This is a genomic window from Marinobacter sp. NFXS9 (assembly GCF_040148665.1).
GTDB lineage: Bacteria > Pseudomonadota > Gammaproteobacteria > Pseudomonadales > Oleiphilaceae > Marinobacter_A > Marinobacter_A mangrovi.
In genome coordinates, this window is record NZ_JAGDDW010000006.1 from 57,672 (window position 1) to 114,545 (window position 56,874).

Annotated in this window: 54 protein-coding genes and 1 riboswitch (2 of these 55 running past the window's edge); of the genes, 36 read left to right on the forward strand and 18 right to left on the reverse strand. The window is 64.3% G+C overall.

The genetic code is table 11. From position 1 onward, the window contains the following. The 14 genes from J3364_RS10965 to J3364_RS11030 form a co-directional block, all read left to right on the forward strand. On the forward strand, positions 1–889 hold the 3' portion of the coding sequence (locus J3364_RS10965) for a diguanylate cyclase domain-containing protein (protein ID WP_349558390.1). Its footprint begins 794 nt before the window's first position; the window shows 889 of its 1,683 coding nt (coding positions 795–1,683); its start codon lies off the left edge, out of view; the stop codon is at positions 887–889. After that, positions 871–2,034: a response regulator gene (locus J3364_RS10970; protein ID WP_349558391.1), complete on the forward strand. Its 1,164-nt coding sequence runs from the start codon at positions 871–873 to the stop codon at positions 2,032–2,034. Before J3364_RS10965 ends, J3364_RS10970 begins: the two co-directional genes overlap by 19 nt. 61 nt (positions 2,035–2,095) lie before the next feature. Beyond that, positions 2,096–2,485, forward strand: coding sequence for a response regulator (locus J3364_RS10975; protein ID WP_349558392.1), 390 nt, complete (start codon positions 2,096–2,098; stop codon positions 2,483–2,485). Positions 2,486–2,744: 259 nt separating this feature from the next. Beyond that, entirely contained in the window at positions 2,745–3,302 is a 558-nt protein-coding gene (locus tag J3364_RS10980; RefSeq protein WP_203142251.1) for a hypothetical protein, read from the forward strand. Positions 3,303–3,326: 24 nt separating this feature from the next. After that, positions 3,327–3,641 carry a DUF2288 family protein gene (locus J3364_RS10985; RefSeq protein WP_349558393.1) on the forward strand — a complete coding sequence of 105 codons (315 nt, stop codon included), beginning with the start codon at positions 3,327–3,329 and terminating at the stop codon, positions 3,639–3,641. A gap of 142 nt (positions 3,642–3,783) precedes the next feature. Beyond that, entirely contained in the window at positions 3,784–4,692 is a 909-nt protein-coding gene (locus tag J3364_RS10990; protein WP_349558394.1) for a LysO family transporter, read from the forward strand. Between the two features lie 265 nt (positions 4,693–4,957). Further along, a complete protein-coding gene (gene betI, locus J3364_RS10995; RefSeq protein ID WP_349558395.1) occupies positions 4,958–5,557 on the forward strand; it encodes a transcriptional regulator BetI in 600 nt (199 codons plus the stop codon). Continuing rightward, positions 5,554–7,017 carry a betaine-aldehyde dehydrogenase gene (betB, locus tag J3364_RS11000; RefSeq protein WP_349558396.1) on the forward strand — a complete coding sequence of 488 codons (1,464 nt, stop codon included), beginning with the start codon at positions 5,554–5,556 and terminating at the stop codon, positions 7,015–7,017. Before betI ends, betB begins: the two co-directional genes overlap by 4 nt. A 165-nt stretch (positions 7,018–7,182) precedes the next feature. After that, positions 7,183–8,850: a choline dehydrogenase gene (gene betA / locus J3364_RS11005; RefSeq protein ID WP_349558397.1), complete on the forward strand. Its 1,668-nt coding sequence runs from the start codon at positions 7,183–7,185 to the stop codon at positions 8,848–8,850. A 123-nt stretch (positions 8,851–8,973) separates the two neighbouring features. Then, positions 8,974–9,903, forward strand: a complete 930-nt coding sequence (locus tag J3364_RS11010) for a choline ABC transporter substrate-binding protein (protein WP_349558398.1) — start codon at positions 8,974–8,976, stop codon at positions 9,901–9,903. Between the two features lie 73 nt (positions 9,904–9,976). Further along, complete coding sequence (gene choW, locus J3364_RS11015) at positions 9,977–10,825, forward strand: choline ABC transporter permease subunit (protein ID WP_123634642.1); 849 nt, start codon at positions 9,977–9,979, stop codon at positions 10,823–10,825. Continuing rightward, complete coding sequence (gene choV, locus J3364_RS11020; protein ID WP_349558399.1) at positions 10,822–12,003, forward strand: choline ABC transporter ATP-binding protein; 1,182 nt, start codon at positions 10,822–10,824, stop codon at positions 12,001–12,003. Before choW ends, choV begins: the two co-directional genes overlap by 4 nt. A gap of 62 nt (positions 12,004–12,065) precedes the next feature. Then, the gene (locus J3364_RS11025; RefSeq protein WP_349558400.1) at positions 12,066–12,998 is read left to right on the forward strand and encodes a LysR family transcriptional regulator; all 933 of its coding nucleotides are present in this window, start codon (positions 12,066–12,068) and stop codon (positions 12,996–12,998) included. 64 nt (positions 12,999–13,062) lie between these two features. Continuing rightward, positions 13,063–13,419, forward strand: coding sequence for a DUF7352 domain-containing protein (locus J3364_RS11030; protein ID WP_349558401.1), 357 nt, complete (start codon positions 13,063–13,065; stop codon positions 13,417–13,419). Here the strand turns inward: J3364_RS11030 and J3364_RS11035 are convergent, their stop codons facing one another. Next, positions 13,420–14,628 (reverse strand): HD-GYP domain-containing protein, encoded by a 1,209-nt coding sequence (locus tag J3364_RS11035; RefSeq protein WP_349558402.1) that lies wholly within the window; start codon positions 14,626–14,628, stop codon positions 13,420–13,422. 276 nt (positions 14,629–14,904) lie between these two features. On the opposite strand from J3364_RS11035, the gene atpD reads away from it, so the two are divergent. The 9 genes from atpD to J3364_RS11080 are packed head-to-tail and all read left to right on the forward strand — an operon-like array spanning position 14,905 to position 21,495. Next, the gene (gene atpD, locus J3364_RS11040; RefSeq protein WP_502882502.1) at positions 14,905–16,317 is read left to right on the forward strand and encodes a F0F1 ATP synthase subunit beta; all 1,413 of its coding nucleotides are present in this window, start codon (positions 14,905–14,907) and stop codon (positions 16,315–16,317) included. Further along, on the forward strand, positions 16,314–16,724 hold the full coding sequence (locus tag J3364_RS11045; RefSeq protein ID WP_349558403.1) for an ATPase: 411 nt from the start codon (positions 16,314–16,316) through the stop codon (positions 16,722–16,724). Before atpD ends, J3364_RS11045 begins: the two co-directional genes overlap by 4 nt. Then, positions 16,721–17,023 carry an AtpZ/AtpI family protein gene (locus J3364_RS11050; RefSeq protein ID WP_349558404.1) on the forward strand — a complete coding sequence of 101 codons (303 nt, stop codon included), beginning with the start codon at positions 16,721–16,723 and terminating at the stop codon, positions 17,021–17,023. The genes J3364_RS11045 and J3364_RS11050 overlap by 4 nt, the downstream gene beginning before the upstream one ends. A gap of 2 nt (positions 17,024–17,025) precedes the next feature. Continuing rightward, positions 17,026–17,331 (forward strand): N-ATPase subunit AtpR, encoded by a 306-nt coding sequence (locus tag J3364_RS11055; RefSeq protein ID WP_349558405.1) that lies wholly within the window; start codon positions 17,026–17,028, stop codon positions 17,329–17,331. Further along, positions 17,322–18,014, forward strand: coding sequence for a F0F1 ATP synthase subunit A (locus J3364_RS11060; RefSeq protein WP_349558406.1), 693 nt, complete (start codon positions 17,322–17,324; stop codon positions 18,012–18,014). The genes J3364_RS11055 and J3364_RS11060 overlap by 10 nt, the downstream gene beginning before the upstream one ends. Then, complete coding sequence (locus tag J3364_RS11065; RefSeq protein WP_349558407.1) at positions 18,011–18,289, forward strand: F0F1 ATP synthase subunit C; 279 nt, start codon at positions 18,011–18,013, stop codon at positions 18,287–18,289. Before J3364_RS11060 ends, J3364_RS11065 begins: the two co-directional genes overlap by 4 nt. Positions 18,290–18,307: 18 nt before the next feature. Continuing rightward, the gene (locus J3364_RS11070; RefSeq protein ID WP_349558408.1) at positions 18,308–19,081 is read left to right on the forward strand and encodes a F0F1 ATP synthase subunit B family protein; all 774 of its coding nucleotides are present in this window, start codon (positions 18,308–18,310) and stop codon (positions 19,079–19,081) included. Next, the gene (locus J3364_RS11075; RefSeq protein ID WP_349558409.1) at positions 19,071–20,627 is read left to right on the forward strand and encodes a F0F1 ATP synthase subunit alpha; all 1,557 of its coding nucleotides are present in this window, start codon (positions 19,071–19,073) and stop codon (positions 20,625–20,627) included. Before J3364_RS11070 ends, J3364_RS11075 begins: the two co-directional genes overlap by 11 nt. Then, a complete protein-coding gene (locus tag J3364_RS11080; RefSeq protein ID WP_349558410.1) occupies positions 20,611–21,495 on the forward strand; it encodes a F0F1 ATP synthase subunit gamma in 885 nt (294 codons plus the stop codon). Before J3364_RS11075 ends, J3364_RS11080 begins: the two co-directional genes overlap by 17 nt. A gap of 20 nt (positions 21,496–21,515) precedes the next feature. On the opposite strand, the gene J3364_RS11085 is transcribed toward J3364_RS11080, so the two are convergent. After that, on the reverse strand, positions 21,516–22,322 hold the full coding sequence (locus tag J3364_RS11085) for a TatD family hydrolase (protein WP_349558411.1): 807 nt from the start codon (positions 22,320–22,322) through the stop codon (positions 21,516–21,518). A 106-nt stretch (positions 22,323–22,428) separates the two neighbouring features. On the opposite strand from J3364_RS11085, the gene J3364_RS11090 reads away from it, so the two are divergent. Continuing rightward, positions 22,429–23,247: a polyphosphate kinase 2 family protein gene (locus J3364_RS11090; protein WP_349558412.1), complete on the forward strand. Its 819-nt coding sequence runs from the start codon at positions 22,429–22,431 to the stop codon at positions 23,245–23,247. Between the two features lie 13 nt (positions 23,248–23,260). Here J3364_RS11090 and J3364_RS11095 read toward each other — a convergent pair whose 3' ends face one another. From J3364_RS11095 to J3364_RS11105, 3 genes are read right to left on the reverse strand one after another with little or no spacing between them, the layout of a single operon-like run. Then, the gene (locus J3364_RS11095; protein ID WP_349558413.1) at positions 23,261–24,025 is read right to left on the reverse strand and encodes an ABC transporter ATP-binding protein; all 765 of its coding nucleotides are present in this window, start codon (positions 24,023–24,025) and stop codon (positions 23,261–23,263) included. Then, complete coding sequence (locus tag J3364_RS11100; RefSeq protein WP_502882503.1) at positions 24,022–25,080, reverse strand: FecCD family ABC transporter permease; 1,059 nt, start codon at positions 25,078–25,080, stop codon at positions 24,022–24,024. The genes J3364_RS11095 and J3364_RS11100 overlap by 4 nt, the downstream gene beginning before the upstream one ends. Continuing rightward, positions 25,077–26,138, reverse strand: coding sequence for an ABC transporter substrate-binding protein (locus J3364_RS11105; protein WP_502882504.1), 1,062 nt, complete (start codon positions 26,136–26,138; stop codon positions 25,077–25,079). The genes J3364_RS11100 and J3364_RS11105 overlap by 4 nt, the downstream gene beginning before the upstream one ends. Before the next feature lie 163 nt (positions 26,139–26,301). Next, a riboswitch (cobalamin riboswitch) is annotated at positions 26,302–26,494 on the reverse strand. 165 nt (positions 26,495–26,659) lie between these two features. Between J3364_RS11105 and J3364_RS11110 the strand changes: the two genes are divergently transcribed. From J3364_RS11110 to J3364_RS11125, 4 genes are read left to right on the forward strand one after another with little or no spacing between them, the layout of a single operon-like run. Further along, complete coding sequence (locus J3364_RS11110; RefSeq protein WP_349558414.1) at positions 26,660–27,223, forward strand: heme NO-binding domain-containing protein; 564 nt, start codon at positions 26,660–26,662, stop codon at positions 27,221–27,223. Then, a complete protein-coding gene (locus tag J3364_RS11115) occupies positions 27,216–29,126 on the forward strand; it encodes a putative bifunctional diguanylate cyclase/phosphodiesterase (protein ID WP_349558415.1) in 1,911 nt (636 codons plus the stop codon). The genes J3364_RS11110 and J3364_RS11115 overlap by 8 nt, the downstream gene beginning before the upstream one ends. Before the next feature lie 36 nt (positions 29,127–29,162). Beyond that, positions 29,163–29,450, forward strand: a complete 288-nt coding sequence (locus J3364_RS11120; RefSeq protein WP_349558416.1) for an Rdx family protein — start codon at positions 29,163–29,165, stop codon at positions 29,448–29,450. A gap of 6 nt (positions 29,451–29,456) precedes the next feature. Next, the gene (locus J3364_RS11125) at positions 29,457–30,668 is read left to right on the forward strand and encodes a methyltransferase (protein ID WP_349558418.1); all 1,212 of its coding nucleotides are present in this window, start codon (positions 29,457–29,459) and stop codon (positions 30,666–30,668) included. 14 nt (positions 30,669–30,682) lie between these two features. On the opposite strand, the gene J3364_RS11130 is transcribed toward J3364_RS11125, so the two are convergent. The 3 genes from J3364_RS11130 to J3364_RS11140 all read right to left on the reverse strand — a co-directional run bounded on the left by J3364_RS11130 (position 30,683) and on the right by J3364_RS11140 (position 34,938). Continuing rightward, on the reverse strand, positions 30,683–31,168 hold the full coding sequence (locus J3364_RS11130; RefSeq protein ID WP_349558419.1) for a DUF4124 domain-containing protein: 486 nt from the start codon (positions 31,166–31,168) through the stop codon (positions 30,683–30,685). An 84-nt stretch (positions 31,169–31,252) separates the two neighbouring features. Beyond that, positions 31,253–32,428, reverse strand: a complete 1,176-nt coding sequence (locus J3364_RS11135) for an OmpA family protein (RefSeq protein WP_349558420.1) — start codon at positions 32,426–32,428, stop codon at positions 31,253–31,255. Positions 32,429–32,643: 215 nt separating this feature from the next. Further along, on the reverse strand, positions 32,644–34,938 hold the full coding sequence (locus tag J3364_RS11140; protein WP_502882505.1) for an ATP-dependent helicase: 2,295 nt from the start codon (positions 34,936–34,938) through the stop codon (positions 32,644–32,646). A 64-nt stretch (positions 34,939–35,002) separates the two neighbouring features. On the opposite strand from J3364_RS11140, the gene J3364_RS11145 reads away from it, so the two are divergent. From J3364_RS11145 to J3364_RS11155, 3 genes are all read left to right on the forward strand, one after another. Then, positions 35,003–35,386 carry a DUF2237 family protein gene (locus J3364_RS11145; protein ID WP_349558422.1) on the forward strand — a complete coding sequence of 128 codons (384 nt, stop codon included), beginning with the start codon at positions 35,003–35,005 and terminating at the stop codon, positions 35,384–35,386. Between the two features lie 16 nt (positions 35,387–35,402). Beyond that, on the forward strand, positions 35,403–37,544 hold the full coding sequence (locus J3364_RS11150) for a tRNA(Met) cytidine acetyltransferase TmcA (protein ID WP_349558423.1): 2,142 nt from the start codon (positions 35,403–35,405) through the stop codon (positions 37,542–37,544). 95 nt (positions 37,545–37,639) lie between these two features. After that, entirely contained in the window at positions 37,640–38,317 is a 678-nt protein-coding gene (locus tag J3364_RS11155; protein WP_349558424.1) for an ankyrin repeat domain-containing protein, read from the forward strand. 6 nt (positions 38,318–38,323) lie between these two features. On the opposite strand, the gene J3364_RS11160 is transcribed toward J3364_RS11155, so the two are convergent. Next, on the reverse strand, positions 38,324–39,433 hold the full coding sequence (locus J3364_RS11160; protein WP_349558425.1) for an enoyl-CoA hydratase/isomerase family protein: 1,110 nt from the start codon (positions 39,431–39,433) through the stop codon (positions 38,324–38,326). 303 nt (positions 39,434–39,736) lie between these two features. On the opposite strand from J3364_RS11160, the gene J3364_RS11165 reads away from it, so the two are divergent. Then, the gene (locus J3364_RS11165; RefSeq protein ID WP_502882509.1) at positions 39,737–40,021 is read left to right on the forward strand and encodes a c-type cytochrome; all 285 of its coding nucleotides are present in this window, start codon (positions 39,737–39,739) and stop codon (positions 40,019–40,021) included. 55 nt (positions 40,022–40,076) lie between these two features. Here the strand turns inward: J3364_RS11165 and ppnN are convergent, their stop codons facing one another. Beyond that, positions 40,077–41,447, reverse strand: a complete 1,371-nt coding sequence (ppnN, locus tag J3364_RS11170) for a nucleotide 5'-monophosphate nucleosidase PpnN (protein WP_349558427.1) — start codon at positions 41,445–41,447, stop codon at positions 40,077–40,079. A 188-nt stretch (positions 41,448–41,635) separates the two neighbouring features. Between ppnN and thiI the strand changes: the two genes are divergently transcribed. After that, on the forward strand, positions 41,636–43,084 hold the full coding sequence (gene thiI / locus J3364_RS11175; RefSeq protein WP_349558429.1) for a tRNA uracil 4-sulfurtransferase ThiI: 1,449 nt from the start codon (positions 41,636–41,638) through the stop codon (positions 43,082–43,084). 40 nt (positions 43,085–43,124) lie between these two features. Here the strand turns inward: thiI and J3364_RS11180 are convergent, their stop codons facing one another. Both J3364_RS11180 and J3364_RS11185 read right to left on the reverse strand, forming a co-directional pair. Further along, positions 43,125–43,346: a PA3496 family putative envelope integrity protein gene (locus J3364_RS11180; protein ID WP_123634663.1), complete on the reverse strand. Its 222-nt coding sequence runs from the start codon at positions 43,344–43,346 to the stop codon at positions 43,125–43,127. Between the two features lie 321 nt (positions 43,347–43,667). Further along, the gene (locus J3364_RS11185) at positions 43,668–44,693 is read right to left on the reverse strand and encodes a histone deacetylase family protein (protein WP_349558430.1); all 1,026 of its coding nucleotides are present in this window, start codon (positions 44,691–44,693) and stop codon (positions 43,668–43,670) included. 359 nt (positions 44,694–45,052) lie between these two features. Here J3364_RS11185 and J3364_RS11190 point away from each other — a divergent pair, with 359 nt between their 5' ends. The 3 genes from J3364_RS11190 to J3364_RS11200 all read left to right on the forward strand — a co-directional run bounded on the left by J3364_RS11190 (position 45,053) and on the right by J3364_RS11200 (position 50,163). After that, a complete protein-coding gene (locus J3364_RS11190) occupies positions 45,053–46,507 on the forward strand; it encodes an NAD-dependent succinate-semialdehyde dehydrogenase (RefSeq protein ID WP_349558431.1) in 1,455 nt (484 codons plus the stop codon). 146 nt (positions 46,508–46,653) lie between these two features. Next, complete coding sequence (uvrD, locus tag J3364_RS11195) at positions 46,654–48,819, forward strand: DNA helicase II (RefSeq protein WP_349558432.1); 2,166 nt, start codon at positions 46,654–46,656, stop codon at positions 48,817–48,819. Between the two features lie 207 nt (positions 48,820–49,026). Beyond that, entirely contained in the window at positions 49,027–50,163 is a 1,137-nt protein-coding gene (locus tag J3364_RS11200; RefSeq protein ID WP_349558433.1) for a TRAP transporter substrate-binding protein, read from the forward strand. 100 nt (positions 50,164–50,263) lie between these two features. On the opposite strand, the gene J3364_RS11205 is transcribed toward J3364_RS11200, so the two are convergent. From J3364_RS11205 to J3364_RS11230, 6 genes are all read right to left on the reverse strand, one after another. Next, positions 50,264–51,721, reverse strand: a complete 1,458-nt coding sequence (locus J3364_RS11205) for an AMP-binding protein (RefSeq protein WP_349558434.1) — start codon at positions 51,719–51,721, stop codon at positions 50,264–50,266. A 13-nt stretch (positions 51,722–51,734) separates the two neighbouring features. Then, positions 51,735–52,574 carry a p-hydroxycinnamoyl CoA hydratase/lyase gene (locus J3364_RS11210; protein ID WP_349558435.1) on the reverse strand — a complete coding sequence of 280 codons (840 nt, stop codon included), beginning with the start codon at positions 52,572–52,574 and terminating at the stop codon, positions 51,735–51,737. Between the two features lie 25 nt (positions 52,575–52,599). Further along, complete coding sequence (locus tag J3364_RS11215) at positions 52,600–53,997, reverse strand: aldehyde dehydrogenase (RefSeq protein WP_349558436.1); 1,398 nt, start codon at positions 53,995–53,997, stop codon at positions 52,600–52,602. A gap of 50 nt (positions 53,998–54,047) precedes the next feature. Beyond that, positions 54,048–55,385 (reverse strand): MFS transporter, encoded by a 1,338-nt coding sequence (locus tag J3364_RS11220; protein ID WP_349558437.1) that lies wholly within the window; start codon positions 55,383–55,385, stop codon positions 54,048–54,050. Between the two features lie 203 nt (positions 55,386–55,588). Then, positions 55,589–56,617 (reverse strand): AraC family transcriptional regulator, encoded by a 1,029-nt coding sequence (locus J3364_RS11225; protein ID WP_349558439.1) that lies wholly within the window; start codon positions 56,615–56,617, stop codon positions 55,589–55,591. Positions 56,618–56,728: 111 nt separating this feature from the next. Further along, on the reverse strand, positions 56,729–56,874 hold the 3' portion of the coding sequence (locus tag J3364_RS11230; protein WP_349558440.1) for an acyl-CoA thioesterase. The gene runs 256 nt beyond the window's last position; 146 of the gene's 402 nt are visible here — the last part of the coding sequence; its start codon lies off the right edge, out of view; the stop codon is at positions 56,729–56,731.

The window sequence follows — 56,874 nt, forward strand, 5'->3', positions numbered from 1 at the left end:
GTTTCAGTCGGCCCGGCGCAGCCGCGTGATGCTGGTGGACGACGACCGTGCCCGGGTGATGCACGCCCAGGCGGTGCTGGCGTCGGCTGGCATGGAAGTCCGGGTGGTGGTCGAGCCCGCCGATATCCTGGCCCAGTTGCCCGCGTTCCGCCCGGACATCCTGTTGCTGGAAACCCGGGTTGGTCCTTGCAGTGGACCCGTGCTGGCCCGGATGGTGCGCCTGCAGCCGGAGTGGCAGGATCTGCCGGTGGTGTTCCTGACGGCCGGCCCCGGTGACGTCGACCAGGATGCCCTGGATACCGAAGACGTCCTGACCGGCCCGCTGACCGACCGATCCCTGATCACTGCCGTCCGCTCCCGCTGTTATCGCGCCCGGCAGATGGCCCGCCAGATTTCCCGGGACCGCCTGTCCGGTACCCTGGTCGCCTCGCGCATCCGCCAGGCGGTGGCGCGCGAGCATGCGCAGGTTCGCCGTCACGGCCGTCGTTCCGTGGTGGCCATCCTCGACCTGGACGATTTCCGCCAGTTGAACCGGGATTACGGCCACACCTCCGGCGATATCGTGATCCGCAGCCTGGCGGATGTGCTGCGCCAGCGTCTGCGCAGTTCTGACCTGATCGGGCGTTACGGCGGCGAGGAATTCGTGGTGCTGCTGCCGGACTGTACCGACGAGCAGGCCCGCGGGGTTTTCGAGGCCATTTGCGAGCAGTTCTCGGCGCAGGAATTCCAGTCCGGTGTCCGGTCATTCCGCGCCACGCTCAGTGTCGGTCTGGTGGAGCTGGGGGCATTCGCCAGTGCCGACGCCGCACTGGCCGCCGCCGACCAGGTACTCGCCGACCGACAACCGAACGCCCAGCAGGACGTGCGCGTTTGGACGGCCAACGACTGATGGCCATCCTGATTCTGGAAGACGATCTTTTAGTGGCCGAACTGCGGGAAACCATCGTCCTCAGCCTGTATCCCCACGGCCGTGCCCGCCTCCTGGGCAGCTATCAGGATGCCGTCGCCGAGTGGCAGCCGGGCAAGGTTGATCTCATCCTGTGCGACTGGAACCTGCCGGACGGTTCCGGGCTGGATTTTGTGCGCCATGTCCGACGTCAGGATTCCGAGGTGCCCATTGTCATGATCAGCGGTCGTTCCGACCGTCAGTCCGTCCTGACAGCGGCCAAGCACCACATCAATGGCTTCATCACCAAGCCGTTCGACGTCACGGTGGTGCACGATCGCCTGAAGAGCCTGCTGGTGGAGGGTGAACCTGCGAGCTATGCCATCGGCGGGCCGGAACCCCTGTTCGCCGACGCCATGGAAGGGCAGATCCTGCTGCCCACCAGTCTGGACCCGGCCAGCGTGCTGGAGTTGATGCATCGTGACGACCTGATCTCACCGGGCCAGCTGGCGGAGCGCTGGCGGGACGAGACCTCCCTGGTAATGCGCCTTCTTGATGTCGCCAACGGCAGCTCCTATCGCCGCAGCGGCGAGTCCGTCGACTCCCTGCGGGATGCCATCAACACCCTCGGTGTGGACATGGCGCTGAACATTGCCCTGGGCATGGCACTGGATCATGCTCACGACCTGAGCGATCCCCGCTTGCAGGACAAGGCAAAAACCTACGCCGACCTGAGCGACCGGGTCGCGCTGGAGGCCAGCCGTATGGCCCGTCAGCTGGGTCAAAGCCCGGTACTGTGCTATACCGCGGGGCTGATGGGACGGATCGGTGAACTGGCGGTACTCAGCGTCCTGCAGCAATACCTGGGCGCCGGCGGCGAGCTGTCCGACGCCGACATCGACGATCTGATCCGGGACTGGGCCCAGCCGCTGGGCAATCGACTGAAAGTCCAGTGGCGCCTGCCACTTCAACTGCGGGATCTGGTGGGCGCCATCCACAGCCTGCCCCACGGCGCCACCCACCAGAGCCGGCTGATCATGCGGGCCGCGGCCCTGTTTGCCGACGGGGCCCGGGAGGCTCCGGAATACCGAACCTTGATGCGCCGGTTGGGCAGCGAGTCGCCCGCGTCGGAAGGCGCTGACCATTGACCCCGACGGCCCGATGGCGGAGGATGCGCCGCGCTCACGACAACCGCTGGAATGATCGACAATGACGGACCTTAAACGCGTGCTGTGTGTGGAGGACGAGCCGGACATCCGGGCGGTCGCCGAGCTCGCCCTCGGCGCCATTGGTGGTCTTGAAGTGACCGTCTGCGCGTCCGGCGAGGAAGCGCTGCAGGTGGCACCGGTGAACGCTCCCCAGCTGATCCTGCTGGATGTGCTGATGCCCGGCATGGACGGCCCGGAAACCCTGTCCGCGCTACGCCGGATTCCGGCGGTCGCGGCGGTGCCGGTGGTGTTCATGACCGCTCGGGCAGACCCCGACGAACAGGCGGCCTACCGGGCACTGGGCGCGGCAGCCACCATCGCCAAGCCCTTTGACCCCATGACGCTGGCGGAATCGGTCCGGGCGATCTGGCGCGAGCAGCCGATCGGGTAACGCGGGCGCTTGTTCGCCCCGGGAAATCATGCCACGCTGACTCTGGGAATTTTTGGACAGTGTCTGGATGATTCCGGATTTCGGGTCCAGGTTCACAAATCCCCGACTGCCCGGCGTGCGTAACAGGGTGGACCGCATCCTGATTCAGGGAACGTCCGTCCGGAGGCGGGAACGTGCCCGAACACTAATCATTGCGTGCCGGAGCGGAAACGAGATCCCGGCCGGCCACAGCGAAAAGGAGAGCAGAATGAGGCAAATCATGGGACGTTGGCTGGCCGGTGTCATGCTGGCCCTGGTCACACTGTCCGTGCAGGCGGATGCCCCGCTGACCGACGAGCGACTCGACAACCTGTTGGGGGCCATGGACGAGCTGCAGCCGGTGATGGAGCAGGTGAGTCAGCGTCTGGCATCGCTGCCGGAAGACGAGCGTCCGCCGCGGCTGGATCCCCGGGCCGAGGATTTCGATCCGGAAGCCATGGCCGAGAGCATGACGGAAGCGCTGGAGAAGGTCGACGCGGATTCCGACGTGCGCCGCGTGGCGGAAAAGAACGGCTTTGATTCCGTGGAAGAGCTGCTGGAAGTGCAGGCCCGGGTGATGATGGGTTTCCTCGCCCAGACCCAGGAAGCCATGATGAACAACCCCAATGTGCCGGAGCAGGCGCGTCAGAAAATGAAGCAGCAGTTCGGTAACATCGCCGACAAGGTGTCGGACAACGACCGCGAGGTGCTCGAACGGAACAAGCAGAAAATCATGGACTTCATGCAGGCCCAAGCGCGCAAGCAGCAAAATATGCAGCAACAGCAGCCGACCAACTGACACGCATCACCGAACGGAGACCTGATGGCCACTGAACAGCCCGCCGAGAACCTGCGCGACAAGCTGAACCTGGAAACCGCCCAGATTCCCTGGCGTGACCTGCAGACCTATTTTGCCCGCGGGCAGGTGGTGTTTGTGGCCGAGTCGCTGGACCTGCTGGCTGTGGCCGAAGCCCTGGCCGCTGACGATAAGGCCCGCTTCCAGCAGTGGATGGCGGACGGCACGATCGGCGACGTACCGGCCGACCGTGCCCAGTCCTGGTACGACGCCGAAGCGTCGGTCTGGGCTGTGGTGGTTGCCCCCTGGGTGCTGATCCAGGATCGCACTACCCGTAATTGACGGCCGCGCTGCAGGACGATGCGATTCCGATCGTTCTGCAGCGCCTCGCCCGGCGGTCGAAACCTGACCTTCTGATCGGCTTTTGCTACACTCCCGCCTCCTTTCCGGCCACGCCTGAACGTCCATTTCCAAGGAACGCCCTATGCTTGCCAGCGCGCTGCTGATCCTGGTGCCGCTCTTTGTCGGCTTTGCTTTTCACGTCGAGAATCGCCGTGTGCTGTCAACGATCAACCATTCGCTGGAAGCGTTGGTGTATCTCATTCTGGGTCTGCTCGGCATCAGCCTGGGCCAGCTTGAGGGATTGGCTGAGCAACTGAACCGGATGACTGGTCAGGTGCTGGTCCTGGTATTCGGCCTTCTGATCGCCAACGTTGCCGGCCTCTGGCTGTGGCATCGCTGGCAGCCGATGACGCTGGCAGCGGCCGAGGAGAGTCAGGGCAACGTGGGTTACCGGCGCCTGTTCCTCGGTGCGGCAAAACCGCTGCTGGCGGTGATTGCCGGCATGGGGCTGGGCCACTGGCTGTTGCCCGCGGTGAACTGGATCGAGGACGTGGCCAGCGGGGCGCTGATGCTCCTGCTGCTGCTGATCGGCCTGCAACTGCGTAATGCGGGTCTGTCCCTGCGGCGCCTGCTGATGAACCGGCAGGGCCTGGGGATCGCCGTCACCCTGGCGCTGACCTCGCTGCTGGCGGGCCTGGCGATCGCGCCGTTCTATGATCTGCCCCTGATGCACGTGTTGGCGCTGACGTCCGGCTTTGGCTGGTACTCCCTGTCGGGCATCGTGGTGGGGGATGCGTTGGGGCCGGCCTGGGGCGGCGTGGCGTTTCTCAACGATGTCCTGCGGGAAATCATCGCCCTGGTGCTGATTCCGTTGATCATCGCCCGGCGGCCAGCCATGGCCATCGGCTATGGCGGCGCCACCGCCATGGACTTCACCCTGCCGATCATCCGCCGCAGCGGTGGCCTGGAAACCGTGCCGGTCGCAATCGCCTCGGGTTTCATCCTGTCCTTCCTGTCGCCCGTCCTGATGGGCCTCTTCCTCGCCGGCTGACAGCCGGCTCTGCTGGCGCGCTCCGATCGCTCCGGGCGCGCCGCAAATCAATTGAGTTCTAATCGAATGGGCGGTCGCTGCTATCGGCGGCAAGGCCTTGTTGTCGCTGAATTTCGGCCGGTATCGGCTGATTGATTCTGCATCGCACTCAAATTCGGGTCAGGGAAACCGGTTTGATATTTAGTGCTCGAATGACTAAGCTACCCTCATTGAATGAGTGTTCAATGAATTGAATGGATGTTCAAAGCCGTTTCATGAGGTGGGTATGGCAAGGCTGGATGTGGAATCGATCCGGCGTCAGCAGTTGATTGACGCCACGCTGAAGGTCATCGAGGAGCACGGTTTCCAGGGTGCGACGATCGGCAAGATCGCCAAGGCATCCGGCATGTCCGTGGGGATTGTGAGTCATTACTTCGGCGGCAAGCAGGGGCTGCTCGAAGCGGCCATGCGTCACCTGCTGGCAACGTTGGGCGGAGATGTGCAGCGGCTGATGCAGGAACGTCCGGATACCCCGCGCGAGCGCCTGATGGCCATCGTCGACGCCAACTTTTCCAGCGTGCAGACCGATCCCCAGTCCGCCAAGACCTGGCTGGCGTTCTGGACCCAAGCCATGCACAGCCCCGCGCTGATGCGCCTGCAGCGCGTCAACGAACGCCGCCTGCTGTCCAACCTGCAATTCTATCTCCGTGACCTGATGCCTGCCGAGCGGGTATTGGGCACGGCCCAGACCATCGCCGCCCTGATCGACGGTTTCTGGCTGCGTGCCGCCATGAGTGAGGGCCGCATCGAGCCGGACCAGGCCGTGGCCCTGTGCAAGACCTACATCGATCAGGCCATCGACGCGAACAATGGAGATTCCGCATGACCCTTCCCGTTTATTCGTCTTTTGTGGATGGCCGGTTCCTGGCCAACCAATCCGGTGACACCTTCGATGTGGTGAACCCGGCCACCGGTGAGGTGATTTACCGGGTCGAGCAGGCCGACGAGTCGGTCATGCAGGCCGCCGTGGAAAGCGCCGAGCGCGGTTTCCGGGAATGGTCGGCGCTGACCGGCCTGGAGCGCGGCCGGATTCTCAACCGCGCCGCGGCCCTGCTGCGTGAGCGCAACGACGAGCTGGCCCGTGTCGAGGTGCTGGACACCGGCAAACCCTGGCAGGAAGCCAGCGTGGTGGACGTGGTCACCGGCGCAGACGCGGTGGAGTATTTCGCCGGCCAGGCCTCCAGCATCGAAGGCATCAGCCAGCCGATCGGCCCCGATTTCTTCTACACCCGGCGCGAGCCGCTGGGCGTGTGCGCCGGCATCGGTGCCTGGAACTACCCGCTGCAGATCGCCTGCTGGAAATCCGCCCCGGCGCTGGCCTGCGGCAACAGCATGATCTTCAAACCGTCCGAGGAAACGCCGCTGGGCGCGATCAAGCTGGCCGAAATCTACATCGAGGCGGGCGTACCGGCGGGCGTGTTCAACGTGGTGCAAGGGGATTACCGGGTCGGCCAGATGCTGACCGCCGATCCCGCCATCGCCAAGGTCTCCTTTACCGGTGAAGCGGCCACCGGCCGGACCGTCATGGGTGATGCTTCGAAGTCCCTCAAGTCCGTCACCATGGAACTGGGTGGCAAATCCCCGCTGGTGGTGTTCGACGACGCCGATCTGGAGCAGGCGGTGTCCGCCGCCATGCTGGGTAACTTCTACACCCAGGGCGAAATCTGTACCAACGTCACCCGGGTCTTTGTACAGCGCGGCGTCTACGAGGACTTCCTGGAAGCGGTGGCCCGTCGCACCGAGGACAACATCGTCGCCGGCGACCCCATGGACCCGCGCACCAACCTGGGCGCACTGATCAGTGCCGATCACCGGGACAAGGTGATGGGCTTCATCGAGAGCGGCAAGCAGGAAGGCGCTCGACTGGTCGTCGGCGGCACGGAACTCTGTCCGGCCGGCGTCGAGAACGGCTACTTCGTGGCGCCGACGGTGTTTGCCGACTGCCGCGACGACATGACCATCGTGCGAGAGGAAATCTTTGGGCCGGTGATGTCGGTGCTGCCGTTCGATGACGAGGACGAGGCCGTTCGCCGCGCCAACGAGACCGATTATGGCCTGGCGGCCGGCGTGATGACCCGCGACCTGCTCAAGGCGCATCGGGTGATTCACCGCCTGCAGGCGGGCATCTGCTGGATCAACAGCTACGGCGCGTCGCCGGCGGAAATGCCGGTGGGCGGTTACAAGCTGTCCGGCCTGGGCCGGGAAAACGGTCGCGAGGCGATCGAACATTACACCCAGACCAAGTCCGTTTACGTCGGCATGGCGCCGCTCGAAGCGCCGTTCTGACGTCAGCCATCAATAAGACGTGCCGACGGGAACAGTTGGCCGGGACACGCTGTGAATACGTCCCTGTAAGCTCGACCGGGGCCATCCAGGCCCCGGACGGTCCCGGTCAACTGTTCCCGTCGCCACTGACACGGTTATCGACTGCAACACGCAGGGGAGTCTGTTTTGAATTTTGATCGTGAGTTTGACTACGTGGTGGTGGGCACCGGTTCAGCCGGTTGCGTATTGGCAAACCGCCTGACCGAGGACGGCCAGGACCAGGTGCTCGTGCTGGAAGCGGGCAAGAAGGACAACACCTGGAAGATCCACATGCCGGCGGCCCTCATGTACAACCTCATGGACGACAAGTACAACTGGTACTACCACACCGAGCCCCAGGAGCACATGGACAACCGCCGCCTGTACTGGCCACGCGGTAAGGTCTGGGGCGGTGGTTCCGCCCTCAACGCCATGGTCTACATCCGCGGCCACGCCTACGACTACGACCGCTGGCACGACGAAGGCGCTGCTGGCTGGCGCTACCAGGACGTGCTCCCTTACTTCCGTAAGGCGGAAACCCGCGAAAAGGGCGCCGACGACTACCGGGGCGGTAACGGTCCGCTCAACGTGCATACCGGCGACGAGCCCAACCCGCTGTTCGATGCGTTCATCGAAGCAGGTCAGCAGGCCGGCTACCCGTTCACCGATGATATGAACGGCTACCAGCAGGAAGGGGTCGGCCTGATGGACATGACCATCAAGCAGGGCAAGCGTTGGAGCGCGGCCCAGGCGTACCTGCGTCCGGTACTGGAGCGGCCCAACCTGACCGCCGAAACCGGCGCCATGACCCATCGCATCCTGTTCGACGGCGACACCGCCGTGGGCGTGGAATACGTGCAGGAAGGCAAGACCGTCCGCGTCGCCGCGCGCAAGGAAGTGATCGTTAGCGGCGGCGCCATCAACTCGCCGCAGCTGCTGATGCTCTCCGGGATTGGCCCGGCGGCGGACCTGGAAAAGCAGGGCATCGACGTGAAGGTGGATCGTCCGGGTGTCGGCCAGAACCTGCAGGACCACCTGGAACTCTATGTCCAACACGAGTGCAAGGAGCCGGTTACGCTCTACAAGTACACCACCCAGCCGGGCAAGACGATTGCCGGCGTGAAGTGGTTCCTCAACCACGACTGGGGGGCCTGCCGCACGGCGCACCTCGAAGCGGGCGGGTTCATCCGCAGTGAGGCCGGCGTGCGGCATCCGGACATCCAGTTCCACTTCCTGCCATCACAGGTGCTGGACCACGGCCGCAAGGACGCCGAATGCCACGGCTTCCAGGTACACGTCGGCCCCATGCGACCCACCAGCCGCGGCTACCTGACCCTGAAATCCGACAAGCCGGGCGATCACCCGATCATCCAGCCCAACCTGCTCAGCACCGAGCGGGACCGCTGGGAGATGCGCGAAAGCGTCAAGCTGACCCGGGAGATCTTCCAGCAGAAGGCGTTCGATCGCTTCCGCGGCAAGGAACTGCGCCCGGGCGCCGACATGACCTCCGATGCCGACATCGACGCCTTTGTACGTCAGTACTCGGACAGCGCCTACCACCCGTCCTGCACCTGCAAGATGGGCAGCGCCGATGACCCAATGGCGGTGGTCGATGAGCAGGCCCGGGTCTACGGCGTGCAGAACCTGCGCGTGGTGGACGCGTCCATCATGCCCAGCGTGGTGAGCGGCAACCTGAATGCTCCCACCATCATGCTGGCGGAAAAATGCGCGGATCACATCCGCGGCCGGGATCCGCTGACCCCGATGCCCGTTGATGTCTGGGAGCACCCGGACTGGCAGAACAAGCAGCGATAAGCAGAGCGCCCGAAGTGGCGCGATAACGACAACGACGATGTTTCGAAAACAGAAGCACTTTCAAAACCAAGAGGCACGCCGGGAGACTCCGGTGCGGCCTCAAGCTGGAGAAAGGAGATAACGATGAAGAAGTTTTTGCTGGCTCTTGGCAGTCTCATGCTGAGCGGCGCCGCGATCGCCGCGCCCAATCAGGAATGCAAGACCGTGCGGTTTGCCGATGTGGGCTGGACCGACATCACCGCCACCACCGCTCTCACCTCCGAAGTGCTGGAAGGCATGGGCTACAAGGCCAAGGCCAACGTCCTGTCGGTGCCGGTCACTTACCGGTCGCTGAAGAACAAGGACATCGACGTGTTCCTGGGCAACTGGATGCCCACCATGGAAGCGGACATCCGCCCGTACCTGGACAGCGGTGACGTGGAATCCCTGCGCACCAACCTGACCGGCGCCAAGTACACCCTGGCCGTACCCCAGTACGTCTACGACGCCGGCGTTCACAGCTTTGCCGACATCGCCAAGCACGCGGATAAGTTCGACAACCGCATCTACGGCATCGAGCCGGGCAACGACGGCAACCGCCTGATCCAGGACATGATCGACAAGGATGCCTTCGGCCTGAAGGGTTTCCGGGTGGTCGAATCCAGTGAAGCCGGCATGCTGTCCCAGGTGGGCCGCGCCGTGCGTCGCGACAACTGGATCGTCTTCCTGGCGTGGGAACCGCATCCCATGAACGCCAACTACGACCTGAAATACCTGGACGGCGGTGACGACTACTTCGGTCCGAACTACGGCGGTGCCACCGTGCACACCAATGTGCGCAAGAACTACACCCAGGACTGCCCGAACGTCGGCACCCTGCTGAACAACCTCGAGTTCTCCCTGACCATGGAAAACGAGGTGATGGGCCTGATCCTGGACGATGGCATGGAGCCGCGTGATGCCGCGCACCAGTGGCTGTCCAACAACCCGTCTGTCCTCGACAAGTGGCTGGACGGCGTGACCACCATCGACGGCCAGCCTGCGCTGCCGGCGGTCAAGGCCAGCCTGAAGTAAGCCTTTCGCCTCCTGCCGCTGGCCATGAGGGCCGGCGGCAGGAACGCCTTTGAATCTGAAAAGACACGACACCATGAGCTGGATAACCGAGCATCAATTGCCATTCGGCGACTTCATGGAAGAGGTTGTCAATTTCCTGATCGACAACGGCAGCGGCTTCTTTGACGCCGTTTCTGAAAACCTGGGCGGCCTGATCCATGGCCTGACCGACGGCCTCCTGTGGGTGCCGCCGGGTGTGATGGTGGCCCTGTTCACCGTGGCCGCTCACCTGCGCCATCGCCGCTGGGGCCTGACCGCCTTTACCCTGATCAGCTTCCTGCTGATCTGGAACCTGGGATACTGGGAAGACACCATGGCGACCCTGTCGCTGGTGCTGTACGCCACCATCCTGTGTGTGGTCATCGGGATACCGCTGGGCATCTACGCAGCGCATCACCAATGGCTGTACAAAGGCCTGCAGCCGATCCTGGACCTGATGCAGACGATCCCCCCGTTCGTCTACCTGATCCCGACCCTGACCCTGTTCGGGCTGGGCGTGGTGCCGGGCGTGATTTCCACGGTGATCTTCGCGATCGCCGCCCCGGTGCGCCTGACCTACCTGGGCATTTCCCAAGTGCCGACCGAGCTGGTGGAAGCCGGCAAGGCGTTCGGCTGCACCAACCGCCAGCTGCTGTTCCGGGTGGAACTGCCCGCTGCCATGAGCTCCATCGGCGCCGGCATCACCCAGTGCATCATGCTGTCCCTGTCGATGGTGGTCATCGCCGCCCTGGTTGGCGCCGACGGCCTCGGTGTGCCGGTGGTCCGCGCCCTGAATACCGTGGACATCGGCAAGGGCTTTGAGGCCGGTCTGGCGATCGTCCTGCTGGCGATCTGGATGGACCGTTTCTTCCGTCAGAAAAATCCCGGGGAGAGTGCCGCATGATTGAACTCGAAAACGTCAATGTGGTCTTCGGCAAGCAACCCCAACGCGCCCTGCCGATGATCGAACAGGGGATGGACCGCGAAGCCATCCGTCAAAAGACCGACCTGGTGGTTGGCGTCCAGGGCGCCAACCTGTCCATCAAGAAGGGCGAGATCTGCGTGTTGATGGGCCTGTCCGGTTCCGGCAAGTCGAGCCTGCTGCGCTGCATCAATGGGCTCAACACCGTCACCAGCGGCAGCATCCGCATCGACCACGACGGCGAGTCGGTGGATTTCACCCACGCCAGCGAATCCGTGCAGCGGGACATCCGCACCCGCCGGGTGTCGATGGTGTTCCAGAGCTTCGCGCTGATGCCCTGGCTGACCGTCGAGGAAAACGTGGGCTTTGGTCTCGACCTGCAGGGGCTGAGCAAGTCGGAGCGGCGCGAGAAAGTGAAGCGCCAGCTGGAGCTGGTGGGTCTGCAGGACTGGGCCAAGCGCCGTCCGAACGAGCTGTCCGGTGGGATGCGCCAGCGGGTGGGTCTGGCCCGCGCCCTGGCTACCGAATCGGAAATCCTGCTGATGGACGAGCCGTTCTCGGCGCTGGATCCGCTGATCCGCAACCAGTTGCAGGACGAGCTGCTGAGCCTGCAGGCGGAACTGCAGAAGACCATCGTCTTCGTCAGCCACGACCTGGACGAAGCGCTCAAGCTGGGGTCCCACATTGCCATCATGAAGGACGGCCAGATCGTCCAGCACGGCAAGCCGGAATCCATCGTGCTGCATCCGGAAACGGACTACGTGAAGAGCTTCGTGGCCAGCACCAACCCGCTCAATGTGCTGGCGGCGCGCTCGCTGATGCTGCCAATCGACGACGTACCGGCCGATGCCGACGGCAACCGCTGCCTGAACAAGCGCTACGACACCTGGCTGCATACGCCGGAACGATCGATGGAAGCCGTGGTGACCACCCAGGGGCAGACCTACCAGACCCAGAGCTGGCAGGAAGGCCAGGCCATCAACAGCCTGGAGCAGAAGCCCACTTGCATCGCCCCGTCCACGCCGCTGCGTGACGCGGTGGAGATCCGCTATTTCACCGGCCACAGCCTGCTGGTGGAAGACGGCGGCGCGATCGTCGGTGCCATCGGCGATCGTGAGCTGTACCACGCCATGCTCGGCAAGCACCTGGACGACAGTTAGGGGCTGGAGCCTCCGGTGGATTCGGCCTAGGCTTGAACTGGGTCGGCTCACCGGAGGCGTCGATGCTCAACACGCTCAATTTCCGTCATCTTTACTATTTCTGGGTGATCGCCCGTGAAGGCTCGATTGCCCAGGCCAGCGACCACCTGGACCTGGCCCCACAGACCCTGAGTGGGCAGCTGGCGTCCTTCGAGACCGCACTGGGCGGCGCTCTCTTCGAGCGGGCACATCGGCGCCTGCAGCTCACCGAACTGGGCCGCACCGTGTTTGCCCACGCCGAAGAGATGTTCTCCATTGCCGACCAGCTGTGCCAGGAAGTACAGGGGGAACTGACCGATCGCCCGCTGCCGCTTTCCGTGGGGGTGTCTGCCTCGATCCACAAACTGATTGCCTTCCACCTGATTGAACCGGCGCTGGGCCTGGCGCGTGAGGTTCGATTGTCCTGTCGGACCGGGGACACCGAGGATCTCCTGCGTGACCTGTCCCGGCACCATCTGGACGTTCTCATCACCGACCGCGTGCCGTCGATCGACGTGCAGTCGCCCTGGTTCCTGCATGAGCTGGGGGAGTCCGGCATTGGTTTGTTTGCCGCGCCGGCCCTGGCTGACCGGCTGGCGCCCGGTTTCCCGGGCAGCCTCGACGGTCAGCCTTTCCTCGCCATCCATCAGCAAGCCCCCTACTGGAAAGCATTGACGCGCTGGTTCACCGAACGCGGGATTCGCCCCCGGGTGCGGGCCGAAATCGATGACAGCGCGCTGATCAAGGTGTTCGGCCGCCAGGGCGAGGGCGTTTTCGCGGCGCCCATGCTGGTGGCCGACGAGGTCTGCCGGCAATATGAAGTGGTTTGCCTGGGTACGGTGGAGACCGTGACCGACCGTTTTTTCGCCATCTCACGATCCGGCCGCCCGCTGCACGCTGCCGTGGCCGCCATTTGCCACCAGCGGCTGGGCAGGCCGTTCGATGCCTCGAAAAAAGCGAACCAAACCGCTCATTAAATCTGTTTTTGACGAGCTTAGCGCCGGGCATGATCGAACCGTGACATGAACCGGAGGCATTCTCATGAAAGTGATCCACAAGTACGCACTGGAGATGTCGGGCGAGTCCAAGCTGCTGACGCTGAACAAGGGCTATCGCATGGTCCGCTGTGAATACGTCGTGCCGCAGAAGCAGGTGTTCCTGTGGGTGGAAGAGCCCCTGTCGGCAGAGGCGGCCCAATGCGAACGCTGGATGCGCGTAGTGGCCTCGGGTCAGCCGGTACCGGACAGCTACCGCTACGTCGATACCGCGCTGGACCCCTTCGGCCCGGAAGCCTATCACGTCTATGAGTTGCCGATGCATGAAGGCGACAGTGCCAACCCGGCGGACTGGCGCTCGGCCTGGACGCCCCGGGCCGTGGACCGGGTTCTGGCCAGCTGATCAGGCCATAAACGGCCGGATGTCGATCTTGTAGGTGGCCGGATCCACCGCCCGCACGATGCGGTCCTGGTTGCCCGGGGCCGCGAGATCGAGGGTGGCCACCGGGATCGGCATCCGGAAACGGGTGTGGTACATGAGGCGCACCACCGGCAGGCGCTGGTCGTCCTCGTTGGCTTCGACGACCACGCCCAGCCGGCCACTCTCCAGCAGCACCATGGAGCCCACCGGGTAGATGCCGATACAGCGAATGAATTGGCGTACCAGTTCCGGATCCAGGTGGTCGCCGCTCCATTCCATCAATTTCTTGAGGCCCTGGGTGGGCGTCATGCCCTTGTGATAGACCCGGTTCGATGTGATGGCATCGTACACGTCGGCGATGGCCACCATGCGGCCGTACAGGGAGATTTCGCTTCCCTTGAGCCCGGCGGGATAGCCGCTGCCGTCCATGCGTTCGTGATGTTGTGCCGCGGTGAGCAGGGTGAGTTCGCCAATCCCTTCGGTGCCCGCCAGGATGTCGTGGGAATGCACCGCATGCTGCTTCATCACTTCGAACTCGTCCGGATTGAGCCTTCCGGGTTTGTGCAGGATGGCGTCCGGGGTGAGGATCTTGCCGATATCATGCAGCAGGGCACCGACCACCGTCTGGTGGAGCACATCACGGGGGTGCTTCATCGCCTTGCCGAAGATCGACATCAGCACACTCAGGTTGACCGAGTGCTCCAGCAGGTAGTTGTCCTTCTCGCGGATGCGGCCCAGGCAGGCCATGGCATTGGCGTTGCGGAACACCGAGCCCTGCAGGTTTTCCGCCAGTTCGTGCACCGGCGCCAGATCAATCGCTTTGCCCAGCTTTACGTTCTGCATCACGTTACCGACCAGGCTCTGGGTTTCGGTGTGGATGCGTTTGGCGATGACGATTTCCTCGTCCAGGGCCGCGCGGGGTTTCATCAGTGGCTTGAGGCCACCGGCCTGCTGGAGCAGGGTTTCGTTGCGCTGGTCAACGGCGGCGGCCGGCACGGCATCGGGAGAGTCCAGGCCCTTGTCGGTATCGATGTAGACGTGGTGAACACCCAACCGGCTGATCTTCTCGATCGTCTCGTCCCGCCGGATCACGCCGCGGCGCCGGTTGTTGTTGTGGGGAATCCAGTCGTTGTTCAGGTCGGTGATGTACATACCGACCCGAAGGGCAGAAATCGGGATACGTTTGATCATGGTTGTTGGGGGCGCTCGCCTTGAAAGCCTGCTACAGAGCAGTCTAGTTGTTATACCCGTTTGTACGAAATTCGGTCGCCGACAATGTAAACGTTCGAAAAATGCCGGGGTGTCGCTCCGCAAACGATCCGCGATATGAATGACTTGCATCAATGATCGCGGGGGGGCCGAGGATTATGCTGACCGAAACAGCCAGGGCCGTGGTGGATAACCACGCCTGTGCTCACCTGTACCGATGACCGTCTTTCAAACGGCGACAGGTCGAGGGACGGAAAAGTGCCTGAACCACAGTCGGATACCCAGTCAGCCCCCACGAAGCCCCCGGCGACCGGCAACGGACGCATCGTAGGTATTCGCGGCGGAGTTGTGGATGTCCGTTTCCCGCCACCGGTACCGCGGATCCACGAGCTGGTCTACGCCGGATCTGTTGCGCTGGAAGTGGCCTCGTTGCTGGACGATGGCGCGGTGCGTTGCATGGCGCTGGCGCCGGTTCGCGGCCTGGGTCTGGGCATGGCGGTCAGGGCCACCGGCGATCCGATCACCGTGCCGGTGGGTGAGGCGGTGCTGGGTCGCATGCTCAACGTGTTCGGTGATCCCATCGACGGCCAGCCGGCGCCCCGGGCCGACGCGCGGCGGCCGATCCACCGGGAGCCGCCCGTCCTGGAAGAGCGCGTGGTCCACAGCGACATTCTGGAAACGGGCATCAAGGCGATCGACCTGCTGTCGCCGATCGAGCGGGGCGGTAAGACCGGCCTGTTTGGCGGTGCAGGTGTGGGGAAAACGGTACTGATCACCGAGCTGATCAACAACACCGTGCGCTACCACCAGGGCGTCAGCCTGTTCTGCGGGATCGGCGAGCGCTCCCGGGAGGCGGAGGAACTCTACCGCGAGATGGGCGAAGCCGGCGTGCGGGACAAGACCGTGATGCTGTTCGGCCAGATGAACGAATCGCCCGGTGTGCGATTCCTGGTAGGCAAGACGGCGTTGACCATGGCCGAATACTTCCGGGATGACCGGCAGCAGGATGTGTTGCTGCTGATCGACAATATATTCCGGTTCGTCCAGGCCGGTTCGGAAGTGTCGGGGCTGCTGGGCCGCATGCCCTCCAGCGTGGGCTATCAACCCACCCTGGCGACGGAACTGGCCGGTCTGCAGGAGCGCATCACGTCGACACGCCGGGGCGCGATCACCTCCATTCAGGCAGTGTACGTACCGGCGGACGATTTTACCGATCCGGCGGCGGCCCACATCTTCTCCCACCTGTCCGCGTCGGTGGTGCTCTCGCGCAAGCGGGCCAGCGAAGGTCTCTATCCCGCGGTGGATCCGCTGGCCTCCGCCTCGGTCATGCTGACGCCCGCGGTGGTCGGGCAGCGTCATTACGACATCGCCCGGGCGGTGCGCCGCACGCTGGCCGAGTATGAGGATCTGCGGGACATCATCGCCATGCTGGGTATGGAGGAATTGTCCGCGGCGGACCGGACCACGGTGGCCCGGGCCCGGCGCCTTGAGCGGTTCCTGACCCAGCCTTTTTTCACCACCCGGGCTTTTACCGGCAGCGGCGGCAAGCGGGTGGCCGTCGCCGACACGCTGGACGGGTGTGAAACCCTGTTGCAGCAGACGCACTTCGAAGACAGTGAAAGCGACTACTACATGATCGGGGCCCTGAACGAGCGGGGAAACGCATCATGACCATGGCCAGTGAGATGCAGGTGACCCTGGGGCTGCCCACCCGCACGCTGTTTCAGGGGCCGGCGCGCGCGCTGGTGGCCGAGGCCGGTAATGGCGCGTTTGGCCTGCTGCCCAATCACGTGGATTTCGTGACGGCGTTGGTGCCGTCGGTACTGGTCCTGACCGAGCCGGACGGGCAGGAGCGTTTTTTCGGTATTGACGAGGGATTGCTGGTCAAGCAGGGACACGCGGTGAACATCGCCATCCGACGCGGGGTTGAGGGCCGGGATCTGGCCTCCCTGCGCCACACCGTGGCCGACACCTTCGGCGCCGTCGATGAGGATGAACGCGTGGCCCGGGCGGCCCTGTCGCGGCTGGAGGCCAATATCGTACGGCGGTTTGCCGAACTGCGGAAACCGAGGTCATGAGCCGTAAGCCGGACCGGTCCGTGGAGGCCATCAGTCGGCATGCCGACCGGAAAAAGCGGGCGCGGGATCGTCCCGGGAATAGCCCACTGCGGGGGCTGGGCACGTTCGGCATGGTGGGTTGGTCCATTGCCGTGCCCACGGTGGGTGGCGCGTTTCTGGGTCTCTGGCTGGATCGCGTGGCCCCGCAGGATTTTTCCTGGCCCATGGCGCTGATTCTGGGCGGGGTGGTCCTGGGCAGTGTTATCGCCTGGGCCTGGGTGAGCCGGGAAGGGCCGGACCGGGGAGGGGAGGATCAATGACGATGGATTGGACATCGCTCAGCGTGGGGGTGGCGGTCGGCGTGGCCGCCAGCGGGCTGTACTTTGCCGGCCTGGCGTGGAGTGTTCGGGCGGTCTTCAGGTCGCGACGACCGGGGAGCCTGCTGCTGGTGAGCGCCGCGTTGCGGATGGCGTTGCTGCTGGCGGTATGCTTTGCGGTGACCGACGGCTTCCACGATGGCGCGTCGCTGGCCGGTTTCGGTCTGGCGTTTCTCGTCGTGCGGCTGGTTGCGGTGCGCTGGGTCCGACCGCCATCGGCGATGGTTCGGGAGGATGCCTCATGCAGCTGACGCCGGATCAGGACATCGTCCTCAGACTGGGCGACTTCAGCCTCAACGCCACCGTCGTTAACACCTGGATTGTGATGGCCGTACTGGTGGGGAGCTCGATGCTGATCACCCACAACCTGCGCCCGGACGTCCCACCCAATCGCTGGCGCACCCTGCTGGAAACCATCGTGCAGATGATCCAGAGCCAGATCGGGGAAATCACCCAGACCTCGGCGCGCCACGTGATGTATTTCGCCGGCACCCTGTTCCTGTTCATTGCCCTGTCCAACCTGCTGCTGGTCGTACCGGGTTTCTCACCACCCACCTCGTCGCTGTCCACCACGGTGGCGCTGGCAATCTCCGTGCTCTGTGCCGTGCCCCTGTTCGGCATCGCCAGTGGCGGCCTGGGCAGCTACCTGCGCCATTTTATCGAGCCCTCGGTGGTGATGCTGCCGTTCAACGTCATCAGCGAGTTTTCGCGCGGCATCTCCCTGGCGATCCGCCTTTACGGCAACATCATGAGCGGCGCGGTGATTGCCGCCATCCTGCTGGGTGTGGCGCCGTTCTTCTTTCCGGTGGTGATGGACATGCTGGGGCTGCTCACCGGCCTGATCCAGGCCTACATCTTCGCCATCCTTGCCACCGTCTATATCTCATCCGCAACGGCGGCTGACCCGCCTTCCAACGCTGAGGACACGCCATGAGCGACTTCGCATTGATCGCCATCATTTCCATCTTTACTGCCGGCCTGACCGTCTCCTTCGGGGCATTGGGGCCGGCACTGGGAGAAGGCCGCGCAGCCGCCGCGGCGATCGCCGCCATGGCCCAGCAGCCCGATGCAGCACCGACCCTGTCGCGGACCCTGTTCGTCAGCCTCGCGATGATCGAGTCCACCGCCATCTACTGCTTTGTGGTGGCGATGATCCTGATCTTCGCCAACCCGTTCTGGGATGCGGTGCAGACCGCCAGCGGCCACTAGGACAACGGATCGCCGATTATGTCCATCGACTGGATCACCGTCATCGCCCAGATCGCCAATTTCCTGGTGCTGGTGTGGTTGCTCAAGCGCTTTCTCTACAAGCCGATTCTCAACGGCATCGATGCCCGGGAAGCGGAAATCGCCCGACGTATGAGCGAAGCCGGTGTCGCCCGGGAAAAAGCGGAAGCGGCCGAACAGACGTTCGAGGCGCAGACGACCCGGCTGCAGTCAGACCGGGATGCCGCGGTGGCAGAGGCCCTGAAAGCCACCGAAAGCGAACGCGACAGCCTGTTGGCCGAGGCGCGTGAACGGCTCGCCCGGGAACAGCAGGAGCAGCAGACCCAACTGGATCGGGAACGCCGCAAGTTCGTGGCCCGTATGCAGCAGGCCGGCACCCAGACCCTGGTGGAGCTGACTCGAAAGGCCCTGCACGACCTGGCGGACGACACCCTGGAAGCGGCCACCGTACGGCACGTGATGGCACAGCTGACCACCCGGGCCGATGATCTGCTCCGGGCGGCGGGTTCGGAAAGAACCGCCGTCGCGACCACCCGTGAGCCGTTGCCCGATCCCCTTCAGGCACAGTTGCGCACGGCCATGGGCCAGCACTTGCCGGATTTCACACTACGCTTTGCCACCGACCCGGATCAGTCGCCGGGGCTGGTGCTGCAGGTGGGCGGAGCCCAACTGAGCTGGACCGTGGACAGCTACGCCGAAGCGTTGCAGGCCTTGCTGGATGACCGCCTGCCCAGCACGGTGTCGAGCCGGGGAGGCGCGCTCCATGACCGCTAGCGGACAACGACCGGACGCCGGTGAGCAGGGCTTCAACCAATGGATCGACTCCCTGTTGGACGCACCGCCGCCGGAACCGGTGTTGACCGAAGTGGGCCGGGTGGCGGAAGTCGGCGACGGCATTGCCGTCGTCACGGGCCTGGCCCGGGCCCTGTCGGATGAGCTGCTGGTGTTCGACTCCGGCGTGCAGGGCATTGTGCTGGATCTGGAACCCGGGCGACTGGGCGTGGTGCTGTTGGGGCCGGCGGAGCGGATCGTGCCGGGCGAACCGGTGCGGCGCACCCGCAAGGTGGTCAGTGTGCCGGTCGGGCCGGCCCTGCTCGGTCGGGTGGTGGACGCATTGGGACGTCCCCGCGACGGGCTGGGGCCGATCAGCGCAGTGGCGCAGCGGCCGGTGGAAGCGGAGGCGCCGGGGATCCTGTCCCGGGCGCCGGTTTTCCGGCCGCTGGCGACGGGCATCAAGGCGGTGGATGCAGCGGTGCCCATCGGGTTGGGCCAGCGTGAGCTGATCATCGGCGACCGCCAGACCGGCAAGACCGCGATTGCCATCGACACCCTGCTCAATCAGGCCCGATCGCAGGTGATCGGCATCTACTGCGCGACTGGCCAGCGGGGCGATGCGGTGGCCCGGGTGATCGATGCGCTGAAGGCCGGCCAGATGATGGACCGCTGTGTGGTGCTGTCCGCGGGTGACGAAGAAGCCCCGGGTCTGGCTTACATCGCCCCCTACGCGGCGATGGCCATGGCCGAGTATTTTTCCGACCAGGGCCGGGACGTCCTGATCGTCTTTGACGATTTGACCCACCATGCCCGGGCCTATCGCGAGCTGTCATTGCTGCTGCGCCGGCCACCGGGCCGGGAAGCGTTCCCCGGGGATATCTTCTACCTCCACGCGCGCCTGCTGGAGCGGGCCGGTCAGTTTGTGCCCGAGGCCGGTGGCGGTTCCATCACCGCGTTGCCGGTGGTGGAAACCCAGGCGGAAAACCTCTCCGCGTACATCCCCACCAACCTGATTTCCATCACCGACGGCCAGATCTACCTGTCGCCCCGACTGGTGCGCAAGAACCAGTTTCCCGCCGTCGACCTGGGGTTATCGGTCTCCCGCGTGGGCGGCAAGGCGCAACTGCATGCCCTGCGGGATGTGGCCGGGAACCTGCGGGTGACCCTCTCCCAGTTCGAGGAGCTGGAGGACTTTGCCCGCTTCGGAACCCGGCTCGACGAGGCCACTCGGGCTCGTTTGACCCGCGGCGCGGCGGTCCGGGCAGCGCTGCGCCAGCCCGAATACCATCCGCTGTCGGCCATTGGCCAGCTGGCCGTTTTGATGGCGGCCATGGCCGGGCTGTTCGACGGGCTGAGCGACCAGGTCATCAACCTCGCCATGGAGCGGGTCCGTGAGGTGGCGGAGGGCGAACTGCAGGGTCTCAACGAGCAGGTTGCGACCAACCATTCGCTGGCGGCGGACGACCGCGACACACTGCTGGCCCTGGCCCGTCGTGCCATCGGCCGCACAGCGACAGGAGGTGCGGCCCATGGCCCAGACGTTTGAGTCCCTGACCCGCCATCACCAGACCCTGACCAGCATCCGGGGCATCGTCCACGCCATGAAAACCCTGTCGGCACTGAATGCATCCCCCTACGAGTCGGCGGCGCGATCGATCGAGACCTATCACCAGACCCTCATCGCCGGCTTCCGTGCCTTTGCTTATCGAACGGGCGACATCACGCTGCCGCCGGTGCCGCGTGCCAGTCAGCTGGTGGTCGTGTTCGGATCCGATCATGGCTTGTGTGGGAACTACAATGAGCGCCTGGCTGACGGCGTGGCGGCCCATTGCCGGGGAGCGGGCAAGAACGCCTGCCGTCTGCTGTGCATCGGCGCGCAGATGAACGATGCCCTGGTGGACCGGGGACTGCGTCCGGACGCAGTGCTGCTGCCCCCGGCATCGGCGGAAGGCATCGGACGCCTGGCCGGCGAGGTGGTGACGCGCCTGGCCGGGCTTCCCGGCCGCCCGCTGTTGCAGGGCCGTACGACTTCCCTGGCGTTTACCGAACGTGGGGAAACCGGAGGCCAGACGCCGGTGATCCGGCAGCTGCTGCCACTGGCCCCGGAGTTGCTGAAGCGGGAACACCGCTGGCCATCACGAGCCTTGCCGGACTACACCATGGCTCCGGACGCCCTGCTGGCGGCGCTGGTGCGCAACCACATCTTCGCCAGCGTATTCTGGGCTTCGGCCGAGGCCATGGTCACCGAGAACGCCGCCCGCCTGGCGCGTATGCAGCAGGCCGAGCAGGCGGTGGACGATCGTCTGGAGGCGTTGAACGGCGACTTGCGCTCGGTGCGTCAGTCGGAGATCACCAGCGAACTGCTGGATGTGATCATCGGCTTCGAGGCGCTGAAGAAACCGGCCCGGCGCTGATAGCCCCGGGCGCCGGTCGCTCAGCCCGGAAAGAAGGTCCGCAGGCTGTTGGCGTAGGTGGTGGTGAGCACCTGTTCGAGGGGCAGATCCTTCACCTCGGCGATCTTCTCCGCCACGAACGGAATGTAGAACGGCGCATTTTCCCGGCCGCGGTAGGGCACCGGCGTCAGGAACGGCGAGTCCGTTTCCAGCAGCAGCTGCTCGATCGGCGTCATGCGGATGATGTCCCGCACGTTTTCCGCCTTGTTGAAGGTGGCAATGCCATTGAACCCGAGGCACCAGCCCTGATCCAGGGCGTAGCGGGCCAGCCCGGGACCGGAGGTGAAGCTGTGGATGACGCCGCGGCGCTTGAGCGTACTCTCGAACTCCTTGAGGATCTCGATGGTGTCGTCGTCGGCCTCGCGACTGTGGATCACCACCGGGCGATCGGTGTCGCAGGCGATCTGCAACTGGCGGCGGAACACATCCCGCTGCACGGTGCGATCGGCGTTGTCGTAGAAGTAGTCCAGGCCGATCTCGCCGACGGCGACCATCTTCTCACCACCCACGTGTTTGCGGATCTCTGCCTCGACGGCGTCGGTGTAGGTTTCCGCCTCGTGGGGATGGATGCCCTGGGTACCGTACACCCAGTCCGCCTCGCCGGTCAGCTCACGGACGGTAGCCAGGTTGTCCGGGGCCACGGCAATGGTGATGACCCGCTCCACGTTCACCCGCTGGGCCTCAGCCAGGGTCTCCGCCAGCGGGCGGTCCTTGAGGTAGTCCAGGTGGCAGTGGGTTTCGATGATCGGCTGCTCGAAAACCGGGATGTCGCGTCGTTTCTTGCTCATGAGCGGAACGTTGCCTGTGGCGTCACTGGGAATGAATTCTGACGCAGTCTACCATTTTGGACAGTGCCCCTCCCAATCCGCAGAGTCCGCAGACGAGGCCCATGTCATGATGACCACACCGTTCAACGAGCGCTGGCGGTACGATCCAACCCGGCCGTCACTGCACGATTACCCGGCTGACGTCGGGGACGACGGCATTCCGTCCCTGGATACCAGCCTGGAGAGCATCGGCGAGTACCAGCGCCGCCTATGGGCGAATCGTTCCCGGGCGGTGTTGCTGATCCTCCACGGCCTCGATGCCAGCGGGAAGGACAGCCTGATCCGGACGCTGTCGACCTACATGGATCCGGCCGGTTTCCACGCCTGGTCCTTCGCCCGGCCGCAGGGTGCGGAAACCCGGCACGACTTCCTCTGGCGGGTGGTGCCGTTGCTGCCGGCCTTTGGCGAGTTGGCGGCCTTCAACCGCAGTCATCACGAGGCGGTGATCGCCGAGCGCCTATGGCCGGTCCATGCCCCGGAGGACTACAACTGGCAGGCCCGATACGAGGCCATCCGCAGCTTCGAGGCGCATCTCTCCCGGGAAGGCACAACGGTCATCAAATGCTGGATCCGGCTCAGTGGCGATGAACACCGTCGTCGTTTGATCAAGCGCCTCGACGAACCGCGCAAACGCTGGAAGTTCGATCCGTCCGATGTGGAAGCCTTCGAGCGCCGGGACGAGCTGCTGGCCTGTGCCGGGGAGGCCATTGCCGCCACCCAAACAGCCGAGGCGCCCTGGTTCATCATCCCCGGCGATCGCAAGTCCGTTGCCAGGTCCATCGTGGCCGCCCTGGTCGACGAACAGCTTCAGGCCCTGGCGCCGGATTATCCAGTGGAGGACGAGAAGACCCTCAAGGCCTACCGGAAACTGCTGGGCGGCGACTGATCCCCAAGGGCGATCAGGGAGCCTGCCGGAAACGCAGGATCCGGCGTCCGTCCAGCGGGTCGTCGAGTCTGTCGGCCTGCACCTTGAACGTCTTCCAGAGTTGGTCCGGAGTGAGAACGTCTTCAGGCGGCCCCACGGCCACCAATCGCCCTTCGTCCAGGATACCAACGCGGTCGCACGCCATCGCCTGGTTCAGGTCGTGCAACGCAATCACCACCGTGACCGGCAGCCGCCGCACCAGGTTGAGGATCGAGAGCTGGTGCTGGATGTCCAGATGGTTGGTGGGTTCGTCCAGCAGCAGGATGCGGGGTTGCTGGGCCAGGGCCCGGGCGATGTGGACCCGCTGGCGTTCGCCGCCGGACAGGGTGTGCCAGAGCCGGTCGGCGAACGGCCGCATATCGACGTCGTCCAGCGCCCGGTCAACGAGGCTGTCGTCCTCGTCGCTCCAGGGACGCAGAGGCGATAAAAACGGCGTGCGGCCCAGGGCAACGGCATCGCGCACGCAGAGCCGGTCACTGGTTTCGGCCTGTTGTTCGACCAGGGCCATCGACCGGGCGATGATGCGACGCTTGAGGTTGGCGAGCGGGCGTCCGTCGACGCAAACGCCGCCCCGGGCCGGTCGACGCAGGCCGGCCAATAGCCGCAACAGTGTCGACTTGCCGGAGCCGTTAGGTCCGACCAGGGCAAAGGTCTCGCCGGGCCGGATGGTCAGGCTCACGTTATCCAGCAGGGTCCGGCCATGGATGCGGGCAACGAGGTGTTCGGCGGTCAGTTTCATGCCTTGCCCGCTCCCCGGACCAGGATCAGGGCGAACGCCGGTGCCCCGATCAGCGAGGTGATCACGCCGATGGGCAGCACCTGGCCGGGCACCAGGATGCGGGAGAGGATGTCCGAACCGATCAGGAACACGGCGCCGGCCAGGGCCGAAGCCGGCACCAGCCGGGCGTGGCGGCTGCCCACCAGCAGGCGCATGGCGTGGGGGATCACCAGGCCGACGAAGCCGATGGCGCCGACCATCGACACCATCACCGCCGTCACCAGCGCGGTCACGGCAATCAGCACGCCCCGGACCGGTCGTACGGCAATGCCCATGGATGCTGCGCTGTCCGCGCCGAAGGTGAAGGCATCCAGGGCGCGCATGTGCCACAGGCACACCCCCAGCCCGAACAGCGCGGTCGGCACGGCCAGGGCGACGTCGTCCCAGCGCACGCCGGACAGGTTCCCCATCAGCCAGAACAGGATGCCCCGGGCCTGCTCCGCGTTCGCCGACCTGGCAATCATGAAGGCGGTCAGGGCGTTGAACAGTTGGGAGCCGGCAATGCCGGCGAGGATGATCGCCCCGGCCGCCTGCATGCCCCGACCGCCGCCGCTGGCGGCGTGGGCCAGCACCACCACCAGTCCAAAGGCCAGGGCCGCGCCGGCAAAAGCGCCCGCTGACAGACCGATGGCGCCGGCTCCCAAACCCAGCACGGTGACCGCCACGGCCCCGGTTGACGCCCCGGCGGACAGCCCCATGAGAAACGGATCCGCCAACGCATTGCGCAGCAGTGCCTGCAGTACCACCCCGGTCAGTGCCAGTCCGGCGCCGCAGCAGGCGGCGACGATGGCGCGGCTGAGCCGGTAGCTCCAGACGATGCCGGCATCGATTCGATCAACCGGGTAACCGGCGTCCCACAACCGGTTGGCCAGCACCTTGAGAATGATGTCCACGGGAATCCGCGTCTCGCCGATGGCGGTGCCGGCCACCAGGACGATCGCCAGCACCAGTGGGGTCAGCCACAGCCAGTGCAGGCGCGGCGCCACCGGCACCGGCAGGGATATGACGCGGCTCATCGGTCGAAGCTCATGCCGGCCAGGGCGTCCGACAGGGAGTCCAGGCCAAAGATCGTGCGCAGGGTGGCGCTCATGGCGTGGGCGTCCATCGGCACGATGTGGCCTTCCCGCACCGCGGTCATCTGGCTGGCGACGGGGTCGTTGTGCAGGAAATCGAGCTTCTTCCGGATGTCGTCAGCCGGGTAGCGGCGACGGTCCATCTGCGCGATCACGATCAGGTCCGGGTCGGCCCGGGCGATGGTCTCCCAGCCGACGGTCGGCCATTCCTCATCGGATTCAATCACGTTGCGGATGCCGAGCTTGTCCATCATGTAACCTGGCGCGCCCAGACGGCCGGCGACGTAGGGGGCCGCGGACATGTCAGTGGAGGAGAACCAGAAGACGGCGGACAGGTCTTTTGGCAGGTCCAGCCCATGGGCGCGTTCGATGGCGCGGGTTTCCCGGCTTTTCAGGTCAGTGATCAGGTCTTCCCCGGCGTCCTGCACGTCAAAGATCGTGGCAAGCTGGCGGATGCCCTTGTAGATGGACTGCGTGGAGAAGGCGGCGACCCGCGTGCCATCACCGCCGGTGGCGTTGTCCTTGGTGTCGCAGTCCGCCGGCAGGATGTAAGTGGCGATACCCAGGTCGGCGAATTGCTGGCGGGTGCCTACCGAACCGGTCGGGCCTACGTGCCATTCGTATTGCACGGTCACCAGGTCGGGATGCTTGTTGACCACCGCCTCGAAGCTCGGGTCGTTGTCGGCGAGGCGCGGTACCCGGTCGTTGATGGCCCTGAATTGTGGCAGTACCGGGGTGAACCAGACCGACGTGCCGGCCACCCGATTGCCCAGTCCCAGGGCGTAGAGCGTTTCGGTGGCGGACTGGCCGATGGTCACGGTGTGCTCCGGGGCGGCATCGAAGCGAATCTCCCGGCCGCAGTTATCCATCGTCAACGGATAGGTCGTCGGGTCCGCCGCGGCGTTGGTCGCGGTCAGTGTAAGCAGGACCGGCAGGGACCAGCGGACGAGTCGCCAGAACGGGAACCGCCCTGGAGCAGTGAGACGGAATGTGACCAACATGACGTGACCTCCTGGGATCGCTATCGAAGCGCAGCGACTATAATAGTTATGTTATAACATAACAATATGGTTTCACGGCCGATAGCAAGAGGGTTCAGGAAGCTGTAAAGGAATCCGTATGATGGGAATGGTCCTTCCTTTCCCCGGGGCACCCCGCCCGGCGTCGTGAATCGGATGGTCGGCAGGTCTCCTGACTGACGGGTCGTGGCGCGTCCTGCCTTCCCGGGGGATCCCAGTGGCTTGGTGATTGGACGTCGCTCGCCGCCTACAGTTGCGGGGGCAGTTTCGGTTCGCGGCCGGGGCCGCGGCGAATTCCCTATTAATTCCCAGAGGAAACCGACGCGTCGAGCATAAACAGGTTGATCGGGAGGGGCAAGCACCAGCGTATAGTCAACCGATTGTGTGGCCTGAATTATTCGGCAAAGCCGGAGGCGCTGGCCTAAACTGTGTTTCCGGACCCGTGACCCGGCGCCCGGGCTATTCAGGCACCTTTGGGGTGCCGTCGTTGAGCAGCGAGCCGTATGATTGGATTGATCCAGAAGATTTTATTGGAACTGGTTGAGCGCGAGGGTGGGGCCAAAGCGCTCGCAGAGGTCACGCGCCGGGCCGGATTGGCAGCGGCGCCGGATTTCCGGATCGATACGGATTACCCGGATGATGAGTGCCTGCGTCTGATTGAGGCGACCCAGGCTGTTTTCGGGCTGGACGAGGAGGCCCTGTATCGCCTCTACGCCGATGCGTTCATTGTTGAATCGCGTCGGCTGTTTCCCATGTTCTACCGGATGTCCCCAACGGCGCGGGATTTTCTGGAACGCCAGCCCCGCGTTCACGACACGTTGGCGTCCAGCCTGCGCAACGAGGCCAGTCGGGAGCGGGTGCGCGACAAGTTTGCCATTCGCCGTGAGGGCGAGGATCTGGTGGTCACCTACGGCTCACCCAATCGCCTGTGCGGCCTGTATGAGGCGCTCTTCGATCGATTGTTGCAGGAATACGGCGAGGCCGGCGAGTTGAGTGTCCGGACCTGTCAGAAACGGGGGGATCCGGTCTGTACCTTCTGCCTGCGCACGGAGACCGTCAGTGACTGATTCGGAAAAGCGCCTGCGCGAGGAAATCAACGCGATTGCCGACCAGCTGTGCCAGGCGATCGACGGGCGATTCGACTTTCATGTGAACTCCGGGTCGGACGACCTGGATGTGCAGAAGCTGTCCGTGCTGTCCAATTTCGTACTCGAATCGGTCCGGCGCAACCTGGACGCGCTGGAGCGAACCCGGGACGAACTGGAGGAGCGGGTAGCCGAACGAACCCGCCGGCTGGATCTGGTGATCGAAGGCGCCAATGATGGCGTCTGGGAATGGGACCTGGAGACTGACAGCATCCAGGTGTCCCAGCGCTGGCTGGTGCAGTGCGGCCGCCCCAGCCTGGGCGCGAGGTGTGAACCGGACGTCTGGATCGACATGATCCATCCCGCCGACCAATCCGATTTCCGGCAGGCCCTGCACGATCACATCAATGGCCTGACGGCCCGCTTCCGGGCCGAGTTCCGGTTATCCAATGGCCGCGGTGGCTACCGCTGGATGGTGGCCCGCGGGATCTGTGACCACGATCCGCAAACCGGCGTCGCCCGCATGATCTCCGGCACCCAGGCGGATGTGACCCTGCAGAAGTTCATTAACCCCGTGACCGGTTTTCCCAACAGCCAGTACCTGGAAACCATCCTCGATGAACGCATGCGCGCTCAGCAGACCGGCCACCTGGACCTGGTGGTGCTGGCCCTGCCCAATTACGCCCTGGTGCGCGAGACCCTGAACGGCCGGGAAAGCGGGATCCTGGCGGGAGAGCTGCGTCGGCGTATGGAAGAGTGTGTGCGCAATGGCGAACTGATCGCCAGTCTGTCCGACAGTACCACCGCCATCCTGATCAACAGCCCCGACCCGAACGCAGGCCTGGACCGTGCCGGCGATGTCCAGCGGGCCTTCGACCGGGTATTCCATGTGGAGAAACGCAGCGTCTGGCTCAGCGGTGTGGTCGGCCTGATGCCGGTGCGCGAAACCCGCCTGGAATCGGCCGATGCCGTGCTGCAGGCGACCCGTACCCTGATGCGTAAGGCCCGCCAGCAGGGAAGCGGGTCCTGCCTGCGCTATCACGACAGCATGAGCCGGGAGAATCTCGATCGCCTGGAAACCGAACAGTTGCTGCGCAATGCCCTGCGTCTGGGTTGGGTGGAGCCTTTCCTGCAGCCGCTGGTCAATCTGCAGGCCGGGCGGCTGAGTGGCTTTGAAGTCCTGGCCCGGATCCGCCACCCGGAGCGCGGTATCATTCCCCCGGATCAGTTCATTCCGGTGGCGGAAGAAACCGGCCTGATCCGGGAGTTGAGCGAGCGGTTGCTGGACCAGGTGGTTCCCCTGTTCAACGACCCGAGGCTGGTCGAGGTCTACGGCAATAACTTCAATCTGGGCGTCAACCTGTCGCCGGTTCAACTGCACGATCCCCATCTCGCCGATAACCTGCTGGAGCGGTTGTCGGAGGCCGATGTGTCGCCGGCGCGCTTCAAGGTGGAGATGACCGAAACGGCGGTGATGGCGGATTCCCGGGTGGCGGTCAAACTGATGAACGAATTGCGCGACGGCGGCATCGGTGTGGCTCTGGACGATTTCGGCTCGGGCTATTCGTCCCTGGCGTACCTGCGCAACCTGCCGCTGGACTATCTCAAGATCGATCGCTCACTGGTGTCCGGGCTGGACCGGGATCCTGAAAAACGAGCCATCCTGGAAATGATCATTTCCCTGTGCGAACGACTGAGACTGACGGTGGTGGTGGAAGGCATCGAGAACGACCTGGAACTGAGCTGCCTGATGGGGATGGGCGCCATGGTCGGTCAGGGCTTCCTGTTCAGCCGCCCCTTGCCGGTGGATGACCTGATTGCCTGCTTGCCGGCCGACGGTCTGTTGCAACCGGTGGTCAAGCCGGTGTCCGACGGGCGACAATAGCGGTTCATCCCTTACCGATGACCCGGAATCAACGTTATGCCCAGTCGCGTCGAAATCCACTACTGCACCCAATGTCGCTGGCTGCTGCGTGCTGCCTGGATGGCGCAGGAGCTGCTGACCACCTTCGAGGATGAGATTGGCGAGCTGGTCCTGAAGCCGGGCACGGGCGGTGTGTTCGAAGTCCGGGCGGACGACCAGATGGTCTGGTCGCGCAAGGCGGCCGGTCGCTTTCCCGACATCACCGAACTCAAGCAGGCGGTGCGTGACGTCGTGGCGCCGGAGCGCTCGCTGGGCCATGCCGATCGCAAAACCGGTGACCGCTGAACCACGATGAAGGCACCCGTCCACCAAAGTCACGACTGGGCCGAGCGCTGGTCGGCGCTCGACCGCTGGCTGACCGATCATGCCGATCTCTGGCAACCGGCCCCCTTCAGCTCACCGGCGCCCGACTGGTGCCGCCATTATCCGGATATGGCGGCGTTTCTCGAGGAGCTGACTGACCCCGACGTCGATGCCTACGAAGCCGATCCCGAACGGCTGGTCGCGCGGCTCTCGACCTGGCTGCGGGCGATCACCGGGCGCCAGGCCTTGCTGGAGCTGCCCGACTTGTCGGGCGAGTCGCTGGCCCTGCCGGAAACCCGGGCGGTGGACATGCCCGGCCGCAAGCGGCTGCAGGCCGGCGCCTTTGCGGCCGCCGTGCAACCGCTGAAACACCCGATACTCGACTGGTGCTGCGGCAAGGGCCATCTGGCCCGGACCCTGGCACCGACCGCGAGGGCACCGCTGGCCGGCTATGAATGGGATGCTGCGCTGGTGGCCGACGGCAACGCACTGGCCGAGCGCTACGGCGATCCGGTGACGCTGGTGACCCGGAATGTGCTGGACCCGGATTTGCCCTGGTCGCCGGTTTACCACGGCGTGGCCCTGCACGCCTGCGGCGATCTGCATCGGCGCCTGATCGCCGAGGGTGCGCGCCATCGATGGCCGCGGCTGAGCCTGTCGCCCTGCTGTTTCCACCTGACCCGGCAGGCCCGGCATCAGCCCCTGTCCCGGCGGGTGGCGGATGCGCGGCGATTGACCGGTTTGTCCCGGGAAACCCTGCGCCTGGCGGTCCGGGAAACCGTGACGGCGCCGGCCCGGGTACGGCGCCAGACCCGCCACACCCAGGTGTGGCGACTGGGCTTCGACGCCCTGCAGAGACACGTGCGCGGTGAAGACAGTTACCTGCCGGTGCCCTCCCACCCGACTCACCTGAACGACGCCGGTTTTGCGGCCTTTTGCCGATGGGCCGCCGAACGCAAAGACCTGGTGCTGCCAGCGGACACGGATTTCGATCACTGGTTGGCTGTTGGCCAGCGCCGACAGGGGCAGGTACGGCGACACGAACTGCTGCGCCACCTGTTTCGCCGCCCGCTGGAGCTCTGGCTGGTGCTGGATTACGCGCTGTATCTGGAAGAGCAGGGCTATACGGTGACTCTCGGCACCTTCTGTGAGCGTCACCTCACGCCCCGTAACCTGCTGCTGGATGCCCAGTTGGGCTGATCGACGGCATCCGGTTAGGGTTTGCGATAAACGACCCGCTCCACACAACCATCCCGGAAATACACGTAAGTCAGCTCGTAGAGCATGCCGTAATAGTCCGTCTTGTAGACCCAGGTTTCCTGGGGCACCGGGTAGACTTCCGGTGTGGTGCCGAAGGCGTCCCGGACGTTGTCCTTGGTCATGCCCCGGACCACCTGTTCCCGCAGGATGTAGCGGCGCAGGTCGGTGGAGGGGATATAGCGGCAGGGGCTTTCCGGCTCGCTGGCGCTGGACTCGGCAGGTGCCGCGCTCTCCGTCGATTCAATGGGCTCTGGAGGTGGGGGCAGGTTGCTGTTGAAGCGCCCGCCGATCCGGTTGTCCGGTAAGGTGAGGGTTTCGGGATTGTCGCCGCAGGGCGTATCGGAATAGCGCACGCCGTTGGCATCGGCGCATTTGTAGACCTCGGCCAAGGCCGACGGGGCAAGCAGGCAGCAGAGCAGGAACAGGGCGGTTAAGCGCATGACAACATCCTCCGGGCGCTGCCCGCCCATCTGCAATCGCCCCGGGGAGGGCGTCGGCCATTCCCGGGGCGGGACTTCACAGGGTTACCGCTCGATCTGGATCTTGGCTTCCACCCGGCGGTTTTCGGCACGACCGGCCGCGGTGTCGTTGCTCGCCACCGGATCGGACTCACCGTAACCCCGCGCGCTGACCCGGTCCGGATCCACGCCCAGTGTGCCGGTCAGCCGGTTGGCCACGGATTCCGCCCGACGCTGGGACAGGAATTCATTGTAGCTGGCCTTGCCGGTGTTGTCGGTATGGCCGCCCACTTCCACGACCGTTTCCGGATGCGCTTCCATGAAATCGGCCACCCGGCGCAGATCGTCGTCATAACGATCGCCGATCACCGAGCTGTTGGTGGGGAACTGGATGTTCAGCGTGAAGGTCTGGACCTCTTCCATGACCCCTTCACAGCCTTTCTCGTCCACTTCGGCCCCCGCTGTCGTGTTCGGGCACTGATCCATGCTGTTGACCACGCCGTCGTTGTCGCTGTCCAACTCACAGCCGCGGCTGTCGACTTCGGCGCCGGCCGGCGTGTTGGGGCACTGGTCCTGGCTGTCGACCACACCGTCGTTGTCGGCATCCGGCTCACAGCCGTTGGCGTCCACGGCCGCGCCCGGCGGTGTGCCCGGACACTGGTCGGCGTCGTCGGTCACGCCGTCGTTATCGCTGTCTTGCGGTGCCGGCGCTTCCTTGCTGCCGAAGCCAAAACCAAAACTCATGCCGACACTGGCCAGGGTGTCGAAGGCATCCTCGTCCAGACTGTAGTACTCGCGCAGATCACCGCGCAGGGACACCACGTCCGTGAGGTTGTAGCGCAGGCCGCCGCCGACGTTGAGCCGGGTTTCGCCGTCGATGCCGCCACCCAGACTGTCAAAGTCGGTATGGCCGGCACCGGTGGCCACGTACGGATTCAGGTTCTCGTCCGGATCGGCGAAGTAGTACAGGCCGTCCAGGCGATAGTCCTGGAAATCACTGCTGCCCGGCGCGTGTTTGCGGTCAGCATCGCCCCGGTTCCAGACACCCTCGACGGACCAGCGAGGCAGGAAACGATATTCCAGTCCGACCCCATAAGTGTCGGTTTCGCTCAGGTTGCGGTCGTCGTCGAAGTATTGAAAGCCAATGAAGGGATTAACGTAGACTTTTTGTTCGTCCGCCAGTGCGGGCGTTGTGATGGCTGAAAGCAGAGCCGCAGTAGCCAGAAGTCGGTTGCGGGTCATGTGAACCTCCTGTTCGTTTCCTATCGTTTATTGCTTCGTCATTATTTGCTGCTTTCTTGTTGTGGCTTGGATCGCCGCAGCAGGCTTCATGTCCTTGCCTTTACGCGTAATTTTAGTGACGGGATTCACAAAGGGTAGGGTTTTGACGCCAACATTGCTGAATGGACATGTTTGTGGCCCGTTGGGAGGCCTCTGGATTCGAGGGCCGAACCGCCTCAGGAGGCAGTCGGCCGGCGAAAATAGAGGTGGGCGCTCTTCTTGCTGAAGGTGAGGGTTTCGCCGCTGTCGAAGGCCACGTCGAAAGCATTGTCGGACTCGTCGGTGACCCGACCAGGGCCCATCACCGCGTGGATCAGGCGGGATTCGGTCCAGACCGGGCCGGCGCCCTCGCTGTCCTGGCCGGTTTCCGGGGCGTCCAGTTCGACTTGGGCACGGTCGGCATAGCGCCGGATGACGGTGGTGGGCGGCTTTTCCAGACGCAGGGTGGTACCCGGTTCCGGCCGGGTGTCCAACTGGCTGCCCAGGTCGGCGGAGGCGGGAAAGCAGAGCTCGTGGAGGAAGCGGCTCGGTCCCTGGTCGCCGTCCAGATGCGGGGTGTCGCTCTCGCGCCGGGAGATCAGGTGCAGGGCATGACGGGTGCGGGTCAGGGCGACGTAGAGCAGGCGCCGTTCGCTCTCCACCAGGCTGCGGATGTCCTCGGTCTGACGGGCGGTGTAGGGCAGGTATTTCTCCTGCAGGCCGGGAATGATCACCACCGGCCACTCCAGTCCCTTGGTGCGGTGCATGGTGGACAACTGGATGCCGCCGCGGCCGGGCTGGCGGGCCTGCTGGCGCAGGGTGTCCAGGTGCGCCAGGGCCTCACCGGCGCCCACGTCGAGTCCCCGGATGTAAGCCTGGAAGCCGCGTACGGTATCGATCCGTTCGTCGGCGGACTCGTGGGTCATGGCCAGGCTGCGAATGCCTTCGAACAACTCGGTGTCGTCGGCGTAGCGTTCGATCAGGTCCCCCGCCGGGCCGTTGAAACCATCCAGGTCCAGCAGGCAGCGTCCCAGCTTTTTCAGCTTGCGCGCCGGCATCGGCCCCAGCGCGTCGAAATCCAGATCCAGCAGGCGGGCGCCCCAGTCCCGGTCAAACCGGGCCAGTAGTTGGGCGAGGTTCTGCAGTTCCGCTTCCTTGAGACCCACGTGGGGAAAACGCAACAGGCTGCGGGCCGCTTCCAGGCGATCCGGTTCGGCCAGTATCGGCAACTGGCCGGCGCAGACCCGCATCAGGTGGGTGATGGCTTCCACTTCGCGGGTAAACAGGGCGCCCTTGTTGCTGTCGATGCGATAGGGAATCTGCCGGGCCAGCAGGCGCAGTTCGATCGGCACGCTCTGGCTCCACACCCGGACCAGCACGGCGATGGCTTCCAGTGGCCGGCCGCCGTCCCGGTGGGCTTCCACCAGTTTGAGGATGACGTCGCTGTCCTCGTCGGCCCGGTGCAGCTGGATGTCGGTGGCCGGCGTGGACGGGTGGGCGTGGCAGAGCACGTCCTTGCGGCCGGTGTTGTGGCTGATCAGGTGATTGGCCAGCAGGGCGACCCGGTGCCCGTAGCGGAAGGTGTAGCTGAGGGTCTGCTCCAGCGGGCTTTCGAATTCCTCGCTGAAGCGGCTCAGGATGAAGTCCGGCTGGGCGCCGCGGAATTCGTAGATGGTCTGGTCCGGGTCGCCCACCACGGTCACCCGCGCCCGCTCACCGGCGATGTAGCGCAGCAGCAGGTGCTGGATCTCGTTCGTGTCCTGGTATTCGTCCACCATCACCAGATCCATCTTGTTGGCCACCAGACGCTGCAGCGGCGGATTCTGATGGATCGCCATGACCGGCTCGTAGAGCATGTCGGCGTAGCTGATGCGGGCGTTGCGCTTGCGCCACTGCTCGAAGCCGTGGAACAGGTCGATCAGGTAGCGGTGCTTGGTGCCGTAGCCCATCTGCTCGAACACGATCTCCACCGGCGACAGGGTGGTCTTCACCAGATCGATGAAGTGGGCGGCGGTTTCCACGTAATCCTTCTTGGCGCGCTTGATTTCGTCCTGCAGGGCTTCCGGCGCCAGCTGGCGGGTCAGCATCCAGACCTGGAAGTTGATCTCCTGGTCGCTGAGGATGTCGGCGACGAAATCCGGCAGGTAGCCCTCCCGCACGAAGCGTTTGTACAGGCGGTAGCCCATGGCGTGGTAGGTGCGGATCTCCGGCAGCCCAAGCCCGGTGTCGCCGGCGACCGATTGCAGTTTCTTCTGGAAATCGTCCCGGGCGCTGCGGTTGAACATCAGCACCAGCATGCGGGTGGGATCGTGGCCCTGTTCCAGCAGGTAGCGGATGCGCCAGGCCAGGGTGGTGGTCTTGCCGCTGCCGGCCACGGCGGTAATGAGGGCGTGCTCATAGCCGGCGGTGATGATGGCGTGCTGTTCGTCGGTCAGGTGCGGGGGGAGGGCTGTTGGCATGGGCGCTATTCTGGCATGGTCCCGGTCACTCATCCATAATGGTTTGCCTCACGAATCGCACAGAGGCCCCGGATTCCGGGGTCGCAGGAGAGACACCATGGCACAGACCCCAAAAGACGCCCTCAACGTGCTGGGCCAGCCGCTGGCCGATTGCGGTTACGATCCCCAGACCGGCTTCTACCGGGACGGTTGCTGCAACGTTGGGCCGGACGACCTGGGCGTGCATGCCGTTTGCGCGGTGGTCACTGACGATTTCCTCGAATTCTCGCGCCTTAAGGGCAACGACCTGTCCACGCCGCGCCCGGAGTTCGGTTTTCCCGGTCTTCGCGACGGCGACGCCTGGTGCCTGTGCGCCGGTCGTTGGACCGAAGCGTACGAGGCCGGCAAGGCGCCCCGGGTCCGGTTGCTCGCGACGCACCAGGCCGCGCTCGAACACTGCGACCTGAATGCCCTCAAGCAGCACGCGGTGGACCTGAGCTGATCCGGTGCCTGCTGCTGTGACCGTGCCTGTTGGCTGGCCGGCTGCCGACCGGATACGCGAGTGGCAAGTCGCCCTGCGCCGCGCCGGTGAACGCCGCCTGCTGTTGGTGGAGGCCCACGCCACCGGTGCGGTCGAGTACGCCTTGGCGCTCTGCCAGTCGGCGGATCCGGCGCGGTGCCTTTGGGTGGGCTCTTCGCCTGCGCCAACGGATCGTTCGCTTCCGGCGGTTCGACCAACCAAGGCGCACGAATGGCTGGGTCGTGAGCTGGATCTGGTGATCTGGGACGGCCGCGCCGGTAATCCGCCGGATGACCTGGCGGCCCTGATGGGCACGCTCGCCGCCGGCGCCCTGCTGGTCTGGCTGATGCCGCCACTGGCCGAGTGGGGGCGCTTCGACGATCCGGATTATGCCCGCACCGGGTTGGCCGACACTGACCGGCATCCCTTCCTCGCGCGTATGGCGGGCGTCCTGGACGCCCACCCGGCCGTGGTGCGGCTGTGCGCTTCGGGCGAGGTCATCGGACACCTCGACATGGACGCCGCTGGCGCGCCGTTCCAGCCCACCGATACGCCGGATCAGTCGGCCGCGATCGAGGCCATTCTCCAGACCGGGGCGGGCCGACGTCGGCGTCCACTGGTGATCCGAGCCGATCGTGGGCGGGGCAAGTCCACCGCCCTGGGGCGGGCCGCGGCGCAGCTGCTGCAGGACAAGTGGACACGCATCCTGGTGACCGCGCCCCGGTTCGAGGCGGTTGAGACCCTGTTTGCCGCGGCGGAAGCCCATTGGGTCGGCGCCAAACGGGAAGGCCACCGGCTGTGGTTGGACGATCACTGCCTGGAGTTTCTGCCGGTAGACGTGTTGCTGCAGGAGCGTCCAGAGGCCGGTGTGGTCCTGGTGGACGAAGCGGCGGGCCTGCCGGCACCGCTGCTGGCCGATATCCTGACCGGCTGGCCGCGGGTGGTTTTCGCCACCACGGTCCACGGCTACGAAGGCACCGGCCGGGGCTTCGACGTGCGCTTCCGGGAGGTGCTGGACCGGCTCACGCCCCAGTGGCGGACGCAGCGCCTGTCGCAACCGATTCGCTGGCGCGAGGGCGATCCCTTCGAGGATCTGGTCAATCGCCTGTTCCTGCTGGACGCCGAGAGCGCCACCGGGCTGTCGCCGCAGGCAGATGTTCGGATCGAGCCCTGGCGCCCGGCCGAGGCGGATGCCGACACCCTGGCCCAGGCCTTCGGTCTGCTGACCGACGCCCATTATCGCACCACGCCCGCGGACCTGCGCCAGTGGCTGGACGATCCGCACGCCCGCAGTTGGCTGGCCCGCAGTGATACGGACAATGCGGTCGTCGGGGTACTGTGGGCGAGCGCCGAAGGCGGTCTGGACCCGGCGCTGGCGGAGCAGGTGATGCGGGGCGAGCGACGCATCCGTGGTCACCTGCTGGCTCAGTCGCTGGCCTGCCACGGCGGCCTTGCGGAGGCGGCCACCGTTCACACCCTGCGTGTGGTGCGAATTGCCGTGGTGCCCGAACTCCGGCGGGCGGGAATTGGGCAGCGATTGCTGGCCGCTGCCCGGGACGACAGCCGGGAAGCGGGATTTGACCTGTTTGGCACCAGCTTCGGAGCCACCGCGCCCCTGTTGGCGTTCTGGTGTCGCGCCGGTCTCTATCCGCTGCGGCTGGGCCTGCACCGCTCGGCGAGCAGTGGCGAACACACCCTGCAGATGGGGCTGGCCCTGTCGGCCGCGGGCATGGACCTGCTGCTACGCCTGCAGACCCGGTTCGCCGAGCACTGGCCGCTGTTGCTGGGCGACAGCTTCCGGATGCTGGAGCCGGAGCTGGCGCTGGCCCTGGGCCGCGACTGGGTCGCCTCGGTGCCGTTGACGCCCATGGACCGGACCGAGCTGGCCGCCTTTGCCGGCGGTTACCGGCTGTTCGAGCTGTCCCGGCTGCCGCTGATGCGGTTGTCCCTGCAGCCGGGGGTCAGTGAAACGCTGGCGGCGGACGCTCAGGCAGCACTCTGGTGCCGGGCGGTTCTACAGGGCTGGTCCTGGTCCGAGTTGCAATCGGCCGGATTGTGCCGCGGCCGCCGGGATGCCGAGCAGCGCTTGCGGCAACTAGCCGGGAAATTGCTTGAACCGGTCGACATCCCGCCACATTAAGCCGGGCGACGGCCTGCTTCTGTGACCCACTCGATGTCATTGGCCTGATCCGCTTGGGCAGAATGGGCCAACCTGAAAACGACCGGAATACCGCCATGCCCAAACGCGTGCTTGCCTGCCTCGCCCTTGCCCTGATTGTCCTGTCCGCCTGCTCCGGTCAGCCGCAACCCGTCAATCTGGAAACGGTGCATCGGGCGAATCAGTCTTCGCCCCTGGTGAGCGCGGTGATGCAGGGTGACCTGCCGGCGGTGCAGGACCAGGTGGCCGCCGGCGCGTCCCTGAACCAGGTCACGGCGGACGGTACGCCGCTGACAGCGGCGGCTACTGCGGGTCATGACCGCATCGCCTGGTACCTGTTACAGCAGGGGGCGGATCCCAATCTGGCGGACGCCAGCGGGCAGACGCCGCTGATTGCGGCCTCGGCGGAGGGCAGCCAGCGCCTGGTGAAGCTGATGCTGTCCGCCGGCGCCGGCGTCAATGCCAGCGGTTCCGACGGGACCACGGCGGTGGCGGCCGCCGCGGAGGCCGGCAACCTGTCGGTGATGCGCACGCTGCTGGATGCCGGGGGCAACGTCAATATTGCCCACGACGGCGAATCCGTGTTGATGCACGTGGTGCGCAACGGCGACCTGTTGATGACTGAAGTGCTGATCGCCGCCGGCGCGGATGTCAGTTATCGTGGCGAGGACGGGGACTCTGCCCTGTCCATCGCCCGTCAGCGTAACCTGGGGGATATCGAGATGCTGCTGGTGCAGGCGGGCGCGCGCCAATAGGCCGGTTCAGTCCAGGTCCGCGAGCGGGTCGTCGGCCGGCGCCCAGGGCGCAGTGAAGTAACGCTCGACATCGGCGTACGGCACTGCATCCACGGTCGGGTACTGCCAGTGAGGCTGGTTGTCCCGGTCGATCAGCCGGGCCCGGATCCCTTCCTGCAGTTCATCCCCTTCGCAACAGCGCACCGCCATGATCAGCTCCATGCGGAAAATGTCCTTGAGACTGAACTGGCGGGCCCGCCGCAGCTGTTCCCAGATGAGCCAGCCGGTGGTCGGGCAGCCTTCGGTGAGGTTGTTGATGGCGGTCTGCCACCAGGGATCGTCCTCGACGGTTTCGCCGGTCAGCTGGTGGATGATGTCCGGCAGCGATTCGCCGCGGCACAGGCGGGCAATGCGCTGCTCGTGGTTGGCCAGCTCGCTGTCCGGCAGGTCGATGGTCTGATCCCGGGTAAACTGCGCCAGCAGCCGGTACAGGCGATTGTCGTCGGCGGCGACGTCGCCGGTCCAGCGGGTCTCCAGCAGACGCTGCAACAGGGCGTCCGGGGTTTCGTCGGCCACTGCCAGGTCGGCCAGTCCGATGCGCAGGCTGTCGGCCTGGTTCAGTCGCGCGCCGGTCAGCCCCAGGAACAGCCCAATGCCCTCCGGCAACCGGTTGAGGAAATAGCCGGCGCCTACATCCGGAAACAGCCCGATGCTGACTTCCGGCATCGCAAGTTGCGCCGACGGTGCCAGCAAGCGGTAACGGCAGCCCGACAGTAAACCCAGGCCGCCGCCCATGGTGTAGCCGTGGGCCCAGCAGACCAGGGGTTTGGGATAGACATACAGGGTGTGGTCCAGGCGATACTCAGCCTCGAAATACCGGGTGGCCTGGCGGATGCCGTCCTCACCACCGATCATGTCATGCAGCTGGCGGATATCGGCGCCGGCGCAGAAAGCCCGCTCACCGGCGCCCCACAACAGAACCAGACAGATCGCCGGATCGGTCGCCCATCGGTCCAGCGTGTCCTGCAGGACGTTGATCATCTCCAGAGACAGGGCGTTGAGGTTGTGCGGGGAATCCAGGGTGATCAGCCCGATCTGGCCTTCGGCACAGGGCCGGGTTTCAGTGCGGATGGACATGGGTGTTTCTCGGCTCCCGAAAATGGTGGGCCGCCCGGGGCGGCAAAAACATGAATCAGAGGTTCCAGTCATGATGACCGGATCGCCCTCGCGATGTCACCTGCATCCGTCGACGATCACAGCGACCAAAGTAGGATCGGCATCCGGTTCTAAAGAATCAGGGGCAACGGGCGAATTTTCCGTTGGTTTTCCCTATGGTATAAGCATGAGTCGTATAAGGGCTTTTCCAAAATTGAGAGAGAACAGGAACGAGGACATATCATGAAGGTACTGACTCCCATCGCGTTGGCGCTGGCCGTTGCCATGCCCGTGGCCGCCCAGGCGGAAGGCAACCCTGAAGCCGGCAAGGCCAAGGCCGCCGTTTGCGCTGCCTGCCACGGGCAGAACGGTCATGCGCAGATTCCGACCTATCCGAACCTGGCCGGCCAGAATGAGCAGTACCTGGTCATGGCGCTGAAAGCCTACAAGGGCGGCAATCGCCAGGGCGGTCAGGCGGCGATCATGCAGGGGCAGGCCGCGGCCCTGAGCGATGAGGACATTGCCAACCTCGCCGCCTACTTCTCCAGCCTGCCTGCCAGCGGTAAGTAACACCGCACCTTGCGGAGGGAGTGGCTGGAATCACCGGGCTCCCTCCCGCGATCACCTAGTTCACGATGCGGTAACTCGGCTTGTAGGCGGCCCCCGGCAGCTTCATCCGGTTCTGCTGGACGAAGGCGGTGAGCAGCTCTTCCAGGGGCTCGAGCAGTTCCTGGTCCCCAGAGATCTCGAAGGGCCCGCGTTCCTGTACCTGACGGACGCCCTGTTCCTTCACGTTGCCGGCGACGATGCCGCTGAAGGCCTTGCGCAGGTTGGCGGCGATCAGGTGGGCCGGCTGGTTCCGGTGCAGGTCCAGCTCGCGCATGCTTTCGTGGGAGGGTTCGAACGGCGCCTGGAATATCGGATCGATCTTCAGCATCCAGTTGAAATAGTAGGCATCCTGGGCGGACCGGCGGAACGCCTGAACTTCTTCCATCCCCTGTTTCATAGTCTGCGCCACCCGCACCGGATCGTCGATGATGATCTGGTAGCGCGCTGCGGCTTCTTCGCCCAGGGCGTTGCGGATGAAGCGGTCGATCATCTCGAAATATTCCGCGTTTTCCGGCCGACCGGTGAACACCACCGGGAAGGGCAGATCGCGGTTTTCCGGATGCAGCAGCACGCCCAGCAGGTAGAGGATTTCCTCCGCCGTGCCCACGCCGCCCGGGAAGACGATGATGCCGTGTCCGGCCCGCACGAACGCTTCCAGACGCTTCTCGATGTCCGGCAGGATCACCAGTTCGTTGACGATCGGGTTGGGCGGCTCGGCGCCGATAATGCCCGGTTCGGTGATGCCGATGTAGCGGCCGTTCTTGACCCGCTGCTTGGCGTGGCCGATGGTTGCGCCCTTCATCGGCCCCTTCATGGCGCCGGGACCGCAACCGGTGCAGATGCTCAGGCCGCGCAGGCCCAGTTCGTGGCCGACTTCCTTGCTGTAGACGTACTCTTCACGGCTGATCGAGTGCCCGCCCCAGCAGACCACGATGTCCGGATGGCGTCCGGCCTGCATGACCCGGGCGTTGCGCAGGATGTGGAACACGCGGTTGGTGATGGTGTCCGGGTCGTCGTTGGACAGGCCCGGATAGCCGCCCAGCACCGAGTGGGCGTAGATGATGTCCCGCAGGACCGCGAACAGGTGCTCGCGGATACCGCGCAGCATCTCGCCGTCGACGAAGGCGTCGATGGGTGCATTGATGAGTTCCAGCTTGAGGCCGCGGGGCTGTGGCACCAGGCGAATGTCGAAATCCGCGTAGCGGTCCATCAGGTCCTTGCAGTCGTCGATGTCCACGCCGATGTTCATGACGGCCAGTGCGCACTGGCGGAAAAGACGGTACAGGCCGCCTTCGCTCTTGTCCTTGAGCCGGTTGACTTCATGACTGGAGAGAATCTCCAGGCTGCCCTCGGGAGAGACCAGGGCATTGATGGTTTCCTGCGTCATGGAAATGCTCTTTGTTGATGGTTTCCTATGAGTGTAACGGTTTTGGAGCGGTTCGGGAGAAGCGAGGTGCACCTCAATGAACACTGTGACACACTTGCGCCCCCGCCATTCGGACCTTGCGTATTTTTAAATGTCGTCGCGCGCCGGTAGAATGTGCGTTTTTTGATCAGTCAGCCAGCATCCAGATTATGAATTTCCTGATACGACCCAGCGCCGAAGTAGCCATCAAGAGCAAGCCCGTCCGCCGCCAGCAGATCCGGCAGTTACGCCAGAATGTCAGCAAAATCCTGCGTCGCGTCGACGACCGCATTCGCGTCGAAGGCAGTTGGGACCGGGTGGATGTGATCGTTCCGGACGAGCTCGACAGCCAGCCCCTGGTGGACCGGCTCGCCTGTATTCCCGGCATCAGCAATTTCCTGGAAGTCCGGGATTACCCGCTGACCACGCTGGACGATGTGGCCGAGCGCGCCCTGGCGGTCTGGGGCGAGGCGCTGGCGGGCAAGACCTTTGCCGTGCGCGGTCGGCGCACCGGCGAGCATGACTTTTCCTCCGCTGACATGGAACGCCTTGTGGGCAGCGTCCTGCTGGAAAAATCCGGCGCCAGTGGGGTCAGGCTCAAGGATCCGGACGAGCAGGTGCGGATCGAGGTCATCCACGACCGTTACCACATCGTCGAGCGACGCTTTGAAGGGCTGGGTGGTTATCCACTGGGCAGTGTCGAAACCGCTGTGTCGCTGATTTCCGGCGGTTACGATTCGTCCGTCTCCACCTACCTGACGATGCGCCGGGGCCTGCGCACGCACTTCCTGTTTTTCAACCTGGGCGGTGCGGCGCACGAGGTGGGCGTGAAGCAGGTGGCGCATTACCTGTGGTCCCGCTACGGCTCCTCCCACTCGGTGAAGTTTATTTCCGTGCCGTTCGAGGACGTGGTGGGTGAGATCATGCGTTCGGTGGATCACCGCCACATGGGCGTGGTGCTCAAGCGCATGATGCTCAAGGCGGCGGCAGCGATTACCCAGACCGGGATGGCCAAGGCGATTGTGACCGGCGATGCCGTGGCCCAGGTGTCGAGCCAGACCCTGGCCAACCTGAACGTGGTGGATCGCGCCAGTGAGGAAGTGGTGCTGCGGCCGCTGATCACCATGGACAAGGTGGATATCATCCGCACCGCCGAACAGATCGGGACGGAGAGTTTCTCTCGCAACATGCCGGAATACTGCGGTGTGATTTCCAGTCGACCGGTCACCCGGGCCAAGCTGAACCGGGTCGAGGCGGAAGAGGCGAAAATGGATCCGTCGGTCCTGGAGCGGGCGATCGAGTCGCGGGTGGAAACGCCGATCCAGCGTATCCTGGATTCCATCAGCACGCCGGAAGAGGTCGAACTGGTGCAGACGCCGGGGGTGGATGACGTGATCATCGACGTGCGCCACCCGAATGAAGAGGAAAGGGCGCCGCTGCACCTGACCAACAACGAGGTGCTGCACATTCCGTTCTACGAGCTGAACCAGCGGGTCGACGAACTGACCGCCGAATGCCGTTATCTGCTCTACTGCGACAAGGGCACCATGAGCCGCATGCACGCCGGGCACCTGAAAGCGTCCGGTGTCGATAACGTGCTGGTGTACGCCCCCGCCTGAATCTTTAACGGGCGCCCATCAGGCGCCCGGTTTCCCTTTTTCAATCGTCCAGCCAGCCGTCGCGAATCGAGGCTTCCAGCGCCTTGCGCTCGTAATGCTGTTCGATGGCCCGGCGTGCCGCCAGACGGCGCTTGGCCGCGGCCTGCTCCCGGTCGCGCATTTCATCACGCTGGAGATGATCGAAAATGGAAAGGATTTCAGCCTGAACCGATTCAACCGGCTGGTTCGGCTCGTGGGTGGTGGTATTGGCTGTCGTTCGCACGCGTCACATCCTCCTCTGGAAAATGAGGAAGCGCTACCCGATCACCGGCGCCGGTACGGTGCCGATCAACCGCCAAACCGAAAGGACTGTGCGGGCATCGCCCGACACCCTCCATTCGAATGGCTTCAGCGACTTCCTGACCCGATTGCGTCCGGCATGCACTGTTGCAGTGCGCCGCCGGATGCATCAAAGCCTACGGCTTCCGTGTGACAACGGCGTGAAAGCCCGCCGTTGCACAACGTTGTTTTTCTTGTGTACGGACCAGCAAGTCGCGTGCCTTCGCTGGTCCGTTTTCGGTTTCCAGAGTGGACGCTCTCGGCTTTATTGGGAGCGTCCTTCCAGCCCCCCGAAGAACTGGCGAATGTTCTCGGCCAGCGAATCGATGTCGTAGCCGCCTTCCTGCACCACCAGCGTGGGCACGTTGGCGGCGGCGATGCGCTTGCCGATGCGGGCAAAGCCCTCGGAGGTGACCGAGACCTTGGCCTGCGGGTCGTTCCTGTAGATGTCAAAACCCAGCGTGAGAATCAGGGCGTCGGGCTGGAACAGCCGGATCGCCGTCATGGCCTCTTCCAGCTTCTCGAAGAAGAACTCCTCCGAAGAGCCGTGGGGCATGGGCATGTTGATGTTGTAGCCGTAGCCTTTTCCTTCCCCTTTCTCGTCCTCAAACCCGGACACCACCGGGTAGAAGTTGGTGGGGTCGCCGTGGATCGACACGTAGAGCACGTCATCCCGGTCGTAGAAGATCTCCTGGATCCCCTGGCCGTGGTGCATGTCGGTGTCGAGGATGGCGATCTTGTCATAGCGCTTCTTCAGCGCTTCCGCGGCGATGGCGGCGTTGTTCAGGTAACAGAAGCCGCCGGCCGCGTCTTTGCGGGCGTGGTGGCCCGGCGGGCGACAGACGGCGTAGGCGCTGCGGTCGCCGGCGAGGATGGCGTCGGCGGCGCCGAGGGCGGTCTGGGCCGACCAATAGGCGGCCTTCCAGGTGTGCTCGCCCACCGGACAGCTGCCGTCGGCCAGGTAGCGGGCAGCCTTGGCCAGCACACCGCGCAGGGCGTTGGGGGAGCGTACGAACACATTGGACATGACCTCGTCACCCCAGTCGTCCGGAATCGCCATCCATTCGCGGTGGCAGGATTCCAGGAAGCGCAGGTAGTTGAGATCGTGCACCTTCGAGATGGGACCGGCCCCCTGGTCGCAGGGTTCGAGCACGTCGAACTCCAGCGAATGCAGGCCTTCGATCATCTGGCCGGTGCGGGCGGGAACCTCCTGGGGCTGGCGCATCTGGCCGCGGGTGAAGTACGTCTTGGGATTGTGCAGATCCTGTGCAGGATGAAAGAACGCTTTCATAGCTCGGCTCCCTGGTTCGGTTGCGACCGGATGAAATCTGTACACGCCATCCGAGTATAAGCGTCGATTCGAGCCGGGCTCAACCCGCGTGTGCCATGGGTACAATCCGTACACTTGCTCCCGGCAATGACCAATCGGGGATGACTTGTCCAATGCAGATGCATCAGCCACTATGGAACGACACATGGGCTAGGTTGTCGCAGCTTGTGAGCAAGTGTCTCGCGTCACCTTTCCCCAATGATGGGTGTACTTTCAGGCAAGCTGCCGATACCTGGCAGCCTTGCATGAGCCTCAATGAGGGTGTTGCACACGTTTATAGCGCCATCGTTGGCAGGACCCTCTCATCACAAGGAGCCGACATGATTCAGTCACCGTTATTGACGCATTTTGATGGTTATATCGGAGGGCAGTGGGTCAATACTTCGACGGGCAACTCGATTGATGTCTACAACCCGGCAACGGGCGAGGTCATTGCCCAGGTCGCGTCGATGTCCGAAGACGACGTGAAACGGTCCATCAGTGAGGCGAAACAGGCGCTGCGCCTGACCGAACCCTACGATCTGGAAACCCGCCGTAAATGGCTGGTGGGGATTCGCGATGCCCTGCTGGGCAATAAAGAGGAAGTGGGGCGGATCCTGTGCCTGGAGCATGGCAAACCGCTGAAGGAAGCCCAGGGCGAGGTGGAATACGCCGCCGGCTTCTTCGACTACTGTGCCAAGAACATCGACACGCTCGATTCCCACACCATCGACGAAAAGCCCAAGAACTGCACCTGGACGGTTCATTACCGGCCGGTGGGCGTGGCCGCGCTGATCACCCCGTGGAACTTTCCCATCGGCATGATCGCCAAGAAGCTGTCCGCGTCCCTGGCCGGCGGCTGCCCGTCGATCATCAAGCCGGCCAGCGAAACGCCGCTGACCATGATTGCCATGTTCACCCTGATCAACCAGCACGTGGACATTCCCAAGGGCATGGTCAACCTGGTGATGGGTAAATCCAGCATGATCGGTAAGCTGTTCTGCGAGTCGCCGGACGTGCCGATGATCAGCTTCACCGGGTCCACCGAAGTGGGCCGTACCTTGATGGCCGACAGCACAGGCTGGGTCAAGAAGCTGGCTCTGGAACTGGGCGGCAACGCGCCGTTCATCGTGTTCGACGACGCCGACCTGGACGCGGCGGCGGATAACCTGATCGCCAACAAATTCCGCGGCGGAGGCCAGACCTGCGTCTGTGCCAACCGAATTTTCGTGCATGAAACGGTCGCCGACAGCTTCGGTGAGAAACTGGCGGAGCGGGTCAACCGCATGACCGTCGGCGACGGCATGAAAGAAGGCGTCGACATCGGCCCGCTGATCAACAAGGCCGGCTTCGACAAGGTGCGCCGCCACGTGTCCGATGCGCTGGCCCAGGGCGGCAAGCTGGTGGCCGGCCCCAATCCGGACACCCTGAGCGGCAAGGACCTGTTCTACCCGCCCACGGTGGTCACTGGCATCACCCGGGATATGGACTGCTCCCGCGAGGAGACGTTCGGTCCGTTGGTCCCCATGGCGCTGTTCCGGGACGAGAACGAAGTGATCGAGGCGGGTAACGACACCGAGTTCGGCCTGGCGGCCTACGTCTTTACCAACGACGACGCCCGCGCCAGCCGGGTGATCGGTGGTCTGCGCTTTGGCCATGTGGGCTGGAACACCGGCACCGGCCCAACGCCGGAAGCGCCGTTCGGTGGCATGAAGGCCTCCGGCATCGGCCGTGAGGGCGGTATCGAGGGGTTGTTCGAGTTTGTTGAACCCCAGACGGTGCCCCGCGGCGCCTGATTGTTCCCTCCGCGCCCGTTCCTCACCGGGACGGGCGCCGTTCCTGCTTGATCCTGCCTGCTGAATTCGCCGCGTCGACATGGCGTGATCCACAGCGCCAGCTTGTTATAATCGGCGCTCTTCATTTCCCGACTGTATGGTTCCCGATGGACGTCTCCCCGATCATAGATCCCCTCAACGATGCCCAACGCGAGGCCGTGACCGCCCAGAACGCCCATCTGCTGGTGCTGGCCGGCGCCGGGTCCGGCAAGACCCGCGTGCTGGTACACCGGATGGCCTGGCTGATGCAGGTGGACCAGGTGCCGGCCACCGGGCTGCTGGCGGTGACCTTCACCAACAAGGCCGCGCGGGAGATGCGCAACCGGATCTCGGAGATGATGAACCTATCCGGCTATGGTCTCTGGTTCGGCACCTTCCACAGCATCGCCCATCGCCTGCTGCGGGCGCACTGGCAGGACGCCGGGTTGCCCGAGAATTTCCAGGTGCTGGACAGCGACGACCAGTTGCGCCTGATCAAGCGCGTCATGCGCGACCTGCAGATCGACGAATCCCGCTGGCCGCCAAAACAGGTGCAGTGGTTTATCAACGGCCAGAAGGACGAGGGGCTACGGGCCGATCACATCCAGGACAACCCGGGCGACCACTTCGTCTCGGTGATGCTCAAGATCTACCGCCAGTACGAGAAGCAGTGCCAGCTCAGCGGGCTGGTGGATTTCGGCGAGCTGCTGCTGCGCTCCCACGAACTCTGGCTCAAGAAACCGGAGCTGCTGGGCCACTACCAGCGCCGTTTCCAGCACATCCTGGTGGACGAGTTCCAGGACACCAACACCATCCAGTACGCCTGGCTGCAGATGCTGGCCGGTCAGCGGGTGCCGATGACCATCGTCGGTGACGACGACCAGTCCATCTATGGCTGGCGGGGCGCCAAGATCGAGAACATCCAGAAATTCCAGCAGGATTTCCCGGACGCTCGGCTGGTCCGGCTGGAGCAGAACTACCGCTCGACCCAGACCATCCTCAAGGCGGCCAACGCGGTGATCGCCAACAACCAGGGGCGCCTGGGCAAGGAACTCTGGACTGACGGCCCCGACGGTGAACTCATCAACCTCTACGCCGCCTTCAACGAGCAGGACGAGGCCAACTACATCGCTGACACCATCAGCGCCTGGGTGGACGAGGGCAACCTGCGCAGCGAAGCGGCGATCCTGTACCGCTCCAACGCCCAGTCGCGGGTGCTGGAGGAGGCCCTGCTGCGCCAGGGGATTCCGTACCGCGTCTACGGCGGCCTGCGTTTCTACGATCGCCAGGAAATCCGCAACGCCCTCGGCTACCTGCGTCTGGTGCATTACCGCCACGACGATGCGGCGTTTGAGCGGGTGGTGAACACGCCGCCTCGCGGCATCGGCGCCAAGAGCCTGGGCGAGCTGCGGGAACTGGCCACCGGCCAGAGCATTTCCCTGTGGCAGGCGGCCGAAAGGCTGCTGGAAGCCGGCGCCATGAAAGGTCGGGCCAAGACCGGTTTACAGCAGTTTATCGGGCTGATCGAGTCCCTGGCGGCAGACCAGGACGAGCTGGATCTCAAACAGCTGACCCAGCGCGCCATCGAAGGCAGCGGCCTGCGCGACCATCACGCCAACGAGAAGGGCGAAAAGGCCCAGGCCCGGGTGGAGAACCTGGAGGAACTGGTCAGCGCCATGGCGGACTTCGAGGTGGAGGACGGCATCGATCCGCTCTCGGAATTCATCGCCCAGGCGGCGCTGGACGCCGGCGAGTCCCAGGCGGACGAGCACCAGGACAGCGTCCAGCTGATGACCCTGCACTCGGCCAAGGGCCTGGAATTCCCGCTGGTGTTCCTGGCCGGTGTCGAGGAAGGCCTGTTCCCCCACAGCATGTCCCTGGAAGAGCCGGGGCGCATGGAGGAGGAGCGGCGCCTGGCCTACGTGGGCATCACCCGGGCCATGAAACGGCTGGTGATGACCTACGCCGAATCCCGCCGGCTCTACGGCCAGGAGAAATTCCATGCCCTGTCCCGCTTTGTGCGTGAGATTCCCGGCGACTGCATCCAGGAAGTGCGGTTGCGCAACACCGTCACCCGCCCGGCGCTGACCCAGCGGCCCAACGAAGGCCTGTTCGACAGCTCGCCCATGGCCGACGCCGGCCTGCAACTGGGCCAGCGGGTGCGCCATCCCAAGTTCGGCGAAGGCGTGGTAATGAACTGCGAGGGCAGCGGCCACCACACCCGGGTCCAGGTGAACTTCGACGACGGCGCAAAATGGCTCGTCCTGGCCTATGCTCCTTTGGAGCGACTCTGAGGCGGCGAGCACTTGTTCTGTCAAATAATTGCGACTCTCATACTTTTGAATAAGAGTCAGCGGCCGGTTTATGGTACACCCTTGGAGGATGTCGCGTTTTAGCCGGGTTGTCCGGTGCAGGAAAGAGCGCAGGAGCGCGTGACGCTCGAGTGTCCCTGTGACTCCGGCGCCTTAAAAAACAATGATAAAAGCAAGAAAGGAGAAAACATGAAACGTCGCAACCTTTTAGCGGCCGTTGTGGCTGGCGCATTGGGGTTCGGTCTGGCGGGCTGTTCCCAGGAAGAGAGCGGCTCTTCGGCGTCGAATGACCAGGCGGCGGCCCCCGCTGCGGAGAAGCAGACCTACAAGTGGAAGATGGTCACCACCTGGCCGAAGAACTTCCCGGGCCTGGGCACCGCGCCTGAACACTTTGCCGACCGCGTTCGGGAGATGACCGACGGCCAGATCGACATCACCGTCTACGGCGCCGGCGACCTGGTGCCGGCCCTGGAAGTGTTCAGCGCCGTTTCCCAGGGCACCGCGGAAATGGGCCACGGGGCCGGCTACTACTGGAAAGGCAAGATTCCCGCTGCCCAGTTCTTCTCGACCGTTCCCTTCGGTCTGACCGCCCAGGAATACAACGGCTGGATGTTCCACGGCGGTGGTCTGGAACTCTACCGCGAAGCCTACAAGCCGTTTGGCGTGATCCCCTGGCCGGGCGGCAACACCGGCGTCCAGATGGGTGGCTGGTTCAATAAGGAAATCAACAGCGTTGACGACCTCAAGGGCCTGAAAATGCGGATTCCCGGCATCGGCGGCGACGTGCTGGAAAAAGCCGGCGGGACCCCGGTCAACCTGCCGGGTGGCGAGATCTTCACCGCGCTGCAGACTGGCACCATCGATGCCACCGAGTGGGTGGGTCCCTACAACGACCTGGCCTTCGGCCTGCACCAGATTGCCGAGTACTACTATTATCCGGGCTGGCACGAGCCGGGCACTGCGCTGGAGCTGATCGTCAACGCCGACGCCTATAACAAGCTGCCGAAAAACCTCCAGGTCATCATCGACGTGGCGGCCCGGGAGATGAACGCGGACATGCTGGCGGAGTACACCGCGCAGAACAACCAGGCGCTCAAAGAGCTGGTGGAAGAAAAAGGCGTGAAACTGCGTCGCTTCCCGGACGATGTGCTCAACCGCCTGCGCGAGATGTCGGCGGAAACCGTCAAGGAGCTGGCCGATAAGGATGAGATGGCCCGCAAGGCCTACGAGTCCTATAAGGCCTTCCGCGACAAGGTGGTGCCGTATACGGATATTTCCGAGCGGACTTACCTGAACATTCGTGAGGGTGACAAGAACGAAGGTTGATTCGGCTTCCGAATCGGTCTGACCAAAAAGCCCCGGCATGGCGACATGCCGGGGTTTAATGTGTCCGATCCGCCCGTTGGGGCCAATGAGGACAGAGGGGCTATTGCCTGAGTGCTCGTTTGAGAACCTTGCCGGTCGCGCTTTTGGGCAGTTCGTCCAGAATCACCACTTGTTTGGGTAACTTGTACCGTGCCAACTGACCGTTAAGGCCAGCGAGTATGGCTTCAGGCGTCGGCGGTGTGTCCGGATTCCGGGGCACCACAAACAGGCAGCCCACTTCCCCCCAACGCTCATCCGGGACGCCGACAAGCGCGCATTCCAGCACGTCCGGCTGAGCAAGCACTGCCGCTTCGACTTCCGCCGGGAACACGTTCTCGCCCCCGCTGATGAACATGTCTTTCTTGCGATCGACGATGCGATAGAAGCCGTCGGGATCGCGAATGGCAATGTCGCCGGTGCGGAACCACCCATCGGCGGTGAAGCAGTCTCGGAAAGCCCGTTCCCGTCGCCAGAAACCCACCGCCAGATTGTCGCCCCGGAGCTGCACCTCGCCTGGGCCGCTGTTCTCCAGAGGTTCGTCATTGGCATTGGCCAGACGGGCCTCGATGCGGTGGCAGGGCACGCCGACGTAGCCGGCTTTGCGGTCGATCAGGTCAAGGTTGAAGGGCATGCCGAATACGGTGCCGGCTTCGCTCATGCCATAGCCGTCAACGATCGGGATGCCGTCGTTCAGCCAGGCCCGGATCTGGGGTTCCGGATGGGGGGAACCGCCGGTCAGCAGGCCTTTCAGCTTGCTCAGACGGGTCGGGTCGAAGTCCGGCAACTGGCGCAGGGCATTGGCCATCTGGGGCACACAGAAATAGTGGGTGATGCCCAATCTGGGATCACCCAGGCGGGCCAGCGTGCGTTCCGGCTCGAAGCCGTCGGAAACGGCGAGGCGGCCGCCGTTATACAGTGCCGGCCGAACGCAGGTGATCAGGCCAATGACGTGGAACATCGGCGTGTCGCAGAGAAACACGGACGCCGAGTCCACCTGGCACACCAACGACGCGTTGATGGCCGTTTCCATGATGCTCGCCTCGGTATGCAGGACGCCTTTGGGCGTTCCGGTGGTTCCCGAGGTGTAGAGAATCAGGGACGGCAGTGATCGGTCCAGCTGACGGGGAGCCATGGGCGGTTGGTTTTCCGCCGACGCCAACAGCAAGTCGATGGACTCGTGAGCCAGCCCCATGTCGTCAGCGAGACGATCGCCGAACAACAGGGCCGGTTCACAATCCGCCAGCAGGGCATCAATCTCGGGCCGGGACAGGCGCCAGTTGAGTGGCACAAAGAGGGCACCGCAGCGGGCGCACGCCAGGTGCAGCGCAATCAGCTCGGCCCGGTTCTTCGACAGTGTGGCCACCCGGTCGCCGACCGCCACGCCGCGATGATGCAACTCGCTCGCCACCTGGCTGACGAATCGATCAAAGGCTGCGTAGGTCCAGCGTCGACCGAACGTCAGGTCTTCCACCGCCAGAACGTCTGGTCGGATGCTGGCCTGAAACCCGAGAAAGTCCATGGTGATGGCTCCCTTACTGCGCTTGCTTGGATTTATCGTAGGCGCCCAGGCCCGGTTTGTAGCTTTTTTCGTCGATGAACTGGCGGATGCCTTCCTTGCGGCCGTCGTTGTCAAAGCTGTTGGCCGCCTCCTGGGCACGGACCAGATAGTCCTCGGCGTTGTCGTAAGTCATTTCCTTGACCCGGCGAATCGCATCCTTGGTGGCCTTGAGGGCCACCGGGTTCTTCTCCAGCAGGACCTGACAGACGGCAACCACACGCTCTTTCAACTGGTCGGCCGGCAGCGATTCGTTGACCAGGCCCCATTCGGCGGCGGTCTTGCCGTCGATGTTTTCGCCCATCATGGCGTGGTACAGGGCCTGCCGCAGGGGCATCAGGTCGGCCACGACCTTGCTGGCGCCGCCGCCCGGCAGGATGCCCCAGTTGATTTCACTCAGGCCAAAGGTCGCGTCGTCGCTGGCGAAGGCAAGATCACAGGAGAAGAGTGGGCCGTAGCCGCCGCCGAAACACCAGCCGTTGACCATGGCGACCGTCGGCTTCTGGTACCAGCGCAGGCGGCGCCACCAGCCGTAGGATTCGCGCTGGGCCTGGCGCGTTGCACCCAGCCCCTGGGCTTCGGTTTCACGGAAATATTCCTTCAGATCCATGCCGGCGGACCAGGCGGAGCCTTCGCCGGTCAGCACCAGTACTCCCACATCATCCCGGAACTCCAGTTCGTCGAGTACCCGCATCATCTGGCGGTTCAGCTTGGGGCTCATGCAGTTGCGTTTTTCCGGTCGGTTGAACCGGACCCAGGCGATTCGGTTTTCAACCGTGTAGGCCACCGTTTCGGCTTCGCTTCTTTCGATTGTCATTTCAGGTCCTCAATGTACGTCAGGGTTAAAAAGGAAAATGGCCGGATTCGGTGTCGACGGTGATCCAGCGCAGTTCGGTAAACTGGTCGATGCCTGCCTGGCCACCAAAGCGGCCGTAGCCCGAGTCACCCAGGCCGCCGAAAGGCATCTGGGCTTCATCGTGGACGGTCGGGCCGTTGACGTGGCAGATACCGGAGCGGATTCGCTTGGCCAACGTCAGGCCGCGGGAGAGGTCCCGGGTGAACAGGGAGGCGCTCAGGCCGTATTGGCTGTCGTTGGCGATCTCGATGGCATGCTCTTCATCCCGGGCGCGGATCATGGCGACCACCGGGCCAAAACTTTCGTCCCGGTAGATGTCCATTTCGGACGTCACGGCATCCAGCACGGTGGCGGGCATCAGCAACGAGCCACTGGTGCCGCCGGTGAGGATGGTGGCCCCTTTGTCGACGGCATCTTTGATCAACGCGTTGACCCGGTCCACGGTGCTGCGATCGATGACCGAGCCCAGCGGCGCGTGGCCTTCGCGGGGATCGCCGGTTTTCAGGTTTTGTACCTTCTCCGCAAATTTGGCGGCAAAGGCGTCGGCGACCGCGTCGACCACTACCAGCCGTTCCGTGGACATGCAGATCTGCCCCTGATTCATGAAGGCGCCGAAGGCCGCGGCGTTGACCGCTTCGTCCAGGTCGGCGTCCTCCAGCACCACAAAGGGCGCCTTGCCACCCAGTTCCAGCAGGCAGGGTTTGAGGTGTTCCGCCGCGCGCTTGGCGATAATGCGCCCGACTTCGGTGGAGCCGGTGAAATTGATGCGCTTGACTGCCGGATGGTCGATCAGGGCGCCGACCACCTCGCCGGCGTCCTCCGGGGCGTTAGTGACCAGGCCGACGGTGCCTGGCGGGAAGCCCGCCTCGTTCAGGGCTTCGGTGATCAGGCTGTGGGTGCGGGGGCAGACTTCCGAGGCTTTCAGGATGACCCCGTTGCCGCAGGCCAGGGCCGTGGCAACCGCACGGACGCCCAGAATGATGGGTGCGTTCCAGGGCGCGATGCCGAGGATGACGCCGACCGGGTCCCGGTGGGTCATCGACAGGCAGCCGGGCTTGTCGGACGGGATGACTTCACCGTTGATTCGCGTTGTCAGCGAAGCGGCCTCGCGCAGCATGGAAGCGGCCAGGTTCAGGTTGAACAGGGCCCAGCCCTCGGTGGCGCCGGTTTCCTCCATCATCGCCTTCACGAAGGCATCCCGACGGGCTTCCAGTGCGCCGGCGGCCTGGGCCAGCACCGCACGACGGGCATTTGGCCCCTGCTTTGACCAGGCTTCAAAGCCCACCTGGGCCTGCTCGGCCAGTGGCGCTACATCGGCGGCTTTCATGGCCGGTGCTTCACTGGCGACGTCTCCAGTGAGCGGGTTGATGCGTTGAAAGTTCATAAGTGCCTCGCTTGAAACGTTTTCCGGTTAAGGGACGATTTGGATGATGGCTACGGCTGACTGGTGGCCTGGGCTGCGGACGGGGCCGCATCGTTGTGGGCCCGTCCCAGCAGGAAGATGGCGCAGGCCGCTACCAGCGCACCGCTGGCCATATAGATGGACACGCTGGCCAGATCCGCACCACTGGCAAACAGGAAGCCGGCAACCACGGGACCCAGGGCGGCGCCACCACGGCCAATACCAATGACCAGACCGGTGCCGCTGGCCCGTAAACGGGCCGGGAAGGTCTGGGCCATCAGCGCGTACAGACCCACGACGCCGGCATTGGTGAAAAAGCCGGTCACCGCGCAAACCAGAGCCAGACTGCTCAGTGATCCCTGACCCTGGCCAAAGATGGACACCATCACGAAGGCCCCTGCCAGGACGCCCACCAGCAGTTTGCGCAGAGGCAAACGGGAAGTCAGGAGTCCCAGGAGCACAGCGCCGATGGCGCCGCCGACATTGGCCCAGACCAGCACCTGACCGGCTGCGGACGGGTGAAAGCCCATGTCGACCACGATTTTCGGAATCCACTTCAGGATGTAGTAGAACGTCATGATCTGGGCGAAGTAGGCCAGGATCAGCAGGAGGGTGGGCGCGCGCAGTGCCGGGGCGAACAGGTCGGCGAAACCGGCGTTGTTCTCCTGGCGGGTGGGTTCCTCGAGCTGCTGGACCGGCGCGTGCCCCATGCGGGCATACAGTCGGTTGATGCGGGCCAGGGCATTGGCCGGCTGACGGTTGAACAGGTACTCGGCGGACTCCGGCAGCCACAGCCAGGCGATCACCAGAAACGCGCCCGTCACACCGCCGCCGAACACAAAGACTGAGCGCCAGCTGTAAAGTTCAAGCAGGCTGGATGCCACGCTGCCACCCAGGATGACGCCGACAGGATAGCCCGTCGCCATCATGATGACGCACAGGCTGCGCCGGCGCTGGTTGGCAAATTCGGCCACCATGGCGTTGGTGGTGGCGAGCATGCCGCCGATACCCAGTCCGGTGACAAAGCGGGACAGCAACAGCTCATTGACCGAACCCACCAGTGCCGCGCAGGCCATGCCCAGTGTCATCAGTAACAGGCAGGTAAGGATGATGGGACGTCGTCCGAATCTGTCGGCGGCGCGGCCGAGGGTGATGGAACCGACGGTCATGCCGATCAGCTCCATAGCCAGCACAATACCCAGTTCGCCTCGTCCGATACCCCATTCTTCGGCAATCCCGGGGGCGGCAAAGCTGATGGTCAGGACATCGAAACCATCGAGGGCATTGAGGGCAATGCAGATGGCGACCGTGCAGATCTGTAACACGCTCATGGGCGCGTGCTCAAGCGCCCGCAAAGGGTTCTTGTTCATAGTCCTACGCTTCTTGTCATTGTTGGACGGGTGGCACGCGGGTTCGTGGCGAGCCGGCCGATGTCTTCAAGATAGTGCGCCGGGAGGTGGGACAGAATGGCAGAAGTAGACGAAAAAATTTGCATTTTCCGCCATCTGTTTAAAGGTGCAAAGAATGATGGGCGGTTTTTGCCGGCATCCGGACCGGAGAGAAAGCGGTCGTCTCAGCGCCCCTGCCGGAACTTGTCCCGGTAGCGACGCGGCGAATCGCCGGTCCAGCTGCGAAACGCGCGGGTGAAAACGGCGGGGTCGGAAAAACCGACCCGTTCTGCGACATCGTGGATGGCGATGTCGTCCGGGCCGACCAGCCATCGGATCGCGAGGTCCCGGCGCACCACATTCTTGATCTGCTGAAAGGACGCGCCTTCTTCGGAAAGACGGCGCGTCAGCGTGCGGGTGGTCATGTGCAGTGCCGCGGCGGCCTGATCAATCGTCAGCCCACCGTCGGTCAGCTCCTTGGTCAGGATCCGCTTGAGTTCCGTGGTGACGCTGTAGTCCGTCTTGTAACGCCGGAACAGTTCCCGCGGGCAGTTGTTCATGAAGGATTTGAGGGAGCCTTCATTCTGTTTGACCGGCCGGTTGAGGTAGATGTTGGAAAACACCAGGCTCAGGTCGTCACAATCGAACTGATGAACGCCCGGATACAGGTAGCTGTATTCGCCGACATGGGCCGGGGCCGGGTAATTAAAGTGGGTTTCGACCAGGGGCAGGCTGTCGGCAATCAGCCAGGAGGCATAGCGGTGCCAGGAGAGCAACGCGATTTCCGCAAACAGGTGCTTGTAGTCGAGTTCGGGACGGGGCAGGTTGATCGACAGTAACGTATGGCGCCCGTCGTCCGTCAGGGAGATCAGCTCCCGTCGGGTGACGAGGTTGTAGAATCGGCAGCCCAGAGCCAGTGCCTTGCCCAACGTTGGCTGGTGCACCGTGAGTTGGCCCATCATGTAATAGGTACCGGCCGGCAGCGAACAGCCCGCCAGTCCCATGGCCTCGTCCTGCATCCGGTCCCAGACGTACTTCTGGAAGTTGGCCAGCTTTTCCGTGGGAATCCGCTGTTCCGGCTGGTCGATCACGGACAGCGGGAGGCCCGCCTCGGCCAGCAGGGGCATGGGGTCCACCCCCTGCTGTCTTGTGGCATGGAACAGGGAGCTGACGTAGTGGTTGGCTCCGGTCCCGAAGTCTTCCTTCTCGTGCATGACGGGGGTTAAGCGCTCCCAATACGGCATCGGCAAACCACGGCCAGCCGGGGCATGGCATTGGGCCCGATTGATCCGGTATAGCCGGCGTTCGGGCCCCGGGAAGAGCCCTCAGTCCTGCTGCGGCACTTCCCGGATTCGGCCGTGTTCGTCGATGGCCACGAATACGAACAGGGATTCGGTGACCTTGCGCATGCGGTCCTTGTCCCGGTCCAGGGTCCAGACTTCCACGTTGATCTTCATGGAGCTGCGGCCGA

Coding starts and splice junctions, on each gene's coding strand:
- betB (WP_349558396.1), top strand. CDS start 5,554: ATGACCCTTCCCGTTTATTCGTCTTTTGTGGATGGCCGGTTCCTGGCC.
- uvrD (WP_349558432.1), top strand. CDS start 46,654: ATGGACGTCTCCCCGATCATAGATCCCCTCAACGATGCCCAACGCGAG.
- J3364_RS11030 (WP_349558401.1), top strand. CDS start 13,063: ATGAAAGTGATCCACAAGTACGCACTGGAGATGTCGGGCGAGTCCAAG.
- J3364_RS11165 (WP_502882509.1), top strand. CDS start 39,737: ATGCCCGTGGCCGCCCAGGCGGAAGGCAACCCTGAAGCCGGCAAGGCC.
- J3364_RS11135 (WP_349558420.1), bottom strand. CDS start 32,428: ATGACCCGCAACCGACTTCTGGCTACTGCGGCTCTGCTTTCAGCCATC.
- J3364_RS11025 (WP_349558400.1), top strand. CDS start 12,066: ATGCTCAACACGCTCAATTTCCGTCATCTTTACTATTTCTGGGTGATC.
- J3364_RS11075 (WP_349558409.1), top strand. CDS start 19,071: ATGACCGCTAGCGGACAACGACCGGACGCCGGTGAGCAGGGCTTCAAC.
- J3364_RS11215 (WP_349558436.1), bottom strand. CDS start 53,997: ATGAACTTTCAACGCATCAACCCGCTCACTGGAGACGTCGCCAGTGAA.
- J3364_RS11220 (WP_349558437.1), bottom strand. CDS start 55,385: ATGAACAAGAACCCTTTGCGGGCGCTTGAGCACGCGCCCATGAGCGTG.
- J3364_RS11130 (WP_349558419.1), bottom strand. CDS start 31,168: ATGCGCTTAACCGCCCTGTTCCTGCTCTGCTGCCTGCTTGCCCCGTCG.
- J3364_RS11145 (WP_349558422.1), top strand. CDS start 35,003: ATGGCACAGACCCCAAAAGACGCCCTCAACGTGCTGGGCCAGCCGCTG.
- J3364_RS11065 (WP_349558407.1), top strand. CDS start 18,011: ATGAGCGACTTCGCATTGATCGCCATCATTTCCATCTTTACTGCCGGC.
- J3364_RS11100 (WP_502882503.1), bottom strand. CDS start 25,080: ATGAGCCGCGTCATATCCCTGCCGGTGCCGGTGGCGCCGCGCCTGCAC.
- J3364_RS11095 (WP_349558413.1), bottom strand. CDS start 24,025: ATGAAACTGACCGCCGAACACCTCGTTGCCCGCATCCATGGCCGGACC.
- thiI (WP_349558429.1), top strand. CDS start 41,636: ATGAATTTCCTGATACGACCCAGCGCCGAAGTAGCCATCAAGAGCAAG.
- J3364_RS10980 (WP_203142251.1), top strand. CDS start 2,745: ATGGGACGTTGGCTGGCCGGTGTCATGCTGGCCCTGGTCACACTGTCC.
- J3364_RS11110 (WP_349558414.1), top strand. CDS start 26,660: ATGATTGGATTGATCCAGAAGATTTTATTGGAACTGGTTGAGCGCGAG.
- J3364_RS11200 (WP_349558433.1), top strand. CDS start 49,027: ATGAAACGTCGCAACCTTTTAGCGGCCGTTGTGGCTGGCGCATTGGGG.
- J3364_RS11105 (WP_502882504.1), bottom strand. CDS start 26,138: ATGTTGGTCACATTCCGTCTCACTGCTCCAGGGCGGTTCCCGTTCTGG.
- J3364_RS11125 (WP_349558418.1), top strand. CDS start 29,457: ATGAAGGCACCCGTCCACCAAAGTCACGACTGGGCCGAGCGCTGGTCG.
- J3364_RS11185 (WP_349558430.1), bottom strand. CDS start 44,693: ATGAAAGCGTTCTTTCATCCTGCACAGGATCTGCACAATCCCAAGACG.
- J3364_RS11055 (WP_349558405.1), top strand. CDS start 17,026: ATGGATTGGACATCGCTCAGCGTGGGGGTGGCGGTCGGCGTGGCCGCC.
- ppnN (WP_349558427.1), bottom strand. CDS start 41,447: ATGACGCAGGAAACCATCAATGCCCTGGTCTCTCCCGAGGGCAGCCTG.
- J3364_RS11010 (WP_349558398.1), top strand. CDS start 8,974: ATGAAGAAGTTTTTGCTGGCTCTTGGCAGTCTCATGCTGAGCGGCGCC.
- J3364_RS10975 (WP_349558392.1), top strand. CDS start 2,096: ATGACGGACCTTAAACGCGTGCTGTGTGTGGAGGACGAGCCGGACATC.
- J3364_RS11210 (WP_349558435.1), bottom strand. CDS start 52,574: ATGACAATCGAAAGAAGCGAAGCCGAAACGGTGGCCTACACGGTTGAA.
- J3364_RS11085 (WP_349558411.1), bottom strand. CDS start 22,322: ATGAGCAAGAAACGACGCGACATCCCGGTTTTCGAGCAGCCGATCATC.
- choW (WP_123634642.1), top strand. CDS start 9,977: ATGAGCTGGATAACCGAGCATCAATTGCCATTCGGCGACTTCATGGAA.
- J3364_RS11190 (WP_349558431.1), top strand. CDS start 45,053: ATGATTCAGTCACCGTTATTGACGCATTTTGATGGTTATATCGGAGGG.
- J3364_RS11205 (WP_349558434.1), bottom strand. CDS start 51,721: ATGGACTTTCTCGGGTTTCAGGCCAGCATCCGACCAGACGTTCTGGCG.
- betI (WP_349558395.1), top strand. CDS start 4,958: ATGGCAAGGCTGGATGTGGAATCGATCCGGCGTCAGCAGTTGATTGAC.
- J3364_RS11160 (WP_349558425.1), bottom strand. CDS start 39,433: ATGTCCATCCGCACTGAAACCCGGCCCTGTGCCGAAGGCCAGATCGGG.
- J3364_RS11035 (WP_349558402.1), bottom strand. CDS start 14,628: ATGATCAAACGTATCCCGATTTCTGCCCTTCGGGTCGGTATGTACATC.
- J3364_RS11140 (WP_502882505.1), bottom strand. CDS start 34,938: ATGAGTGACCGGGACCATGCCAGAATAGCGCCCATGCCAACAGCCCTC.
- J3364_RS10990 (WP_349558394.1), top strand. CDS start 3,784: ATGCTTGCCAGCGCGCTGCTGATCCTGGTGCCGCTCTTTGTCGGCTTT.
- J3364_RS11045 (WP_349558403.1), top strand. CDS start 16,314: ATGACCATGGCCAGTGAGATGCAGGTGACCCTGGGGCTGCCCACCCGC.
- J3364_RS11050 (WP_349558404.1), top strand. CDS start 16,721: ATGAGCCGTAAGCCGGACCGGTCCGTGGAGGCCATCAGTCGGCATGCC.
- J3364_RS11080 (WP_349558410.1), top strand. CDS start 20,611: ATGGCCCAGACGTTTGAGTCCCTGACCCGCCATCACCAGACCCTGACC.
- J3364_RS11090 (WP_349558412.1), top strand. CDS start 22,429: ATGATGACCACACCGTTCAACGAGCGCTGGCGGTACGATCCAACCCGG.
- J3364_RS11060 (WP_349558406.1), top strand. CDS start 17,322: ATGCAGCTGACGCCGGATCAGGACATCGTCCTCAGACTGGGCGACTTC.
- J3364_RS11225 (WP_349558439.1), bottom strand. CDS start 56,617: ATGCACGAGAAGGAAGACTTCGGGACCGGAGCCAACCACTACGTCAGC.
- choV (WP_349558399.1), top strand. CDS start 10,822: ATGATTGAACTCGAAAACGTCAATGTGGTCTTCGGCAAGCAACCCCAA.
- J3364_RS10985 (WP_349558393.1), top strand. CDS start 3,327: ATGGCCACTGAACAGCCCGCCGAGAACCTGCGCGACAAGCTGAACCTG.
- J3364_RS11155 (WP_349558424.1), top strand. CDS start 37,640: ATGCCCAAACGCGTGCTTGCCTGCCTCGCCCTTGCCCTGATTGTCCTG.
- J3364_RS11120 (WP_349558416.1), top strand. CDS start 29,163: ATGCCCAGTCGCGTCGAAATCCACTACTGCACCCAATGTCGCTGGCTG.
- J3364_RS11070 (WP_349558408.1), top strand. CDS start 18,308: ATGTCCATCGACTGGATCACCGTCATCGCCCAGATCGCCAATTTCCTG.